The following is a 45,181-nucleotide window of genomic DNA, read 5'->3' as shown; positions in this document are numbered from 1 at the left end:
CCCGAAGCGCAAAGCCGTCAGCCGATCTCGTCGGCCTCAGTTGCCAGCATCTCCAAGAAGAACTTCAGAGCGAGTTGGTCAGTCGCTAGCAGCGCCGCCGCCCTCGTTGGTGAGGCGGTTTCTAGGCCCAACCCCAAACCAAGTCAACAACAAAAATGACGGTTTTGCGAAAATTCACATGGCAGAGCGGCCAAGTGCCGGATTTCCAGCGTGTTCCGTCACGAAGTTTCTTCGTCCACAGGCTTGTGGGCCGCTTTTTCCGATCCGCCCTCATATTTTCACAATGCCATCGTCTTCAGCTACATAAGGAGCAAGATGCGCTTGCGCCTGATTTGACTCGCGCCACTTAACATGTACATCTTCTCGCCGCTTGAACGGCGCGCGCACAACGACACGGGACCAACGCGATCGGCATGACGACGACGGACAGGAACATGATCCGCACGCTCGGCAACGAGCCGCCAATCCTGGCGGATGGCCGACGCGCCCCGGACCGTCGTGAGATTTCGTTGCGCTGGCTGTCCGGCACGTTCCTCACCGGTATTACATCTTCCATCCTGATGGGGGTTGCGCTGTTTGCGGCGCTTGACGGCCGTCAGCAGCTGGCGATTCCGGCGGAAGCCTATGCCGCGCTGGAGCCGCACGACCACCCGCCCCAGGCGGGGAACGCCGTCAAGCGCGGCCAGCGCATCCTCGAGCCCAACATCGTCGCCAAACCGACCGACAAGAAGATCATGGAGGTCTCCACCATGATCCATGACGGCGAGAAGGAAGTGGTCCGCCGCAAACCGTTCGCACATGTCACGATGGCACTGGCGGCCAATCACTCCACCGGCGAGGACTATCCCCGCTTCGATCCGCTGGCGATCTTTTCCGATGGCGACAAGAACGAACAGCAGCCGGCGGCGCGCACAGGCACGATCTATGGATCCGATGTCGAATCCGAAGTCGCGCTGAAGAATGGCGACTTTCCGACCGGAGGGCCCGCACTCGCCTATGCCGACCAGATGTCCGCGGACGAAGTCGAGGAAAACGTGCGCACGAACGGGTCCGCGCTCACCGACGGCAGCACCCAGGTCGCCTCGCTCTACTATGTCGACCCGCAGCGATTTGCCTCCGATGCGGGCGACCTGGATCTCTTGCAAGGCCTGACGGCGCGTATTGTCGAGGAGAACATGAGCGTGTCGGACTTCGATACGCTGACCCCCGACGATCCCGAGTATGCGGATGACGTCGTTCCGGTCCGACGCGCCGCGAGCATTGCCGAAGTCATGACCGGTGCAGGATATACGAAGGCACAGGCCGAAGATCTGTCCGGCTACCTCGAAGGCGCTCTTGGCGGCAGCCAACTCAATGCGGGTGATGTCCTTCGCATTTGCGTCATGCAGAAGGGCAAGCAGGCAGATATCGTCCGCGCCTCTGTCTATTCCAGCGGCCGACACGTCACAACCGTGGCGGTCGACGATAAAGGCAGGTTCATCCCCGGCGCCGAGCCGCCACCGCTGGCCGCCGTGGCCAGCGCCTTCGACGGCGACAGCCGCCCGTCGATGGTCTCGGGGCGCGACCTGCCACGCGTCTATGACGGCATTTTTCGTGCCGCCCTCTCCTACGGCATGAGCAAGGACATGACGGCGCAGTTGATCCGTGTCCTCGCCAGCAATGTCGATTTCCAGGCGCAGCTTCGCCCGAACGACACGCTCGAAGCGTTCTTTTCCGTCGCCGATCAGACCGGTATCGCCGCCACCGACTCCGAACTGCTCTATATCAACGCCCGGTTCGGCGACAACGAAACGCGCGTCTACCGCTTCCAGGATCCCGATGATGGCGCCGTCGACTACTACGACCAGGACGGCAAGAGCATTCGCCAGTTCCTGCTGCGCAACCCGGTGCCGAACGGACGCTTCTCGTCCGGCTATGGCATGCGCCGCCACCCCATACTCGGTTTCTCGCGCATGCATACCGGGGCGGACTGGTCCGCACCGCGCGGCACGCCGATTATCGCAGCCGGCAACGGCACTGTCGAAAAGGCGGGCTGGGCGTCGGGCTATGGCAATCAGACGCTGATCCGCCATGCCAACGGATACGTATCGTCCTACAACCACCAGAGCGCGATCGCCAAGGGGGTGAAGGCGGGTTCCGACGTGAAGCAGGGTCAGGTGATCGGCTATGTCGGGTCGACTGGTCTGTCGACCGGAGCGCATCTTCACTACGAGTTGATCGTCAACGGCACCAAGGTGGATCCGTTGAAGATCCGCCTGCCGGGCGGCTCGTCGCTCGAGGGTAAGGCGCTCGCGCAGTTCCAGGTTGAGCGCAAGCGCATCGATGACCTTCTCGGCCGCAAGGAAGACGGCCACGAAGTCGCCGCCAAGGAATAGCGGCTTCGGACCCTTCCACAGGCCGGTCTCCCCCGGCCGGCAGGGAATGCTCCAACAGCATCACACGCCCGCAGGCCACCCAGCATAACGACGCTTCTCCCAAGCACCTTGGGTGGTCCGTCCGTATCGCGACTGTCGCCAGTCCGCATCCAAACCAAAACAACGCGCGGACCATTCCGATCCGCGCGCTGTTTCTCTTCACATCAGGTTCGGTTAGGCCGCCTCGCTCTTGCTGCCCTTGGTGTGGAACAGCAGCCGGTCGGAGCCGGAGGTGACCTTCACCGTCGAGCCGTCCGGTACGTCGCCCGAAAGGATCTGCTCGGCGAGCGGGTCCTGCAGGTACTTCTGGATGGCGCGCTTCAGCGGCCGAGCGCCGTAGACCGGATCGTACCCCTTCTCCGCCAACCAGTGCGTCGCATCCTCGTCCAGTTCCAGCGTAATCTTGCGGTCGGCAAGCAACTGCCGCACGCGCTTCAACTGGATTTCGACGATCGCGCCCATCTCCGTCCGCCGCAGGCGGTGGAACAGGATGATCTCGTCGACGCGGTTGAGGAACTCGGGCCGGAAGTGCGCCTTCACGACCTCCATCACCTCGTCGCGGACCTTCTCGCTATCGTCACCTTCGCCGAGCTGGGTCAGGTATTCAGCGCCGAGGTTCGACGTCATGATGATCAGCGTATTTCGGAAATCGACGGTACGGCCCTGGCCGTCGGTCAGTCGCCCATCGTCAAGCACCTGCAAAAGGACGTTGAACACGTCCGGGTGTGCCTTCTCGATCTCGTCGAACAGCACCACCTGATACGGACGCCGGCGCACGGCCTCGGTGAGCGCACCGCCCTCCTCGTAGCCGACATAGCCGGGAGGAGCGCCGATCAGCCGGGCCACGGAGTGCTTCTCCATGTATTCCGACATGTCCATGCGCACGATTGCCGTCTCGTCGTCGAAGAGGAAGCGGGCGAGCGCCTTGGTCAACTCCGTCTTGCCCACACCCGTCGGTCCCAGGAAGATGAACGAGCCGATCGGCCGGTTCGGATCCTGAAGCCCGGCACGGGCGCGGCGCACCGCACGCGAAACCGCCTGCACGGCATCGCCCTGGCCGACGACCCATTTGCCGAGTTCGTCCTCCATGCGAAGCAGTTTGTCGCGCTCGCCCTCCAGCATCTTGTCGACCGGAATTCCGGTCCAGCGGGAAACGATCTGGGCGATGTTGTCGGCGGTGACGACCTCCTGCACCATCGGGTTCACATCGGCCTGGTCACGGCTTTCGGCTTCCTGCAGCTCCCTTTCGAGTTGCGGAATGACACCGTAGGTGAGTTCGCCGGCGCGCTGGAACTCGCCCTTGCGCTGGACGATTGCCAGTTCGTTGCGGGCTTCGTCGAGCCTCTTCTTCAGCTCGGCTGCATGGCCGAGCTTGCTCTTCTCCGCCTGCCAGCGGGCGGTCAGTGCCGCCGCCTCTTCTTCCAGGGCTGTCAGGTCGAGCTCAAGCTTCTCCAGCCGATCCTGCGAGGCACGATCGGTCTCCTTCTTCAGCGCCTCCCGCTCGATCTTCATCTGGATGATGCGCCGGTCGAGCTCGTCGAGCTCCTCGGGCTTGGAATCGACCTGCATCCGCAGCCGCGAGGCGGCCTCGTCCATCAGGTCGATCGCCTTGTCGGGCAGGAAGCGGTCGGTGATGTAGCGGTTGGAGAGCATCGCCGCCGCCACGAGCGCCGAATCGGAGATCCGCACCTTGTGGTGCTGCTCGTATTTCTCCTTCAGGCCGCGCAGGATCGAGATCGTGTCCTCGACCGTCGGTTCCTCGACGAAGACCGGCTGGAATCGCCGGGCCAGTGCGGCATCCTTCTCGACATGCTTGCGGTATTCGTCGAGCGTGGTGGCGCCGACGCAGTGCAACTCGCCGCGGGCAAGGGCCGGCTTCAGCAGGTTCGACGCATCCATCGCGCCCTCCGCCTTGCCGGCGCCGACCAGCGTGTGCATCTCGTCGATGAAGAGGATGATCTCGCCGGCTTCCGCCTGCACCTCGTTCAGCACGGCCTTGAGCCGCTCCTCGAACTCGCCGCGATACTTGGCGCCTGCGATCAGAGCGCCCATGTCGAGCGCCATTAGCCGCTTGTCCTTCAGGCTCTCGGGCACGTCGCCATTAACGATGCGCAGCGCCAGCCCTTCGGCGATCGCCGTCTTGCCGACGCCGGGTTCGCCGATCAGCACCGGGTTGTTCTTGGTGCGGCGGGAAAGGACCTGGATGGTGCGCCGGATCTCATCGTCGCGGCCGATCACCGGGTCGAGCTTGCCGTCACGCGCCTCGGCCGTCAGGTCGCGCGCATATTTCTTCAGCGCGTCGAAGCCCTGCTCGGCATTGGCCGTGTCGGCGGTACGGCCCTTGCGCAGATCATTGATGACCTGATTGAGCTTCTGCGGGGTCACGCCGGCCTTGGTCAAAATTTCCGAGGTCGCCGCCGATTTTTCAAGTGCCAATGCCAGAAGCAGGCGCTCGACGGTTACAAAACTGTCGCCAGCCTTCTTCGCTGCATCTTCGGCAGTGGCGAACACGCGCGCGAGTGGTTGGGACAGTGACAGCGAGCCGTTGCCGCCCGACACTTTCGGCAGCTTGTCGAGGGCGGCCTCGTTGGCGCGGCGCGCCTCCTTTGCATTGCCGCCGGCGCGCTCGATCAGCGACGACGCCATGCCCTGGTCGTCATCGAGCAGAACCTTCAGGACATGTTCGGGGGTAAACTGGGGATTGCCGTCGGCGAGCGCCTTGGTCTGTGCGGATTGCAGAAAGCCGCGGACGCGCTCGGAGTACTTCTCGATATTCATAGACTACCTCCATGACTCGACCGGCCCTTTTGCGGCGCCGATCGGCGATTCAGGATCAGGCTCCCTTAAAGGCAAACCTGTGCTTTACGAGGTCGAATATGGGGAGGCGGTGGCGAAATTAAAGGAGGCAACCATCAAGTTTGTGGCGACCGACGCAACGGTGATTCGCATGTTTTTCAGGCAAGGCGCGGCTGGGACGCAGGACCCGGGATCATCGTCTCGAGGAGATCGGACTGAAAAGCAAACCGCCCGCGGAATCGCGGGCGGCATATTGTCATGTTGCAGAGATCGCACCGTTAGGCCGGTGGAATTCTCCTCACTCGGAAGCAGCAGCCTCAAGGACGGGCGCGTCACCGCTATCCGCAGATGCGGCCTGCGCCTCTTCTCCGCCCTGCTGGGCCTCGCCGCGACGCGGGCGGCGCTGGCGGGGGGCGTTGCGACGTCGCGACGGTTGGCGCCCGCTCGCTGTGTCCTCTTCCTCCAGCGAAACCTCTGCCGGTGTACCCTCGATGATCGGCTGCGGGCCGGTCCCATCGATGACGGCCTCCGTTACCGGGGCCTCGACAGGTGTCGGTGCGGCGCTCGTCGGCACATCGTCCCCGGCGACGAAATCGCCATCGTCCTGGTCCCGATCGAACCCGTCACGGTCGTTGAAGTCGCTGCGATCGTCGCGCTGGTGGCGCTCCTGCTGCTGCTGTGCCGAGAGAATGATGCGATTGTAGTGCTCGGCGTGCTGCAGATAGTTCTCCGCAATCACGCGATCGCCCGAACTCTGCGCATCGCGCGCAAGCGCCGCATATTTCTCTGCGATCGTCTGCGCCGTGCCCCTGATCTTTACGTCGGGTCCGGAGCTGTCGTAGGTTCGGGTCAACGGATTGCCGCCGCCCTTGCGAAAATTGTTGTTATTGTTGTTATTGTTGTTGTTGTTGTTACGCCCGCGGCCGCGCTTGTTTTGCTGTCCTGGCCTCATGTCTCACTCACCTGAAGTCTCTAATCTTGATGATCGTGTATCTGCACCACCCGGCTGCAAACGCCAGCCCGGGCGAAATTTCATCAGCGAACACACCACGCTCTTCGGTGGTCCTGTTGCCGCTGAACGTCAAATTAACAGGTACCTGCACAGAGCAGTCTTAAACCCCAGCAACTCTTCAATGAGAGAAAGCTTCGCGTCGGTCACATCAGACTAAATCTGTTTCCTGTGACCCTTGCCCGGTGCGTATGGGCAACCTATCCCGCTTCACCGATGATTCCAAGCCTTTTCTTTGCGACATCTTGGCGCCGGCACCGCAAGTTGTGCATCTGCAACAATGCGATCGCCTCAGGCCCTGACAAAAATGAGCGCGCGATCGTTGCCGCCGAGATCCTGCGCCGCCTCAATCAGGCGGAACCCCTGCTCGCCCATCAGCACCGTGACCGGTTCCTTCTGGTCGAAGCCGATCTCGAAGCCGACGAAGCCTGCCGTGGCCAGATGGCCTGCCGCACCGCCGGCAATCGCCCGATACGCATCCAGCCCGTCGCCGCCGCCGTCCAGCGCCCGCCGCGGATCGAAACGCCGCACCTCGTCGTCGAGCCCCTCGACCACGACCGACGGAATATACGGTGGATTTGACACTATGATGTCATAGGCGCCGTCAATGCCGGCAAACCAGTCGCTCTCCACCGCCTCGAACCGGTCCGCAAGACCGTTCAGCCGGGCATTAGCCCGGGCCGTCTCAAGAGCGCCCGGCGAAATATCGGTTCCGGTACCGACGACACCGGGCACCGCTTGAACCAACGCAAGACAGATCGCGCCAGTTCCCGTCCCAAGGTCGAGAACCCGGCAAGCCCCCCTGTCGGCGACGATCTTTTGCGCCCGAGGGATCAGACGTTCGACAAGAATTTCCGTGTCCGGCCGGGGTTCGAGCGTGTCGGGCGAAAGCGTCAGCACCAGATCGAAAAACGGGCGGCTGCCGAGGATGCGGTACACCGGCTCCCTGTTCAGGCGGCGAACGACAGCACTGGCAAGCAGTTCCTGCTCCGACGTGTCCAAAGCGCGCGCACCCCCGGAGATCAGCGCCGCCGGCTCCAGCTTCAACAGTCCGCCGACCAGAAGCCGCGCCTCGCGAGCGGCATCCGCGACCCCGCCTTCGGCCAGGCGCCGGCGCACATCGGCAAGCGCATCGGCAACGGTGGCGGTCGCCATGGATCAGCCCCGCTGTTCGGCGAGTTGGGCAAGCTGACCGGCCTGGTAGTCGGCGACCAGTGCATCCACCACTTCGTCGATCTCGCCCTCCATCATCCGGTCGAGCTTGTAGAGTGTCAGATTGATGCGATGGTCGGTCACCCGCCCCTGCGGGAAATTGTAGGTGCGGATGCGCTCGGAGCGGTCGCCCGAGCCCACCTGGCTCTTGCGGTCGGCCGAGCGCTCGCTTTCGGCCCGCTGCCGCTCCATGTCGTAAAGACGCGAGCGAAGCACCTGCATTGCTTTGGCACGGTTCTGGTGTTGCGACTTCTCAGAACTCGTCACGATCAGCCCCGTCGGCAGGTGGGTGATGCGCACCGCAGAGTCGGTCGTGTTGACGTGCTGGCCGCCGGCGCCCGACGAGCGCATCGTGTCGATGCGGATGTCCTCCGGGCGGATCTCGATGTCGATATCCTCGGCCTCCGGCAAAACGGCGACCGTGGCCGCCGAGGTGTGAATCCGCCCGCTCGCCTCGGTCTCCGGTACGCGCTGCACCCGGTGCACCCCCGATTCGAACTTTAGCTTGGCGAATACGCCGCGCCCGGAGATCGTCGCGATGATTTCCTTGTAGCCGCCAGCCTCGCCTTCGTTTGCGGAAAGCACCTCGACCTTCCAGCCGTTCGCTGCGGCGAAGCGCTCGTACATGCGAAACAGGTCGCCGGCGAAGAGCGCGGCTTCCGAACCGCCCGTGCCGGCGCGAATTTCCAGGATGGCGCTCTTCTCGTCGGCGGCGTCCTTCGGCAAGAGCAGGATCTGCATGTCCTGCTCTAGCGTTTCCATGCGCGCCTTCAGATCCGGTAGCTCCATCTCGGCGAGGTCGCGCATCTCGCGATCCGTTCCCTTGTCGGCAAGCATCGCCTCGAGATCGGCGATCTCGCTCTCGGCCTTCTGGAATTCGCGGATCTTCGTCACCACCGGCTGCAACTCGGAATACTCGGAAGCAAGCCGTACATAGGTCTCCGAATCGGGACCGGCAGACATGCGCGCCTCGATTTCGCCGAAGCGGCGTTCCAGTTCGCGCATCTTTTCAACCGGAAGCTTGGCCACCGTGGAACTCCAAATTTTTGTGTCGCGCACCGCTGCACATACCCTGTGGGACGCCAAAGCCTGTGCGCGGATGTTAAAGATTGGCGGTCACCGCATCCGCGAAAGCCCAGGGTCGCTACAGCGGAATACTGTTCTCGGCGGCGAAATCCGCCAGGATCTGTCGAACCGTCTGCGTCGGCTGCGTGTCCTCGAGTGCCGCGTTCAGTACCGTCGCAAGCTTTCCGGCATCAAGGCTCAAGAGCATCGCCTTCACCGGCCCCAGCGCGGTCGCAGACATCGACACCGAACGGAACCCAATACCTATCAGCGCCATCGCCGTGACCGGTTTTCCCGCCATTTCCCCACAGAGCGTGACGGGCGTTGCATTGCGCTCCCCGGCCCGCACGATGTCACGCAGCACCCGCAGGAACGGGCGCCCGAGGTTGTCGAAGCGGTCGGAGACGCGTGCGTTGCCTCGGTCGACCGCCATCGTGAACTGGAAGAGGTCGTTCGAGCCGACAGAGACGAAGTCGACCTCTTCCATGAGCTCGTCGAGCTGCCAAAGCAGCGCCGGCACCTCCAGCATGGCGCCGAACTGCAGCTTCTTCGGCAACTGCTCACCGATCTTCGATTGCCGCTCGATCTCCTTCTGCAGCAGCGAACGCGCCTCCTTCAGCTCGGCGACTTCCGTCACCATCGGCAACATCAGCCGCAGCTCGCCGCCGGCGGTCGCCCGCAGCATGGCGCGCAGCTGGGTGCGCAGCAGCCCCGGCCGGTCCAGCGACAGCCGGATCGCCCGCCAGCCGAGCGCCGGGTTTTCCTCGTCGGTGCTGCGGAAGTAGGGAACCACCTTGTCGCCGCCGATGTCGAGGGTGCGAAACGTCACCGGCCGTCCGGCGGCCTGCTTCAGCACGCTGCGATAGAAGGCTTCCTGCTCCTCGGCCTTCGGCATGGTCGAAGCGATCATGAATTGCAGCTCGGTGCGGAACAGGCCGATGCCGAGCGCGCCCGATTCGGCCAGATGCGGCAGGTCCACCAGCAGGCCGGCGTTCATCTGGAGGTTGATCTGCTGGCCGTCCTTCGTCACCGGCTCGACCGCGACGAGCGCGCGATACTGCGCTTGGCGGCGGGCCCGAAGCCTGACCTTGTCCTCATAGGACCGCTGCAGGTCCTGAACGGGGCGCAGGTGCACCTTGGCTTCATCACCGTCGATGATGATTGCGTCGTTGTTCTCGGCGAGCGCAACCGCGCCCACCGCCTGACCGACGACTGGAATGCCCATGGCGCGGGCAACGATCACCACGTGGCTCGTGACGGCCCCCTCTTCCAGGACCAGTCCGCGCACGTTCTCGCGCGGATAGTCGAGCAGTTCCGCCGCCCCCATGGCGCGCGCCACGACGATCGCATCGTTTGGGAAACTGCTGGCGGAGAGCTTCGCGCCATAGCCGGTCAACTGCCGCAGCAGCCGGTTGGCGAGGTCGTCGAAATCGTGCATGCGTTCACGCAGGTACGGGTCCGTCAGCCGGATCATCCGCGCCTTCATCTCGCTCTGCACCCGCTCGACCGCGGCTTCCGCCGTCAAACCGTTTCGGATCGCCTCCTCCAGCTTGCGCACCCAGCCACGATCGTGGGCGAACATGCGGTAAGTCTCGAGCACTTCACGATGCTCGCCCTCGTCAGGCACGTCGCGCCGCGACAGCATGTCGTCAATGGAGATGCGCAGGCTCCCCAGCGCCTCTGCAAGCCGGCCGAGCTCGTGTTCCGAATCCTCGTTCAGAAGGTTGGTGACGACGATGCGTGGCTCATGCAGCACGACATAGCCGAGCCCGATCCCCTCGCCAAAACTGGCGCCGTCGATCGACACCGGCCGCGACAGATCGAGCTCCAATCCCGATTTGGTGAGCTTTTTCAGTTCACCGGTCGCAACCATCTCGGCGAGCACCATCGCCGTCGTTTCCAGCGCCTCGACCTCATCCTCGCGATAGGTGCGGCTCGCCTTGTTCTGCACGACGAGGACGCCGAGCGCACGGCCGGTCCGGAGGATCGGCACGCCGAGGAAGGAGTGATAGATCTCCTCGCCCGTCTCCGGCAGGTAGCGGAAGGCGGGGTGCGACTGGGCGTCGGAGAGGTTGAGCGGCTGGGCGGAGGCGGCGATCGTGCCGACGAGGCCCTGCCCCATCTTCAGCTGGGCCAGGTGGACGGCGCCCGGATTAAGACCCTCGGTGGCATAGAGCTCGAGGATGCCATCGGAACGCAGCACGTAGACGGAGCACACTTCGGCGACCATGTTCTGTGCGATCTGGCGCACGATCTGGTCCAGGCGATCCTGTGGCTCGAGCGGCTCCGCCATAAGTTCGCGCAGCCGCTTGAGAAGTACGCGCGGACCCGCGGAGAGGTCTCTCATCGCGTGGCGTCTCCCGAAAATGTACCCACTCTGGTTGTAGCCAGGCGGGCGCCTGACGAATCCCGTCTTTTACTTCTTATCGAGACCGTAGACGGAATGCAAAGTGCGGACTGCGAGTTCCGCATAGGGACCGTCGATCAGGATGGAGATCTTGATTTCCGAGGTGGTGATCGCCTTGATGTTGATCCCCTTCTCGGCCAGCGCACGGAAGGCCGAGGCGGCAACACCGGCATGGCTGCGCATGCCGATGCCGATGACCGAAACCTTGACCAGTCCGGTCTCGTGCTGGATCACGTCGAAGCCGATCTTGTCCTTCGCAGCTTCGAGCACCTTGAGCGACTTCTCCACGTCGCCGGAGGGCACCGTGAAGGTCATGTCGGTCTTCGAGCCGTCCTCGGAGGTGTTCTGGACGATCATGTCGACGTTGATGTGGGCCTCGGCGAGCGGGCCGAAAATCCCGGCCGAGACGCCCGGCCGGTCGGCGACGCGCCGTAGCGAGATCTGCGCTTCATCCTTGGCATAGGCGATGCCGGTTACGACTTCCTGTTCCACGATCTCATCCTCATCACAAATCAGCGTGCCGGGCGGGTTCAGAAGATCGCCCATGCCCGGCGCATCGGGATCCTCGAAGGACGAGCGCACGAAGGTGCGCACCTTGTGCACCATGGCAAGCTCGACCGAGCGCACCTGCAGCACCTTGGCGCCCAGCGACGCCATTTCCAGCATTTCCTCGAAAGCGATCTGCTTCAGGCGGCGGGCCTTCGGTTCGATGCGCGGGTCGGTCGTGTAGACGCCGTCGACGTCGGTGTAGATGTCGCAGCGATCCGCCTTCACCGCCGCGGCGATCGCCACGGCCGAGGTGTCCGAGCCGCCGCGACCGAGCGTCGCGACTCGGTTGTCAGGGCCAAGGCCCTGGAACCCGGCGACGACGGCGACCTGGCCCTCGCCCATGCGGCGGATAATCTCCGTGCCGTCGATGTCGAGGATTCGGGCGGCGCCATGGGCGTTATCGGTCCTGATCGGGATCTGCCAGCCCTGCCAGGAGCGGGCGTTGACGCCCATCGACTGCAAGGCAATCGCCAGCAGCCCCGAGGTCACCAGTTCCCCGGAGGCGACGATCGCATCGTACTCGCGCGCGTCATAGAACGGTGAACTGGCACCAGTCGCCTTCGGCATGCCTTGTACCCAGCCGACCAGCTCGTTCGTCTTGCCGGACATGGCCGAAACGACGACAGCGACCTCGTTGCCGGCATCAACCTCGCGTTTGACGTGGCGCGCAACATTGTGGATGCGGTCCAGGTCAGCGACGGAGGTCCCGCCGAATTTCATCACGATGCGTGCCATATCTATCTACCGGTACTGATGGGTCGCGCGGACGCGCGCGGAAAGTCGCGGGGTCTCTTAGCGGAAGAGGGGGCGGGGCGCAATGGTAAGGGGGGGCCACATTATGCGCCGTAACGACAGCCCAGCAGCGCACATCGCTCAAACTGTTGCAACTGCGGCCGGAACGGCCGAAGATCAAGCCTTCCCCGTCGAAGCACAGGCAACTGTGTACGAGCCGAACGGAGACCGCGTCATGGCAGACGATTTCCATGCCTTTATCCAGAAGCGCAAAGAGGTGGCCCGCGCCTATATCAACGGCGATACAGGCCCACTCGAGCAGATCGCCGCAACCGATTCCCCAGCGAGCTTCTTCCACCCGATGGGCCCGGTCGCAGAGGGAGCCGAGCAAGTGCTTGCCCGCTATGTCGATGACGCCACCGCGTTCGACGCCGGCGGCGAGAGCGACATCGAGATCATTCACATGGGGCACGACGGCAAGATCGGCTATTGGGTCGGCTACCAGAACGCCAAGGCGCGCCTGAAGGGCGCGGCGGATGCCGTTCCGATGCGCCTGCGCGTCACTGAAATCTTCCGGCGCACGAACGGTCAATGGCAGCTGGTGCACCGGCACGCCGACATGGCGGAGAAGGCATAGGCCAAGGCCTCAACCCGAAATGCACCGGGCAGCGCCGATGACCTCCGAATGTCATCGTCCTCACGTGAAGGGTTGCAGGGGTGCCTTCATTTTGGACTGCCGCGGCTCGGGAAAACGGGAACGCACCCTCTTGCCTGCCTCTTGACTTCCGGCCGCAACCGTCCGACTTCAAATCATAAGAGAACCACGGAGAAACCCATGAGCGAGACTGCCCGCACGACCATCGACCAGGCCGAGGTCGACCGCTTCTCCGCAATGGCCGCAGAGTGGTGGGACCCGTCCGGCAAGTTTCGCCCACTGCACAAGTTCAATCCCGTCCGCCTTACCTATATCCGCGATCTCGCCTCCGCCCATTTCGACCGCGATCCGAAGGCGCATCGGCCGCTCGAGGGCCTCAGAATTCTCGACATCGGCTGCGGTGGTGGGCTCTTGTCCGAGCCCATGGCCCGCATGGGCGCAACCGTGCTCGGCGCCGACGCGTCGGAGAAAAACATCGGCATCGCCAAGGCGCATGCGGCCGGCAGTGGTGTCGAGGTCGATTACCGCGCCGTGACCGCGGAAGCGCTTGCGGAGGCCGGCGAGAGCTTCGACATCGTCCTCAACATGGAAGTCGTCGAGCACGTGGCCGACGTCGATTTCTTTCTCACCACCTGCGCCTCGATGGTGCGTCCTGGTGGCATGATGTTCGTGGCAACGATCAACCGCACGCTGAAAGCCGCAGCACTTGCCATCTTTGCGGCCGAGAATGTCTTGCGCTGGCTGCCGCGCGGCACCCATCAGTACGAGAAGCTGGTGCGTCCGGAGGAAATCGAACGACCGCTCGCGGCCGCCGGTCTCGACATCACTGATCGTACCGGCGTCTTCTTCAACCCGCTCACCAACCAGTGGAACCTGTCGCGGGATATGGACGTGAATTACATGCTGGTGGCGCGCCGCCCGAAGGAGTGAGCGCCACGCCACCCCCGGTCCACGTACCGTTTCCACTCAAGCTTTGTAGCCCTTAGGTGGGAAGCTCCGCCGCTTTCAATTGGTGTCGTCGGGCAGAACCGGAAGCGGCGCGATCTCCACGCCCTCCTCGATCAGCGCGCGGGCCTCGTCGGCCGTCGCCTTGCCGATCAGGCCGCGCTGCTCGGCCTCACCATAATGGATCTTGCGCGCCTCCTCCGGAAAACGCTCACCGACATCCTCCGCGTTCGCCTTGATCGTGGCGACGAGGTCGCGCAGTTTGCCAAGCATCTCCTGGTTGTGCGCGTTCATGACGGCGTGGCGCTGCTCTTCCTTCTTGCGCGTCGTCGACACGGCCGGCGCCATCAGGCGCTTGGTCACGCGCGGCGATCCACAGGTCGGGCAACTGACGAGCGCCCGCTCCTTCTGCCGGTCGAAATCCGCGGCCGAGCCGAACCAGCCCTCAAAACCATGGGCGTTGTCACAAACAAGATCGTAGCGAATCAAGCTCTAACGCCTCCCTTCGGAAAGAGCGATCTCTTCCAACGTGAACGCGCGCCCGTTCTTGAGATTCGGAATCCGGTCATGAGCGGCCTTGACCGCCCCGATATCGATGTCCGCCGTGATGACGGCCTCGCCGGATCCTCCGGCGACCGAAAGCACACGCCCCCAGGGATCAATGATGATCGAGTGGCCGAAGGTCTCGCGCCCGTCTTCGTGCACCCCGGCCTGTGCGGCGGCGATGATGTAGACACCGTTTTCGATGGCGCGCGCCCGCAGAAGGGTCTCCCAGTGCGCCTCGCCCGTCTGCCGGGTAAACGCGGCCGGCACGGAGATGATCTGCGCTCCTGCCTGGGCGAGCGTCTTGAAGAGCTCCGGGAACCGCACGTCATAGCAAATGGCAAAGCCCAGCTTGCCGAAAGGAAGATTGGCAAGCTTCGACACCGCACCGGGACTGTAGACGGCACTCTCGCGCCAGCTCTCTCCGTTGTCGAGGTCGACATCGAACATGTGGATCTTGTCGTAGCTGCAAACCTGTGCGCCGCCGGGCGCAAACAGCAGTCCCCGGTTGGCGATCTTGCCGTCCGCCAGTGCGATCGCCGTCGAGCCTACATGCACATAGATGTCGAGTTCGCGGGCAAGATCGGACGCCGTCCTGGCGATCACATCATCAGCCTCGTTCTTCAGCACGGCACCCAGACCGGCGCGATCCTTCTGCACCGCACCCGTCATCTCCGGGGTTTGCACATACACCGCTCCCTGGGCGGCAGCCTGGCGCACGAGCCGGGCCATCGCCTCGGCGTTGGCCTCCGGATCAATGCCGGAACACATCTGAACGGCGGCGATCTTCACGGACATCGTCATCTCCCTCACGCTGCCAACATTGGATCGAGCTTGCCCGCGCGCTCCAGCGCGTGCAGATCGTCGCAGCCACCGACATGCGCGCCGTCGATGAAGATCTGCGGGAAGGTGTTGCGGCCAGCCCGGTTGATCATCTCCTGGCGGATTTCCGGAGCATTGGTCGCGTCGTACTCCCGATAGGCGACGCCTTTTACTTCGAGAAGTTTCTTGGCCGCGGCGCAGTAGCCGCAAAATTGCCGCGTGTAGATATCGACCGATGCCATGCCTGCAAATTCTCCGTAAGCGCTGACGGTTTCGTACCTTCATATATGGTTGCCGAGCGCCCTTGCAAAGGTCAAAACACCGATCTCCGCAGCGCCGCCGCGCTTGAGCGCGCGCGTGGCGGCCGATACGGTCGCTCCGGTCGTGTAGACGTCGTCGACCAGAAGGACACGCTTGCCGAACAGCGCTGCCTTGCCGAACGGTGTCACCGCAAAGGCACCTTGAACGTTGTCCTGCCGTGCCGCGGCACTCAGTCCAACCTGCTGCCTGGTGCGACGCGTCCGCCGCAGCGCGCCGATGACGAGCGGCTTGCCGGTCTGCCGGGCGATCGCCCGCGCAAGCTCGCCCGACTGATTGAACTTGCGCATGAACAGGCGGTAGCGATGGAGCGGCACCGGCACGATCACGTCACAAGCCTCGACCAAATCGGCGCCGGCCCGCACCATCCAGGCCGCCATCATCGGCGCCATTTCCGTGCGGTCGCGATATTTCAAGCCATGCACCAGCGTGCGCGCCAGTCCATCATGCACCACTGCCGATCGGAGGCGGGCAAAGGGGGGCGGATTGGCGATCGCATCGGCGCTCAGGATTTCCGGCCCCAGATCCTGGGAGAAGGGCATCCCAAGAACCTCGCAATACGGCCGCTCGATGAAGCGCAAGGACGACCAGCAAGGGCCGCAGATTCCGGCATGCCTTCCGACGACCACCTGACAGCCCGGGCAGGTCGGCGGATAGACGAAATCTACCAATGCCACGGCCGCTCTTCGACCGCCGCTCGCGACAATCGAGCGCATTTTGGCGAGCCCGGTTTGCGTCACGTGATTGACATTCCTATTTCCATGTCGCCTTTGCATGACAAAACTAGCGCCGGCGCTGAACGTCGGCCTCGAAGACAGGAATTGTCCATTGGAAGCGATCTTCGATCAAGCCCTGGTTGAGTCGAACCGGCTGCGCACGCTTCGGGCGCCGCCGGCGGATTTCCTGCTGAAGGTGGCAGCCGACGAGTTGGCTGAGCGGCTCGGCGTCATCGAACGTCGCTTCGATGACGCCGTGGAGATCCACGGCTACAGCGGGATTGTTGCCGACGCTTTGCAACGAACCGGAAAGATCGGGAATACCAGGCGGATTGAGACCAACATCGCTTTCGCAAGACCCGGTGATGCCTTCGTGGCGGCGCCGCTGGAACACCTGCCGCTGGAGGCGGCATCGATCAATCTTGCCGTCTCACCGCTGTCGCTGCATCTCACCAACGACACCCCTGGGGTGTTCGTGCAGATCCGCCGGGCGCTCAGGCCCGACGGGCTTTTCCTTGCCGCTATCCCGGGCGCCGACACCCTTCAGGAGTTGCGTGACGTGCTGCTGCAGGTCGAGGTCGAACTCACCGGCGGCGCCAGCCCGCGCGTGATTCCCTTTTCCGATATTCGCGATGTCGGTGCCCTGCTCCAGCGTGCAGGCTTTGCGCTGCCTGTTACGGACAAGGAGACCTACACCGTCCGCTATGATTCGATTTTTCCGCTGATGCGCGACCTGCGCGCCATGGGCATGGCCAACCCGCTCGTCGCCCGCAGCCGCAAGCCCTTGTCGCAGGCCTTCTTCATGCGTGCGGCCGAACTCTATGCCGAGCGTTATTCGGATCCGGACGGGCGGGTCCGCGCGACCTTCACGGTCATCTACGTCTCCGGCTGGGCGCCCCACGAAAGCCAGCAAAAGCCGCTCAAGCCGGGATCGGCAAAAGCAAGACTGGCGGATGCGCTCAAGGCGAAACCGCTCGATTAAATATCGCTGAGAATATTCGCGGGCGCTGTTAACCCGCGCCTCTCACATGGCCTTCCACCGTCATGAAGACGTTGGTCAGACTGTCGCTGAGCGCCATCAGCCCGCCGATCAGGCCAATGGAGACAAGAGCAGCGACGAGGCCGTATTCGATAGCGGTCGCCCCGCTTCGATCCAGCATGAGAGATTTGAATATGCGCATTGCGGCCTTGCCTCCGTTAATACCAGTGAGCTTGGCGGCGATGCCTCAGGTCGAACGATCGCTCAGCAGCCGCTTGAGACGCCGTTTCCATCGACTATGCAAACCGCGCCGGGCATTTCCTGCAACACGCTTCGGCGAACCGTGTAGCGCTTACCTTCACCGCGCTTCGGCACCGATCCGGTCGACATCATGTCGAACTCGTCCGGTGTCTGCGCCATGATACGCGTCGTCGTCTTGGACGATAGGACCGGCGTCAGGACCAGCGCAAGCGCGATCGCCGCCGTACCGAACAAGAGCGCAAGGTTGAGCACGCCGGTGCGGCCGTTTCCGGACACCGTCGTCAGTTCCTTGTCCTGAACTGCTTGCCAGAATTCGTCGTCCCGCATTCCCGTAACTCTCGATGGACCTTCATACTGACGCAAGCTCCGCCGCCGGGAACCCCGGACAACGGACGCAACATGCGCCGGTTCAAAAGTGCCACGACGCCCCACGCCAATCGGCACGGCAACGCAACAGCAAGCCCATTATTTGGACGACGGAGATAAACGATGGATTAACGAAGGCAGAGAAAGATGCCGCGGTGATGCCTTATCACAACAAATCCATCAGATAGGGGATCAGCGGCTCGTCGGCCGGCGGCATCGGATAGTCCCGCAGCATCTTCGGCTTGACCCATTTCAGCGCCTGTCCCTCGCGGCCGTGCGCCGTGCCCTCGTATCGACGGCAGACATAGAGCGGCATCAGCAGGTGGAAGTCGTCATAGGTATGGCTCGCGAACGTCAGCGGCGCCAGACACGCCACCTTGGTGGTGATTCCCAGTTCCTCGTGCAGTTCGCGGATCAGCGTCTCCTCCGGCGTCTCGCCGGGCTCGACCTTGCCGCCGGGGAACTCCCACAGGCCGGCGAGCGCTTTTCCCTCCGGCCGCTGCGCCAGGAGAATGCGCCCATCCGCATCGATCAGCGCACAAGCGGCAACGAGGAGGATTTTGCGGGAGGCTGATGGCGTCATGGCTTTTCCGGCCCACGGTAGACGTAGCGATAGACTTCGCGGAAGCCCGCCTGGCGATAGAGCGCGAGCGCGCCCTCGTTGTCGATCTCTGCTTGTACCCAGGCCCGCTTGGCGCCGCGCAGCCGGGCCCATCGCAGGGAGGAGTGCAGAATGGTCGTACCGATGCCGCGGCCACGCAACTCTGGTGCAACGGCCAGCTGCAGAACCCCGGCCAGGTCATTGTCCTGCACCGTCAGCGAGACCGCGGAGGGGCCGAAACCCGGCTCCTCGAAGATGAACAGCCCCGCCTCCGGCTTGATCGCACTGACAATCTCGGTGAGGCCGGGCTTGAGCGCCGGATCCTCACCGGCAACGCGGATGCGGGCATCGACGAAGCGACCGACGTCGCGGCTTGGCACGTGTTCCACGCCGTCGGCACTTTCCGCCGTTACGGTCTCGGTGAGGTCCACCATCATGACCGCAGTCTCGCCGATACGGGACCATCCGGCCTCGTCCATGAAAGCGATCAGCGCCGGCGGTGCAAGCGGGGTCTGGCGAACAAGCAGCCGCCGCCCGTAGTCGGAAAAACGCTTGCCAGCTTTCTCCAGCCGAAGCGCAATATCGCGCGTGTCGGATGGATCGAGCGGGTTGACGGAATTCAGCCGCTTGGACGGATGGCCGGCGGTCAGGCGGATGAGCCAGCTGCCATCATACTGGGTAGACGCGGCCGGCCAGGCACGGAAGCCGACGGCTTCGAGCCGGCGCACGCTTGCCAGATCAGCCATGGCGTTCTGCTCCCTGATGCGAGCGAGGTCAGGATTGGTCATTTCGGACACCCCGACCATCAGCTGCGATAGTCGCCGTTGATTTCGACATATTCCTTCGTGAGATCGCAGGTCCACACGGTCGCCCTGCCGGAGCCGAGGCCGATGTCGACACGGACGGCGATGTCCTGTTCCTTCATGACGGCGGAGGCCGCCTGTTCCGAATAGCTCGAATCCCGCTCGCCGTCGACGGCGACGCGCACATCGCCAAACCAGATCGCGAGGCGGTCGCGGTCGGCCATCTCCCCGGACTTGCCCACGGCCATCACCACCCGCCCCCAGTTGGCGTCTTCGCCGGCAACGGCCGTCTTGACCAGCGGCGAATTGGCGATGGAAAGGGCGATGCGCTTGGCCGCGGCGTCATTCTCGGCGCGCTCGACCGTGACCGCCACCATCTTGCGCGCGCCTTCGCCGTCGCGAACCACCTGCAGGGCCAGATCTTTCAAAAGGTCGTTCAATGCCGCCCGGAACTCGGTGAGCGCCGCATCTGCCGCGTCCGTGATCACCGGTTGCCCGTCGGCCGCAGCCGCCCCGGTGGCAAACAGCATCAGGGTGTCGGAGGTGGAGGTATCGCTGTCGACCGTCACCGAGTTGAAGGTCGGGCCGACGCCTTCGGAGAGAAGCGCCTGCAGCACGGCCGCCGGAATATTTGCATCTGTCACCACGAAGGAGAGCATCGTCGCCATGTCCGGCGCGATCATGCCGGCGCCCTTGGCGATGCCGTTGATGCGAACGGAGACGCCGCCGATCCTGGCGGTGCGCGTGGCGACCTTCGGATAGGTATCCGTGGTCATGATCGCCTTTGCAGCCTCGAACCAGAAATCCTCCTTGGCGGAGACCGCAAGTTCATCCAACACGCCGGAAAATTTCGTGGCGTCGAGCGGTTCGCCGATCACGCCGGTAGAGGCGAGAAACACCTCGCCCTCGCCGCAGCCGACCGCCTTGGCCGCAGCCGCCGCCGTCATCGCCGTGGATTCGCGACCCTTGCGCCCGGTAAACGCATTCGCATTGCCGGAATTGACCACCACTGCGCGAGCCTTGCCGCCCGCAAGGTTCTCCTTGCAGAAGTCCACGGGGGCCGATGGACACTTGGACGTGGTGAAGACACCGGCGGCAGCAGCCGGCGCGTCGAACACCATCATCAGAACATCGGTGCGCCCCTTGTACTTGATGCCGGCGGCAGCGGTTGCCATGCGCACGCCACGGACCGGCGGCATTTCAGCGTAGGATTTCGGGGCAAGCGGCGAGACGGTGGCAGACATGGCAATTCCCGTAAGCAGTGGAAGGCCCGCCGTTGTTGGCGGGCCAGTCTATGGATCAGTTCTTTTTCGGCTCCGCGGCCGGTTCGCTCTCCGCACCGGTCTGCGGGTTGTTGATCTCGTCGTAGGTCTTCTTCAGCTCCGGATCCTCGATCTCGACGGCGGCCGATGCCTTTGCGGCCTCGATAAGCGCGATATACTTGTCACGCATGACCATCTGGCGAACCTGCGGCTCGACCTGTTCCAGGGTCGGCGGGGCCTGCTTGCGCTTGTCCTCGACAAGGATGACGTGGTAGCCGAATTGCGTCTTGACGGGGGTCTTCGTGTAGGCGCCCTTTTCAAGCGCGAAGGCCGCCGCCTCGAATTCAGGCACCATGCGACCCTTGGTGAAATAGCCGAGGTCGCCGCCTTCCGATGCTGCATCGGTCGACTTTTCCTTGGCGAGATCGGCGAAATTCTTACCGCCGTCGAGGGCGACGATGATTTCCTTCGCCTCCTCTTCGGTCTTGACGAGGATATGACGGGCGCGCACCTCTTCCTGCGGCTCGACTGCGGCAATTTCCTTTTCGTAGCGGGCCTTCACCTCTTCCGGCGTTATCGCGTCGACAACGTGCTTCTTGAAATAGGCGTTGTGCAGCTCGCGCTCGGTCAGGTAGGCGACACGCTGCTTGAACGCCGCATCGTTCTCCAGCCCTTCCTTCGTCGCATCGGCAGCGAGCAGCTTCACGTCGATCAGGGCCGAGAGGGCGGCAACCTTCTTCTGCTCCGGAGGCAGGTTTGCGAGCTGCGGGTCGAGACCGGCCGTGGCGAGATCGATTTCGGACTGGCGGATTTCGACCCCGCCGACCTTGGCGACGACCGGATCGGGCTGGTCTTCTGCGAAGGCCACGCCGTGGGCAGCTGCGATCGCGATGAGCGCGACGGCTGCAAGCTTGCTGTATTTAAACATCCTCATAAACCTTTCACAGACGGCCGACTTCGGGGCGAAACGGGCACTCGAACGGTTCAAAAACACCGGAATGTGGCGGTTGTGTAACCGATTGCGCCGTTGACATCATTCGACCCCCCTCTTATCTGTCACGCAATCTCGCGTCCAGAACGTTTCCGGGCGTTTCACGCCGTTTGCGCGCATCTTGCAAGCCCCGCGAAACGCCCCCGACACCAAAGAAAGGACCATCCCGATGGTCAGCCTCGGCGGCCTCGCCCGCAAACTGTTCGGCTCGTCCAACGAGCGCCGCGTCCGTTCTTACAAGCCCCGGGTCGACGCGATCAATGCCCTCGAAGCCGAGATGAAGGCGCTTTCGGACGAGCAGCTCGCCGCCAAGACGCTGGAGTTCCGCAAGCAGTTTGCGGACGGCAAGTCGCTGGACGACCTGCTTATCCCGGCCTTCGCCGTTGTTCGCGAGGCAGCCGTTCGTGTGCTCGGCCTGCGCCCCTTCGACGTCCAGCTCATCGGCGGCATGATCCTGCATGAGAAGTCGATCGCGGAGATGAAGACCGGCGAAGGCAAGACGCTGGTCGCCACGCTGCCGGTCTATCTGAACGCCCTTGCCAGCCGCGGCGTCCACGTCGTCACCGTCAACGACTATCTCGCCCGCCGCGATGCGGCCATGATGGGCAAGATCTACGGCTTTCTCGGCATGTCGACTGGCGTGATCGTCCACGGCCTTGATGACGACCAGCGCCGCGAGGCCTATGCCAGCGACATCACCTATGCGACCAACAACGAGCTTGGCTTCGACTATCTGCGCGACAACATGAAGTATGAGCGCGTCCAGATGGTCCAGCGCGGCCACTACTACGCGATCGTCGACGAAGTAGACTCGATCCTGGTCGACGAAGCGCGCACGCCGCTGATCATCTCCGGCCCGCTCGATGACCGCTCCGATCTCTACATCACCATCGACGCCTTCATTCCGATGCTGTCGGAGGAAGACTACGAGATCGACGAGAAGCAGCGCTCGGCCAACTTTTCCGAAATCGGCACCGAGAAGCTGGAGAACCTGCTGCGCGATGCGGGGCTGCTGAAGGGCGAATCGCTGTACGACGTCGAGAACGTCGCCATCGTCCACCACATCAACAACGCGCTGAAGGCCCACAAGCTCTTCACCCGCGACAAGGACTACATCGTCCGCAACGACGAGATCGTCATCATCGACGAGTTCACCGGCCGCATGATGCCGGGCCGTCGTTATTCGGAAGGCCAGCATCAGGCGCTGGAAGCCAAGGAAAAGGTACAGATCCAGCCGGAAAACCAGACGCTGGCTTCGGTGACCTTCCAGAACTACTTCCGCATGTACGAGAAGCTTGGCGGCATGACCGGCACGGCTTCGACGGAAGCGGAAGAGTTCGGCAACATCTACGGCCTCGAGGTCGTCGAAGTACCGACCAATCTGCCGATCAAGCGCCTTGACGAAGACGACGAGGTCTACCGGACAGCGGAAGAAAAATACAAGGCGATCATCGAAGAGATCAAGGACGCGCAGAAGCGCGGCCAGCCGATCCTGGTCGGCACGACCTCGATCGAGAAGTCCGAGCTTCTCGCCGAGCGCTTGAAGATGTCGGGTGTGAAGAACTTCCAGGTCCTGAACGCACGCTATCACGAGCAGGAAGCCTACATCGTCAGCCAGGCCGGCGTGCCGGGCGCCGTCACGATCGCGACCAACATGGCCGGCCGCGGCACCGACATCCAGCTCGGCGGCAACCTCGACATGCGCCTGGAGCGCGATCTCGCCGAAATCGAGCCCGGTCCGGAGCGCGATGCAAAGCGGGCGGCGATTGTCGAGGAAGTCAAGGCGCTGAAGGAGCAGGCGCTTGCTGCCGGCGGTCTCTACGTCCTTGCGACCGAACGGCACGAAAGCCGTCGCATCGACAACCAGCTGCGCGGCCGCTCCGGCCGCCAGGGCGACCCCGGCCGCTCGAAGTTCTACCTGTCGCTGCAGGACGACCTGATGCGCATCTTCGGCTCCGACCGCATGGACGGCATGCTGCAGAAGCTGGGCCTCAAGGAGGGCGAGGCGATCGTCCATCCCTGGATCAACAAGGCGCTCGAACGCGCCCAGAAGAAGGTCGAGGCGCGCAACTTCGACATCCGCAAGAACCTGCTGAAATACGACGACGTACTGAACGACCAGCGCAAGGTCATCTTCGAGCAGCGGCTCGAACTGATGGACGCCGAGAGCCTGACGGAGATCGTCGAGGACATGCGCCACGAGGTCATCGAGAACCTCGTCAAGCTGCACATCCCCGAGCACGCCTACGCCGAGCAGTGGGATGTCGCCGGCCTCAAGGCAGGCGTCGCCCAGCACCTGAACCTGGATCTGCCGATCGAGCAGTGGGCCGCCGAGGAAGGCATCGACGAAGCCGACATCCTGGCGCGGGTCAAGTCCGCCGCGGACCAGGCCGCCGCCGACCGCGCCGAGCGCTTCGGGCCGCAGATCATGGCCTATGTCGAGAAATCGGTCGTGCTGCAGACGATCGACCATCTGTGGCGCGAGCACATCGTCAATCTCGATCACCTACGCTCCGTCATCGGTTTCCGCGGCTATGCCCAGCGTGATCCGCTGCAGGAGTACAAGGGTGAGGCCTTCGAGCTGTTCCAGGCGCTGCTGGCCAACCTCCGCCAGACGGTGACGGCCCAGTTGATGCGGGTCGAACTGGTCCGCGAGGCGGCCGAGGCCCCCGCCCCGGCCCTTCCGGATATGGAAGGACACCACATCGACGGGACGACCGGCGAGGACGACTTCGGCGAAGGCAGCGGCGGCTTCATGGCCGTCCCGGTCAACCCCGAAGACCGCGATCCGCAGAATCCCTCGACCTGGGGCAAGGTCGCGCGCAACGAGCCGTGCCCCTGTGGCTCGGGCAAGAAATACAAGCACTGCCACGGTGCGTTCGAGCAGGTCTAGGTTGCTCGAACGATCTTCCTGGATTTCAAGCGATCAGGTGCCGCCTTCGGGCGGCATCGCTGTTTCTGACCATTGTCCACATTCCGCCTCCGCCAGCGCGATCAGGTTCGCCAGGGCCGCGACCCCCAGCCTGTTCATGTGCTTGCGGCCAAGCGAGATATCGATGCGGAAGGCCAGTTCCTCGGCACTCGCGCCGATCAGATCCGACAGGCGTTCGATCCCGATCTCCTCAAGATAGCGGACCATCGTCGGCCCGATCGAAAGCGCCCTCAGCATGCGCGCCCTTTCTTGTGGATCGATCGCCATATCCCTGCCTTGTTGGTGGATACCCACCCTTTGTTAACCGTGATCTGCCAAGAGTGCACGGGTGTTTTTGTGTTTGCGTGCGGGTCCCAGTGTTCATGGCGGTCATTCAGTCGGCGGAAAAGCTGCTGCCAAGCGGACTGCGCCGCAGGGCCGCACCTGCCTTGCGCCATCTTGCCGAAATACTGTCCGGAAGTGATCCGCGAATGCGCGCCCAGCGCATGGCGATGATCGCTTTCGTCATCCGCGTCGTCAGTGCGGCCATCGCCTTCGTCTCCCAGATCGTCATGGCGCGGATGATGGGAGAGTTCGAGTACGGCATCTTTGTCTTCGTCTGGGTTTTGGTGGTCCTATTCGGCAATCTTTCATGCCTTGGCTTCCACTCCACAGTCGTGCGGTTCCTGCCCGAATACAGCGCCCGCAACGCCTTCGACGAGATCCGCGGACTGACCGCCACGGCCCGCAGCTTTGCCATGGTGTCAGCAAGCCTGGTGGCCGCCTCGGGGTTGCTCGGCCTCTGGTTGTTCGCGGACCACATCGAGAACTACTACATCATCCCCGTCTATCTCGGCCTCTTCTGCCTGCCGATGATTGCGCTCGGCGATGTCCTGGAAGGAACGGCGCGTGCCCACAGCTGGGCCGTCGTTGCCTTGAGCCCGACCTACCTCGTGCGGCCGCTGCTGATCCTGTTGTTTCTGGTCGGCGCAGTTTGGCTGGGTGCTCCTCAATCCGCGCAAACAGCGATGGGCGCCGCGCTCGCCGCGACTTATCTCACCTCGGTCGCGCAATTCTTCAACGTCACCCTTCGGCTTCGGCGTACCTACCGCCGCGGACAGCATCAAATCGAGTTCGGAACCTGGATACGGATGGCGCTGCCGATCTTCCTGATCGAAGGATTCGGCTTCCTGCTGACGAATTCCGACGTCGTGGTTGTCGGCCTCGTGCTCGACCCCGAAAGCGTGGCAATCTATTTCGCCGCGGCAAAGACGATGGCGCTCGTCCATTTCGTGCTGTTTTCCGTCAAGGCCGCCGCGGCACCGCGCTTTTCCTCTCTCTATGGCCAGGGCGATCGCCGCAACCTGGCCGCCTTTGCCGCCGAGACCGTGCGCTGGAGCTTCTGGCCGTCGCTCGCCGTCGGCGGTTGCGTCCTGCTCGCAGGTGACTTCCTGCTGTCGCTGTTTGGTCCCGCTTTCCCAGCGGGCTATGGCGTCATGGTGATCCTGTTTTTTGGTATTCTAGCAAAGGCCGCCGTAGGGCCAGGCGAGGTGCTGCTGACGATGGCCGGCCAGCAGAAGCTCTGCATGGGCCTCTATGCGGTAGCGCTTGCGGCTAACCTCGGCCTCAACATCACTCTCATTCCGGTCTTTGGCATCATGGGCGCCGCCTTCGCCACAGCCGGCGCGATGGCAATCGAGGCTCTGCTCCTGTTCGCCGCCGTGCGCCGCACGCTGGATATTTCCCTCTTCGCGTTCGCCGCGCCAGCGCAGGCAGCGGCAGGACAGGATTGACTGACATGGCATTCATTTCGAGATCGAGCAACGATGCAGTGGGTACGCCGCCCGGCGGGGCGCCGCAGGCGCCGGCGGCCGAGCACCGCATCCCGATCGGTCGCCCCGGCCGCTCGCTCTCGCTGTACCCGGCGGTCGCCGGTTATGACCTGCAGCAGGAACTCGACTTCCTCGCCAATCGCGCGCTGGAGCCGAATGTCTTCTTCACCGGTCGCTTTCTCGCGCCTGCCATGCCGCGCCTCGAAGATCGCACGGTGCGCCTGTCGCTGATCCGCGACGAGGACGGGCGACGCAGCCGCATCCGCTTGCTGATGCCCTTCTCCGTCGAAAAGCCCGGCTTCTCCGTGGGAACGGGCATCATCCGCGCCTGGTCCAACCCTTTTGGCCCTCTGGGCACACCACTGGTCGACACGGAGGACGCCGCCGAAACCATCGACAATCTCTACGAGGCACTGGCTACCTCCGGAAATGGCTTGCCGCCCGTTCTGGTGCTGCCCGACCTGCGGCTGGACGGCGCCTTTGCGACGCTCGCCCGCGCCGTCGCGATCGGCCGAAACCTGCCGCTGACGGTAACGGGCACGTACCAGCGTCCGATGCTGGAGAGCCTTCTGGATGGCCCGACCTACCTGAAGCGTGCCATCTCGACGCAGCATTTCCGGGAACTGCAGCGTCAGTGGCGAAAGCTCGAGGAAATGGGAAAGCTCGTCTACAATGTCGCCCGGCAGCCGGCCGAAATCCGACTGCGGATGGAGCAATTCCTGCTGCTGGAGGCGGCGGGATGGAAGGGCCGTGGCCGCACGGCCATGATCAACGACCGCTACCGCGCCGCCTTTGCGCGCGAAGCCATCACCAACCTCGCCGAGACCGACAGTGTTCGCATTCATACGCTCGACTTCGATGGCAAGGCGATCGCCTCGATGATCGTGTTTCTCGCCGGTGGCGAGGCCTATACCTGGAAGACGGCCTATGACGAGGCCTTTGCCCGCTTCTCGCCTGGCAAGCTGCTTGTGGCCCAGCTCACCGAGTGGCACCTCGACGATGCGAACATCGTCCGCTCCGATTCCTGCGCCGTTCCGGACCACCCCGTGATGAGCCGCTTCTGGGAAGAGCGCGAGGAGATGGGAACGCTGGTCATCGGCCTGCAGCAGAACCGCGACCGCGACGTCCGCCAGGTGGCGACGCAACTGCATCTGTACCGCAACACCCGCAACGTCGCCCGCCTGCTGCGCGACAAGATCCGCGCGTTGGCGAAGCGCTAGGCGGCACCGAAGCTTGCAGATTGATCAGGCGCGCCGCATGCGGCGGATCAGCGACAGCACCACGAACAGCGCGATCGAGACGGTGGTCAGCAGGCTGGCCGCCGCCATGATCGTCGGGTTGATCTGGTCGCGGATGCCGGAGAACATCTGCACCGGCAGGGTGCGCTGGTCGGCACCAGTGAGGAACAGGGCCACGATCACCTCGTCGAACGAGACGGCGAAGGCGAGCAGGGCCCCGGAAACGATACCCGGCAGGATGAGCGGCAGGGTCACGGCGAAGAACACGCTGACCGGCCCGGCGCCGAGGCTTGCACCGGCCCGCGTGAGATTGGCGTCATAGGTCGAGAGCGCCGAGAGCACGGTGACGACGACGAAGGGGACGGCAAGGGCGGCATGGGCCAGCACAAGGCCGGTCCGCGTGTTGGTCAGTCCGAGCGAGCCAAAGAACATGTAGGCGCCGACCGCCACGATGACGACTGGCATGATCATCGGCGAGATCATCAGTGCCATGACGGCCTTGCGCCACGGGAAGCCAGGCCGGCTGATGCCGAGCGCGGCGAGCGTGCCGAGCACGGTCGCTATCAACGTGCTGAACGAGGCGGCGACCAGACTGTTCAAAAGGCTTTGCGTCCAGCGCGGGTTCTCGAAAAAGTCCGCATACCAGCGCCAGGAATACTCCTTGATCGGGAAGGTGAAGAACGGATCCTTCGAAACCGAGAGCGGGAAGACGACGAAGAGCGGCCCGATCAGAAAGACCAGGACGGCAAGGGCGAACAGGACGACAAGCAGGCGGCAGAGCCGTTCGCTGCGGGTCGCATAAGCGGGAAGCCACATGGTCTTTATCCAAGCTTGATGCGCTCCGCGCCGACGAGACGCAGGAACACGAGATAGATGGAGAGCGTCATCACCAGGAGCAGGCAGGCAAGCGCTGCAGCCATGCCCCAGTTCAGGTCGCGGTTGATATAGGTGGCGATGAAGTTCGACAGCATCTGGTCGCGCGGACCGCCGACGAGGGCGGGCGTGATGTAGTAGCCGAGCGACAGGATGAAGGTCATCAAACAGCCGGCCGCCACGCCCGGCAACGTCTGCGGCGCATAGATCCGCCAGAAGGCGGCAAGCGGCGGGGCGCCGAGCGAGCGCGCCGCCCGCATCTGCCCTTCCGGTATGGACTTCATGACGCTCAGGATCGGCAGGATCGTGAACGGCAGCTGGATGTGGGTCATGGCGGTCACGGTGCCGAACCGCGTCAGCATCAGTTGCAGCTTCTCGGTGGTGAGACCGAGCGCGAGCAGCAGCTGGTTGATGACGCCGTCGGTCTGCAGCAGCACCACCCAGGCGGTGGTGCGCACCAGAAGCGAGGTCCAGAGCGGCAGCAATACCATCAGCAGCATCAACCCGGCGACGCGCGCCGGCGCCAGCGAGATGACATAGGCCGTCGGAAAGCCGAGCAGCAGCGTCGCGGCCGTCACCAGGCCGGCGATCCAGAGGGTTCGCCCGAGGATGTCGAGGAAGACGGCCTGATCCGCGGCGACCCGGCCGATGCTGCCGGAGGCGTCCTGTCCGAGATCGACGGCCGTCAGCAGGTAATAGGGTGTCACCGGCGCGCCGTTGCGCTTGATGATCGCCCAGAGTTCCGTCTCTGCCCAGGCGGGATCGAGGGCGACGAATTGCGGGGCCAGCGCCCCGTCCTTGAAACTGCCGAGATGGCGCGTCACCGACATGACGCGGCTGCGCATGCCGGCGCTTTCGTAGTTCAGCCGCTTGCCAAGCGCGGCGGCGGTGTTGTTCTTCTTTGCGGCGGCAAGGTCGGCGGCTAGCGCCGCGAAGGCTTCCTCGCCGGGGGCCGCCTGCCCGTCCCAGCCGTCGAGCGCGCTCACGGTCTGTGGCAGGATTTCCCGCACCTCGGGATTGCGAACCGCGGTGGTGAGAAAGATGCCGATCGGCGCGCCGAAGGTGACGAGCAGGAAGAGCAGCGCCGGCAGGGCGAGCGCCAGCGCCCTGAGGCGGTTCGGCCGCTCGGCTCGTTTGAGCGCTTTGCCCAGGTCGGGACGAATAGCCGGGATGGTCAGGGAGATTGTTTGCGCCATGACTACCTCGTCAGCGTTCTGCAATCGGCGGCGGAGCAGGCCATCGTGACGGTGCTGCCCGGCACGATCGCCGCACCTTCGGCCGCCGGCACGCTGGCGACGAGATGCGCATTGCCGAAGGCTTCGAGCGAAAGCCGAACGCGGTCGCCCAGGAAGGTCTTGTCGAGCACGCGCGCGCTGATCCGGTTTTGCGCGCCCTTCCTGTCTTCGGTATCGAGGCCAAGCCGCTCCGGTCGAAGCGAGACGGTCACGTCCGTTTCCCGCGGATCGGGGACACCGGTGGTCAGAAGCCGCGTGCCGTCCTGCATCCGCACGACGACAAGGCCGTTCTCGGTGCCGGCGAGCTCGCAGGCCAGCGTGTTGTTGTCGCCGATAAAACCAGCGACGAAGCGGTTTTCCGGCCGGTCGTAGAGCGTCACCGGATCGGAGAGTTGCTGGATGCGCCCCTCATGGAAGACGGCGATCCGGTCGGACATTGTCAACGCCTCCGACTGATCGTGCGTCACATAGACCATGGTGATGCCGAGGCGCTGCTGGATCTGCTTGATCTCGATCTGCATATGCTCGCGCAACTGCTTGTCGAGGGCGCCGAGCGGCTCGTCCATCAGGATCAGTTTCGGATTGAACACCATCGCACGGGCGAGCGCCACGCGCTGCTGCTGGCCGCCGGACAGTTGGGCCGGGCGGCGCTCGCCGAGGCCGCCGAGCTTGACCATCGCCAGCGCATCCTCGATGCGCTTCGCCGCTTCCGCGCCTCTCACGCCGCGATAACGCAGCGGAAAGCCGACGTTCTCGCGCACCGTCATGTGCGGAAACAGGGCGTAGTTCTGGAAGACGAAACCGATGTCACGGCGCTCCGGTGGCAGACGCTCGACGGCCTGCCCCTCCAGCAGGATGCGACCGATCGTCGGCTGTTCGAAGCCGCCGAGCATCATCAGCGTCGTCGTCTTGCCGGAGCCGGACGGCCCCAGCATCGTCAGGAACTCGCCCCGCCGCACGGCGAGATTGAGGTCCTCGACGACGAGCGTGCGCCCGTCGTAGGTTTTCTGCACCCGTTCGAAGGCCACCATGGTTTCGGCAGCAGTCTGGGTCGACGGCTCGTTGCCGAGCCGCCTCCTTTCCAGCGATATGGTGTTCATCGACCCGCCTCTTAGTTGGAAAGCCAGGTGGTGAAGCGCTTTCTGATCTCGTCGCCGTGATCCGCCCAGAAGGCGTTGTCGAGCGTGAGCGAGGTCGTCAGGTTGACGGGACTGGTGGGCAGGTTCTTCGCATCTTCCGGGGCCACTTCGGCCGCCGCCGTCGTGCGGACCGGACCGTAGGGAATGTACTTCGCAGTCGCGGCGAGAATTTTGGGTTCGACGGCGAAGTGGATGAAGGCGAGCGAGCCCTCGATGTCCTTGGCGCCCTTGGGAATGGCCCAGAAGTTCGAATCGAGGATCTGGTTATCCCAGACGATGCCGAATTTGCGGCCCTCCTTGTTGGCGTTGAAGATGCGGCCGTTCCAGGCCGTCGTCAGCGTCACTTCCCCGGAGGCGAGCAGCTGCGGCGCCTGGGCGCCCGCTTCCCACCAGACGATCTGGTCCTTGATCGTGTCGAGCTTGGCGAAGGCGCGGTCGAGGCCGTCCGGCGTCGAAAGCGTCTCGTAGACGGCCTCCGGCGCGACGCCATCGGCGAGCAGCGCGAATTCGAGGTTGGTCGCGGGGTTCTTCCAGAGGCCGCGCTTGCCGGGGAATTTTTCAAGATCGAACAGGTCGGCCAGCTTCGTCGGCTTGTTGGCAAGCTTCTCCTCGTCGTAGGAGAGGATCGTCGCATAGACGATCGTGCCGACGCCGCAGTCCGACGTGGTGCCGGCAAGCCATTCTGATTTCGGCCCGATCTTCTCCCAGTCGATCGGCTCGAAGATCCCTTCGTCACAGCCCTGCAACAAGGTTGGCGCGTCGACGTCGACCACATCGATCGTCGTGTTGCCGCTGTCGATCATAGCCTTGATCTTGGCAATTTCGCCGCCGTATTCCTGCTCGGAGATCGGACGGCCAGTCTCTTCGGCATAGGCGTTGAAGACGGCCTTGCGCTGCGCCTCCTGATAGGCGCCGCCGAAGCTCATGACGGAAAGCGGCTCGGCGGCCGTTGCTGCACCGAGAGCCAGACCATAGGCGAGCGTCGTCGCTGCCAGAAACATGCGTTTGCTGAACATTGAAATTCCTCTCTAGGAGATTAATTCGTATGCCGGATGCACCGCCCGTCTTGGTCGCGGGCTACGGGGGAGAGGCTATGTCGCACTATGTGACAGCGCAAATAAGTAAGTGTCATGCCCTCATGAGCGGCACTTATTAGCTCTTGGCGAAACTCGCTTCGGATGGGTCCCGACAGATCTCGACAGCAGATACAGTGCCGGATGCGTAATATCGGCTGGTAAGTGGGCAGACGGCGAGCGGTCGAAATACTCGGACAAAAGACGAGTTTCCGGTCGCGGCGCTGTGAGGCTTGTCCCGCGTACCGGCTCGGGCGGCCCCCGGACCGGGCCGAAAAGGATGCCGGCTGCCGCCGGCTCCTTACATTTGACGCGCACCGTCCGGTGCTATCGCCGCTTCGCCAGCATGGACCGGGACACCACGACGGCCAGCCCGACCAGGATGGTTGCGGCAATGAAGAGGAAAGCCGCCGCCGCAATCGCCGGGCTGATGTTTTCCCGTATGCTGGAGAACATCTGCCGCGCCAGCGTGCGCTGGTTGGGACCGGCGACGAACAGCGTCAGCACCACCTCGTCGAGCGACGTGGCGAAGGCAAGCACTGCGCCGGAGAGCACACCCGGCATAGCGAGGGGCAAGGTGACCCGTCGGAACACCGTGGTTGGCGACGCGCCGAGGCTCTGGGCGGCGAGTTCGACCCGCTCGTCGATGCCGGCGAGCGCGCCGGTGACGCTGACCACGACGAAGGGCACCGCGACGACCGTATGGGCGATGATCACGCCGGCGTAGCTGTTGATCAGCCCGACCCGTGCGAGCAGCACCTGCATGCCGACGCCGAGCACGACGGCCGGAACGACCATCGGCAACAGGAACAGCGTCCGTATCGATCCGCGGAAGAACACCAGCCTGTTGCGCAGGCCCAGTGACGCAGCCGTACCGAGCACGGTGGCGAGCAGCGTCGTGCCGGTCCCGATGATCAGGCTGTTGATGATCGCCCGGCGCCAGGCATCCGCCGTGAACAGTTCCTCAAACCACCGCAACGAATAGGACGGGATCGGATAGGTCAGGATGACGCTCGAGGTGAAGGCGAGCGGCAGGATGGCGATGAGCGGCGCGACCAGGAACAGGATCGTCAGCGACGCAAAGGTAAGTTTCGTGAGCTTCATCGGCATCGCTTAGCGCCTCCCAGGTTCTTCGGCGGACAGCCGTGCATAGACGCTGTAGAGGACAAGTGTTGCCGCGAGCAGCACGACGCCGAGCGCACCCGCCATGCCCCAGTTCGCCGAACCGGTTGCGTAGAAGGCGATGATCGAGCTGATCATCTGGTCGCCCGGACCGCCGATCAGCGCCGGCGTGATGTAGTAACCGATCGCCGAGATGAAGACGAGCAAGCCGCCAGAGGCGACGCCGCGCAGGCTGAGCGGCAGGAGCACGCGCAGGAAAGCGCGCAGCGGGTGCGCCCCAAGCGAGGCCGCCGCCGGCATTAGGTTCTTGGGGATGGTGATGAGGACCGAGTAAATCGGCAGCACCATGAACGGCAATAGCACATGGGTCATCGCGATAATGACGCCGGTGCGGTTGAAGATCAGCGGCAAAGGCCCATCGATGACGCGCAGCCATTGCAGGAAATCGTTGATCAAGCCCTTTTCCTGCAAGAGAATGAACCAGGCGGCCGTACGGACCAGAAGCGAGGTCCAGAGCGGCAGCAGCACCGCCGCCAGCATCAGGTCGCGTTTCCAGCCGGTGAGCGAAGCGGCGATCATCGCATAGGGAAAGCCGATGCAGGCGCAGGCGAAGGTCACAAGCGCAGCAATCCAGAAGGTCCGTACGAGGATGACACGATTGACGGACTGGTCGGCAGGCAAGGCTTCGATCGCGCCGTCCACACTACGGCCAAGGTCGACGGCGGCAAGCAGGTTGCGATCGGTCAGCGGGGAGAGCGCATCGGCGATCGCCAGCCAGAAATCCGGTTTCTCCCACCGTTTGTCGATGGAAACCAGGTCAGCGGGTGGGTTCGCGGTGTCCGCAAGGGCGCTCGTCGTCTTCGACATCAGCGTGCGAAAACCAGAACGGGCGCTGTTGAGGCGGCGCACCATGTCGCCAAGCGCCTGGTCGTCGTTGACGGCCTTCAGGTCCTCCATCAGCGCCGCCTGCATGGGCATGGTCGGCGCAGACTTGCGGTCCCAGTCCCGAAGCACCTCGGCGCTGCGCGGCAGAAGGCGCAGCACGGCCGTATCGGAGACCGATTCGGACATCATGCTGGACAGCGGCCAGATGAAGAAGCCGACGAGGAACAGCAGAAGCGGTGCCATGAGGAGAAGGGACCGCCCGGTCCGGGATTTTCCTGCACTCATGGCGCAATGACCCGGCAATCGCTAGCCGAAAAGGCTGCATAAACCTTGGTCCCCGGCGCAAATTCGCGCGAGCGGCGACCGAGTTTGGCGATCAGCGGATGGGCGGCATTCTGCAGTTGCACGCGCAGGTGATCGCCCTGATAGACGGAATCGGTGACTTCCGTTTCCAGGCAATTGCGCGCTTCGCCGCGCGTCTCGGTGAGGTCGACCCGTTCCGGCCGGATGGACAAGTAGACCGACTGGCCGGAGGCCACCGTGCCGGAAAGGGCCGAAACGATATGTGCGCCGGACGGCAGCCGCACGGTCGCTTCCTGCCCCTGGACGGCTTCGACGATCCCCTCGACCAGATTGGTCTCGCCGATGAACTCCGCCACGAAGCGCGTCCCCGGTTCGTCATAGACCTGCCGCGGCGTGCCGATCTGCTCGATCTTGCCCTTGTTGAAGACCGCGACACGGTCAGACATGGTGAGTGCTTCCGACTGGTCGTGGGTGACGAATACGATCGTCAGGCCGAGCCGGCGATGCAGGTCGCGGATGTCCAGTTGCATCTGTTCGCGCAATTGCTTGTCCAGCGCGCCGAGCGGCTCATCCATCAGCACCACGCGCGGCTCAAACACCAGTGCGCGGGCGAGCGCCACGCGTTGCTGCTGGCCGCCTGAGAGCTGCGACGGCCGGCGATCGCTGAGGGCCGAAAGCTGTACCATGTCCAATGCCCGCGCCACGCGCTTGGCAATTTCGGCCTTGCCGATGCCGCGCATCTGCAGCGGAAAAGCGATGTTCTCGCCGACCGACATATGCGGAAACAAGGCATAGCTCTGAAAGACGACGCCCATGTCCCGCTTGTGGGTCGGCACGTCGTTGATCGCCGTTCCATCGAGAAGGATGCCCCCCGAGGTCGGCTGCTCGAAGCCCGCGAGCATCATCAGAAGCGTCGTCTTTCCGGAGCCGGACGGCCCCAAAAGGCTGACGAATTCGCCCTTTCCGATGCTCAGGTCGAGGTTTTCGACCACACAGAGCGGGCCGTAGAATTTGGTGATGCGGTCAAACCGGATGAAGTCGGCCACGGAATGCTCCATAGCTAGATACGGAGGAAGTCCCACATGGCAAAGCCTCTGCGGGGTACGTCCAGACAGACAGAAAGGGGCGTCGCTCTGCGGCGCCCCTTCCCACGGATAACGTTACTGGGCCAGCCAGGCGTTGAAACGCGCCGTCAGCGTTTCCGCGTTGTCGATCCAGAAGTCCGTGTTGAGCGAAATCGATTCCGTCATGTTCGCTGGATCGGTCGGCAGATCCTTGGCAAGATCTGCCGGGACCATCGCGGCAGCTTCCTTGTTCGGCAGACCGTAGGCGACAAATTCCGGCAGCTTGGCCTGGTGTTCCGGCAGGCTCGCAAAGGCGATGAAGTCCTGTGCGGCGTCCTTGTTTTCCGCGTCCTTCAGCACGACCCAGCTATCGACGGCATAGATGCTGCCCGGGAAGACGACCTTGAAGTTCTTGCCTTCGGACCGGTTGATGCCGGTGATGCGGCCGTTATAGGCAGAGGCCATCGCCACTTCGCCGGAGGCGAGGAACTGCAGCGGTTGCGCGCCGGATTCCCACCAGACGATGTTCGGCTTCAGCTCGTCCAGCTTCTTGAAGGCGCGCTCGACGCCCTCGTCGGTGCCAAGGACGTCATAGAGTTCATCCTTCGACACGCCATCAGCCAGCAGCGCGAATTCGAGCGTGTACTTCGGTCCCTTGCGCAGCGAACGCTTGCCGGGGAACTTCTCGACGTTCCAGAAGTCCGCCCAGGAGGCCGGACCTTCCTTCAGCTTGTCGCCGTCATAGGCAATTGCCGTCGACCAGACGATGGCGCCGACGCCGCAGTCGTTCACCGCCGACGGCAGGAACTTGTCCTTGCCGCCCATCTTGTCCCAGTCGATTTTTTCGTACAGGCCGTCGGCACAGCCGAGCGCCAGTTCTTCCGCCTCGACCTGCACCGCATCCCAGTTCGGTGCGCCGGCCTTGACCTTCGCCTGCAGCACGCCGATGCCGCCGTCCCACGCTTCGTCGAGCACCGGCTTGCCGGTCTTGGCGGCGAAGGGCTCAAAGTAAATCTTGCGCTGTGCATCCTGATAATTGCCGCCCCACGAGACGACAGTCAGGTCGCGAGCGAAAACCGGCGCGGCGAGCCCGGCGGAAAGCACGACAGCCGCAGCCGCCAGGATACCCGATTTCATGAATGTTTTCATTGTATTCCCCTTTTCTTCGTATGTTTAAGGAACCGGCCTTGGGCCCGCCCCGGTGACGATCACATGCAAACTGCTGATCTTTGCCTTTGCCTCCCACCTCGGTGGTTTTTGCAGCCTTTTCGGTCGCCCTGCTCTTTCCTCTGAGCATTTTCCCGACCGAATGATGCATTCCTTACTGCCGGTCAACGGCATTTTTGCCGCACTTGAGAAGTGTCAAGCGTGCTGTCCTCCGTTGATGTGGATTTCGGCGCCGTTGATATAGGACGACTGCTCTGTGCAGAGGAAATGGATGGTTTCCGCCACTTCCCGCGGTTCGCCAAGCCTGCCCATGGGCACTTCCGCGGCCACCAGCGCGTCCGTTCCCGGCGACAGGATCGACGTTTCGATCTCCCCCGGTGCAATGGCGTTCGCCCTGATGCCCCGGCGGCCGAATTCATGCGCCATCTCCCGGGTCAGCGCCGCAAGCGCTGCCTTGGAGGCCGCATAGGCAACACCCGCGAACGGGTGGACGCGCGATCCGGCAATGGACGTGACGTTGACGATCGAGCCCTTTGCCGCCTCCAGTTCCGGCAAGAGCGCGCGGGCGATCAGCGCCGTCGAGACGAGATTGACGTTCAGCACCTGCGTCCACACGTCGGCGTCCGAGTCGGCAACACCAAGGCGGCTCCTGCCGGGCCCCTTCGGCGAAATGCCGGCATTGTTGACGAGCGCATGCAGCCTGCCATTCGGCAGCCGTTCGCGCACAGTAGCGGCAAGGCGGTCGATCTGGGTGAGGTCGGCAAGGTCGGCCTGGATATGGCTCTCGCGGGCCGATGGCCAGGCGCATTCCTCGGAAAAAGGTTGACGCGAGACGGTGAGAATGCGCCAGCCCTTCGACTGGAAGAGTTTGACCGTCGCATGGCCGATGCCGCGGCTTGCCCCCGTCAGCAACATATAGCGGCATTCTTCGGTCATACGACATTCTCCATTGATGCTTGATACATCGTAATCAGAGGGGCTGGCGAAATGCAAGTGTCGATATGAAGGCAGACTAGGCCTTGCGGGCCTCCCGATCCAGCCCATGTTCGATCCGGTCGAGGAGCGGCTTGCCGCCAAGCAGGATATCATCGACGATCGCCATCGATGCGGCCGCCGAATCATGTCGTTTCAGCGCCTCGACGACGGGATAGTGGTGATCGATCATCGCGCGCCCACCGGGAATATAGGCATCCGAAATAAGCGGGCCCATCTGCAGCCAGAGCCGTCGCAGAATGACGGTGAGCACCGGAAGTTGAGCAATCTGCGGCAGCATGAAGTGAAAAGCCTGGTTGAGTTCCGTGCCTTTCAGCCGGTCGCCGGCTGCGATCGCATCCTCGTTTTCCCGCAGAATACGCTCCAGCACCTCGATATCGGCGCTGGTCGCGACCTGGGCGGCCGTTTCGGCGGCCAACCCTTCCAGCTTGATGCGAATAGCGCGGATCTCACGGTAGCGGTTCTCGCTCATGGCCGGGATGCGAATATCGCGCGGAGAGCGGAAGGTGATCGCCTCATCGTTTGCAAGGCGCAGGATGGCATCGCGGATTGGCGTGACGCTTGTGCCGAATTGCTCGGCGAGATCGCGGATTTTCAAGCGGTCTCCCGGCTGAAATCGACCTTGCATCAACGCGTCGCATAGCGCGCCGTAAACCGCACTGTTTAGGTTTTCGTGATCCAGTGTCGCAAACTCAGGCATGGAACTCACCCGGCAAATCGAGTAACAAGATACTTGATGCATCTTTTTTAACGTGTTTCAAGTGCAGGCTGACGACGCGCGGCATTTTCTGTCCGGCGCGGCGTAACGGAATAATGCCGCCAAATCCTGCTTTGCTGGACACAGATGTCCGGCACATCAGGCGAGGTCGATTGATTTGCGGGAAGCCGCACAACGGAGCAAGCATGACGGAGCCATCGCCGGCCACGAAAAAGACGGATGCCATGTCGGCCTCTTGGAGCGCAACGTCGCTTGCCGACGCCGAGGCTGCGGTTGCAAGCGTCTACGGCATGAACGGCAGCGTGAAACGGCTTTCGAGCGAGCGGGACGAAACGTTTCTGTTCGCGCGCGAGGACGGGACGGAGTTTGTCCTGAAGATCGCGAATCCGGCCGAAGACCCCGCCGCGCTCGAGTTTCAGGACGGCGCGCTCCTGCACCTCGCCGCAACCGCGCCCACCGTGCCGGTGCCCCGGCTGGTACCGACTGCATCCGGCGCGCCGAGCCACACGCTTTCCTCCACAGACGGCCCGCGCATCATGCGCCTGCTCACCTACCTCCGGGGAGAATTGCAGTACCGCACGCCGTCTTCCGACGCGCAAAGCCGCAAAATCGGCCGGGCCTTGGCAGCGCTCGGACTGGGCCTTGAGGACTACAAGGGTCGCCCGCCTGCCGGCAAGCTGATGTGGGACATTTCGCACACGCTTGACCTCGCCGCCGTCGTCGACGATGTCGCGCCGGAGCGCCGGGGGATGGCGGAGGCGGTGCTGAGCGAATTCGAGCGCTCGCTCCCCGCCATCACCGGGCTCAGGCGGCGCCAGATCATCCACAATGACTTCAATCCGCACAACATTCTGATCGACGCAGCGGCGCCTACTGAAGTCGTCGGCATCATCGACTTTGGCGACATGGTGCATGCGCCGCTGATCAATGACGTTGCAGTCGCCCTCGCCTACCATCTTTCCACGGACGACTGGGCGGCACGCGCAGGCGCCTTCCTCGAAGGCTTCCTGTCCGTGCGGGCACTGGAACCTGCCGAGATCGAACTTTTGCCGCTCCTCACGCGATCGCGGCTGGCTATGTCCATCATCATCGCGGAATGGCGCTCGGCGCGGTTCCCGGAAAACCGCGATTACATCATGCGCAACCACGCGTTCTCCTGGCGGGGGTTGCTGAACATATCGGATTTGACAACGGCGGGGCTGAAACGGCTCGCGCCCAACCTTTCAGAGGCCTGAATCATGTCGATGGTGAATGCTTTCTCGCGCGAAGACTTCGAACGGCTTGGCGAAACCGAAAGGGCGCTGATCGCCCGTCGGGAAAAGGTGCTCGGCCCCGCCTATCGTCTCTTTTATGAAAAGCCGCTGCATCTCGTGCGCGGTGACGGCGTCTACCTTTATGACGCGGCGGGTGAAAAATATCTCGATGCCTATAACAATGTCGCCTCGCTAGGCCATTGCCACCCGCGCGTGGTGGAGGCGATCACGAAGCAGACGGCGGTGCTGAATACCCATACCCGCTACCTGCACGAAGGCATCATCGACTATGCGGAGACGCTGACGGCCACGTTCCCAGACGCCCTCAGCCAGGCTATGTTCACCTGCACAGGCAGCGAGGCGAACGACCTGGCCGTGCGCATCGCCCGATACGTGACTGGCGGCACCGGCATCATCGCGACGGAACTCGCCTATCACGGGCTCACGGGCGCGGTGGCGGAATTCTCACCTTCGCTTGGCGAATCCGTAACGCTCGGGCCGCATGTGCGAACCGTTCCCGCTCCGGACAGCTACCGCTCCTCGCCCGACGTGGTGATGGAGAAGTTCGGCCGCGACGTGCGCGCGGCGATCGCCGACCTGAAGCGCCACGGCATCAAGCCGGCGATGCTGATCACCGACACGATCTTTTCGAGCGACGGCATCTTTGCAGGGCCGAAGGGTTTTCTGAAATCCGCCGTGGACGCAATCCATGAGGCGGGCGGCCTCTTCGTCGCCGACGAGGTGCAGCCCGGATTCGGCCGTACCGGTGAGGCGATGTGGGGCTTTGAACGCCATGGCGTGGCGCCCGACATGGTGACGATCGGCAAGCCGATGGGCAACGGCTATCCGATGGCGGGCATCGTGCTCCGCCCGGAAGTGATCGCCGAGTTCGGCCCGCAGGCACGCTATTTCAACACATTCGGCGGCAATCCCGTGGCCGCCGCCGCCGGCAAGGCCGTGCTCGACACGATCCGCATCGAAGGTCTGCAGCAGAACGCGCTGGACGTCGGCCGCCACCTGATGGACGGGCTGAAAAGCCTCTCGGGGACCTACCCGGCGATTGGCGACGTGCGCGGCTCCGGCCTTTTCATCGGCGTCGAGATTGTTGCCGACCCGGCCGACAAGCGCCCGGATGCGGCCGTGACGACCCGGATCGTCAACGGCCTGCGCGAACGCCGTGTGCTGATCAGCGCCTCCGGCCCCAACGCCAACGTCCTGAAGATCCGCCCTCCCCTGGTCTTTTCCCGTGAGAACGCCGACATGCTGGTGGAGGCGATTGGCGACGTGCTGAAGACGCTCTGAGAAAATCTGGGCTCGTCCCATGAGACGAGCCCAAAATGGCGATGCCGGCGACTCGAGGTCTCCCTGAAGGAGACAACCGCTTTCGGGGGACAAAGACCAGGCGCGGACTGAATGACCGCGCTCAGTCCACCGGCAGCATTTCCGGGCTGTCCGGCAGGCTATCGATCTCCTTTTCGGCGCGCTCGCGCAGAATGCGGCGGATGACCTTCCCCGATGTCGTCAGAGGCAGGCTGTCGACGAACTCTACCTCGCGCGGATATTCGTGCATCGAAAGCCGCATCTTGACCCAGTTGCGGATGTCGGCGGCCAGGTCCGCGCTCGCCAATTGGCCGGGGCGGAGCATGACATACGCCTTGACGATCTCCGTGCGCACCGCGTCCGGCTTGCCCACCACGGCGGCCAACTGCACGGCCGGGTGGCCGGCCAGGCAGTCCTCGATCTCACTGGGGCCGATCCGGTAGCCGGCGGAGGTAATGACGTCGTCATCGCGGCCGACGAAGGTGATATAGCCCTCGCCGTCCATGCGGCCCAGGTCTCCGGTCGTCATCCAGTCGCCGATGAACTTTGCCTTAGTCGCGGCATCGTTGTTCCAGTAGCCGAGAAACATCACCGGGTCGGGCCGACGCACGGCGATCTGGCCGGTGGTGCCCGGCGGCAGCTCGCGCCCCTGCCCGTCGACAATCGCCACGACGTGGCCGGGCACCGCCCTGCCGATCGGCCCGGGGCGCGATACGCCGAGCTTGCCGATCGAACCGATGACGATGTTGCACTCGGTCTGGCCGAAGAACTCATTGACGGTGACGCCGAGCGTGCGGCGCACCCACTCCCATGTCTCCCGCCCGAGCGACTCGCCCGCTGTGCCGATCGTGCGCAAGTTGAGGCGATAGTGTTTTTGCGGCGCCTCGACACTCTTCATCAGGCGCAGCGCGGTCGGCGGGATGAAGGCGTTGCGCACATTCATCTCCGCCATGATGCGGTAGGCCATGTGCGGATCGAATTTCTGGCCGGGCGACGAGACGACCGGGACACCGAGCAGCAGCGCTGGCAGGAGGACATTGAGCAACCCGCCGGCCCAGGCCCAGTCAGCCGGCGTCCATATCCGGTCGCCAGGCTGGGGCAAAAATTCGTGATGCATCTGGAAGCCGGGCACGTGGCCGAGCAGCACGCGATGACCGTGCAGCGCTCCCTTCGGCGGCCCGGTCGTGCCGGAGGTATAGATCATCAGCGCCGGATTGTCGGGACCGCTGTCGGCCGCAATAAACGGCTCCTTCGACCCTTCCTCGATTGTTGTGAACGGCACCGTTCCGGCCCGGCCGGAGTCGTCGGAAAGCACGACGAGAGCGAGATCCTCCAGGCGTTCGCGGATCATCTCCAGCCGCTCGAAGCCGAAGCCGTTGGTCACGACCGCTTTTGCACCCGCATCCCGGAGCCGATACCCCAACGCTTCCTCGCCGAAGAGCAGCGCCAACGGCAGCGCGATCGCCCCGAGCTTGTAGATCGCCACGTGGGCGATCACCGTCTCGAAGCCTTGCGGCAGCAGGATCGCCACCCGATCCCCGGCTTTCACGCCGCGCGCCGCAAGCCCGGACGCAAACCGCGACGAGCGGACGGCCAGCTCACCGTATGTGAGGCTCCGGTGATGTCCGTCCTCGGAGAAGTGCTGGAGACAGACACGGTCCGGTTCCCGGGCCGCCCATGCATCGGAAACAGCGCTTCCGATATTGAACCGCGCCGGAATGTTCCAGCGGAAGTCGCGGTAGAGATCCTCGTAGGTCGTCCGTTCGGCAAGCATTGCAGTGCAGCCCCTTTCGCTGCATTGCACTATCATCTCCTGCCTAGCGGCGGCAACGGTAACGAATGGTCACGGTCCGGCCGAAAGCCGCGCCTCCACGACCGAGACGCCGGCGACGGAGCGGGCAATGGCGATCGCCCGCTCGATTTCCTCCGGCGAGCCGACCCTCCCGGTCAGGTACACCACTCCATTCTCGCACGCCACGGCAACGTCCGAGGCATCGACCGTGCCCGCGGCTGCGAGCGCGTCCGCAACCGCCGTTTCGAGCATTGCCGGGTGTGGACCGTCGAAATGTTCAGGCACCTCGCCATGGAACGTACCTTCCTTGAAAACCATCGAACCCTCCCAGTCAGTGCGCAGACCGCGATATACAATCGTGATGTTTCCTGTAATCCTCGACAGTCAAGCCCCGGAGGCATCGCATGAACGACGAGGCGCTTCGCGACATTGCCCTGTGGCTCGCCAGACAGGGTTATGAGGGAATGGACGAAACTGAGCTGATCGCCGGCTTTTGCCAGCGATGCAACGCGGCCGGCACACCCATTGCACGCGTGCTCTGCCTCATCGACACGCTGCACCCTGAGTTCGAGGGTCGCGCCTTCCAGTGGGACAAGGTGAACCGGGTGTCACCCCTGGTCGAATACGCTCCGACGAAGGAAGGCAGCGCGCGGAATAACTGGGAGGCGTCCGCTTTTCACGAACTCCTGTGTGGTAAGGCGGACGAAATTCGCCGCCAGTTTGGGAGCGGTGCACCGGCCGACTTCCACAATCTGCAGCAACTGAAGGACGACGGGCACACCGATTTTGTTGCAATGATCCATCGCTTCACCGACCGCGGAAGTGTCGGAGAGATGGATGCATTCTTCTCCTACTGGACGACGCGCGACGCGAACGGCTTCGACGACGAAAGTCTCGCGGCGCTGCGCACGCTGGTCCCGACCCTGGCGCTCGCAATCAAATGCGCCTCTTCGATCCGGATCATCGGCACGCTGGCCGAGATCTATCTGGGGCGCGATGCGGGCCGAAAGGTTATCAGCGGCCAGATAAACCGCGGAGAGGTCGAGAAGATCGACGCCGTGATCTGGTTTTCCGATCTGCACGACTACACGCGGATCTCCGATGGTTCGGATCCGGAGCAGATCATTCCCTTCCTCAACGACTATGCCGAACTGGTGATTGGCGCAATTCACGCGCACGGCGGCAATGTTTTGAAGCTCATCGGCGACGGCATTCTTGCCATTTTCCGGTCCGGTAACCAGCAGACCGACTGCTTGGCCGCCCTTGACGCAGAGCGCATGATGCAGAGGGAACTCGGGCAGTTGAATGCCAGGCGAATGGCCGAAGGCCTGTCGATTACGGCAGTTTACTTGGGCCTGCATGTCGGAGAAGTCTTCTACGGCAATATCGGCGGCAGGGGTCGACTGGATTTTACGGTCGTTGGCCCGGCCGTGAACCAGGTGAGCCGGATCTCATCGCTGTGCACATCCGTCGATCGGGATGTCCTGATGTCACGCGACTTCATCGAAGCCTGCCCCGTGGATCGAGCTGCGCAAATGGTATCGCTCGGCCGCTATGCCCTGCGCGGTGTCAGTCGGGCAACGGAGCTGTTCACGCTGGACCCGGAAATGCGTTGAGGCCCGCAACATGGCGGGCCTCAACAGATTGTTCCTTCAGGCGTGGCGCTGGAGCCACGCCTGAAAGTGTAGATCAGAGGATGAAGTCGTTGGCCGAGAGATTGACGAGACCCGTCAGCTGGATCTCGAAGTCGTGGCGGCCATCGCCATCAAGGTCACCCTGGATCACGGTGCGATCGTTCGCGGTGCCGGCCTTGTCTTCCAGGTGCCAGGCCAGTGCCCCAGCCTTGCGATCGAACAGGGCGTTCTCCTGAGCCTGGAAGTGGAACGTACCGTCGCCACGCGCCGAACCGTTTGCGTCGATGGCAGACAGATCGATCTTGTCCTGGCCCTTCTGGAAGTCGGTGATGACATCACGGTTCGAGTTGGTCCCGGCTTCCGCCGCCGTCTTGAAGGTGAAGACGTCGGCGCCAGAGCCGCCCGTCAGCATGTCCTTACCGGTTCCACCCCGGATGGTGTCGTTACCGGCACCGCCGTTGATGGTGTCATTGCCGGCACCACCGTCGATGACGTTGCGGCCGCTGTTGCCGGTCAGCACGTCGTTGTAGCTGGAGCCCGTCAGGTTCTCGATGCTGACAAACTTGTCGCCCTGAGCGTGACCGCCCGTCGCAACGCCGGTGGCAAGATTGACATTGACCGCCGACGAGCCGGCGTAGGTCGCCGTGTCGGTGCCGTTGCCGCCGTCCAGGACGTCGGCGCCGGCGCCACCCTTCAGCACGTCATTGCCGCCGAGGCCCTTGAAGGTCTCGTTGCCACCATTGGACTGACCGGAGAGCGGCATGTTGTCATCGCCTTCGGTGCCGAGGTGGACCTTCGTACCAGGGACATCCGTGCCCGTGCCGGGCTTATCCGGGTTGGTCGGGTTGGTCGGCTCGGTCGGCGGAGTTGTGGGCTCGGTCGGCGGAGTCGTCGGCTCGGTCGGCGGAGTTACGCCACCCATATCCGGCATCGTGCCCGGATCGGTGTTGCCGGAAACGACGGGGTTGTCGTTATAGAAGGCGAATTTGCCCCACTGGCCGGTGCCGATCTGGTTGTTGACGATCTTGATCGATCCGTCGTCGACGGTGCCGCCACCCTTGCGGCCGTCGAGGTAGACGGTGTAGCCGCCGCCGATCAGGCGGTTGCCCTCGATGGTGATGTTCGACAGGCCGCCAAACTCGTTGTTCATCATCACCGCCGAGGTCTGCTCGTGGTCGTTGAT

At 63.5% G+C, this 45,181-nt stretch carries 41 protein-coding genes; 10 read left to right on the top strand and 31 right to left on the bottom strand.

Annotated elements, in window-relative coordinates:
• Positions 1–434: 434 nt before the first annotated feature.
• Positions 435–2,375 (top strand): M23 family metallopeptidase, encoded by a 1,941-nt coding sequence (locus AC1DDS_RS23345; protein ID WP_477481037.1) that lies wholly within the window; start codon positions 435–437, stop codon positions 2,373–2,375.
• Between the two features lie 213 nt (positions 2,376–2,588).
• On the opposite strand, the gene clpB is transcribed toward AC1DDS_RS23345, so the two are convergent.
• From clpB to AC1DDS_RS23315, 6 genes are all read right to left on the bottom strand, one after another.
• On the bottom strand, positions 2,589–5,192 hold the full coding sequence (gene clpB, locus AC1DDS_RS23340; protein WP_477481034.1) for an ATP-dependent chaperone ClpB: 2,604 nt from the start codon (positions 5,190–5,192) through the stop codon (positions 2,589–2,591).
• A gap of 316 nt (positions 5,193–5,508) precedes the next feature.
• Positions 5,509–6,162: a DUF4167 domain-containing protein gene (locus tag AC1DDS_RS23335; protein WP_477481033.1), complete on the bottom strand. Its 654-nt coding sequence runs from the start codon at positions 6,160–6,162 to the stop codon at positions 5,509–5,511.
• A gap of 348 nt (positions 6,163–6,510) precedes the next feature.
• Positions 6,511–7,374 (bottom strand): peptide chain release factor N(5)-glutamine methyltransferase, encoded by an 864-nt coding sequence (prmC, locus tag AC1DDS_RS23330; RefSeq protein WP_477481032.1) that lies wholly within the window; start codon positions 7,372–7,374, stop codon positions 6,511–6,513.
• A 3-nt stretch (positions 7,375–7,377) separates the two neighbouring features.
• On the bottom strand, positions 7,378–8,460 hold the full coding sequence (gene prfA / locus AC1DDS_RS23325) for a peptide chain release factor 1 (protein WP_310423973.1): 1,083 nt from the start codon (positions 8,458–8,460) through the stop codon (positions 7,378–7,380).
• 115 nt (positions 8,461–8,575) lie between these two features.
• On the bottom strand, positions 8,576–10,843 hold the full coding sequence (ptsP, locus tag AC1DDS_RS23320) for a phosphoenolpyruvate--protein phosphotransferase (protein WP_477481031.1): 2,268 nt from the start codon (positions 10,841–10,843) through the stop codon (positions 8,576–8,578).
• 69 nt (positions 10,844–10,912) lie between these two features.
• Entirely contained in the window at positions 10,913–12,187 is a 1,275-nt protein-coding gene (locus AC1DDS_RS23315; protein ID WP_477481030.1) for an aspartate kinase, read from the bottom strand.
• Between the two features lie 232 nt (positions 12,188–12,419).
• Between AC1DDS_RS23315 and AC1DDS_RS23310 the strand changes: the two genes are divergently transcribed.
• Together AC1DDS_RS23310 and ubiG are read left to right on the top strand one after the other, a co-directional pair.
• Positions 12,420–12,821 carry a YybH family protein gene (locus AC1DDS_RS23310; protein WP_477481029.1) on the top strand — a complete coding sequence of 134 codons (402 nt, stop codon included), beginning with the start codon at positions 12,420–12,422 and terminating at the stop codon, positions 12,819–12,821.
• A gap of 198 nt (positions 12,822–13,019) precedes the next feature.
• A complete protein-coding gene (gene ubiG / locus AC1DDS_RS23305; protein WP_477481028.1) occupies positions 13,020–13,769 on the top strand; it encodes a bifunctional 2-polyprenyl-6-hydroxyphenol methylase/3-demethylubiquinol 3-O-methyltransferase UbiG in 750 nt (249 codons plus the stop codon).
• 75 nt (positions 13,770–13,844) lie between these two features.
• Here ubiG and AC1DDS_RS23300 read toward each other — a convergent pair whose 3' ends face one another.
• The 4 genes from AC1DDS_RS23300 to AC1DDS_RS23285 are packed head-to-tail and all read right to left on the bottom strand — an operon-like array spanning position 13,845 to position 16,183.
• Positions 13,845–14,273: a DUF1178 family protein gene (locus AC1DDS_RS23300; protein WP_477481027.1), complete on the bottom strand. Its 429-nt coding sequence runs from the start codon at positions 14,271–14,273 to the stop codon at positions 13,845–13,847.
• Between the two features lie 3 nt (positions 14,274–14,276).
• A complete protein-coding gene (locus AC1DDS_RS23295) occupies positions 14,277–15,125 on the bottom strand; it encodes a carbon-nitrogen hydrolase family protein (protein WP_477481026.1) in 849 nt (282 codons plus the stop codon).
• An 11-nt stretch (positions 15,126–15,136) separates the two neighbouring features.
• Positions 15,137–15,391 carry a glutaredoxin 3 gene (gene grxC, locus AC1DDS_RS23290; protein ID WP_310423996.1) on the bottom strand — a complete coding sequence of 85 codons (255 nt, stop codon included), beginning with the start codon at positions 15,389–15,391 and terminating at the stop codon, positions 15,137–15,139.
• A gap of 39 nt (positions 15,392–15,430) precedes the next feature.
• On the bottom strand, positions 15,431–16,183 hold the full coding sequence (locus AC1DDS_RS23285) for a ComF family protein (protein ID WP_477481036.1): 753 nt from the start codon (positions 16,181–16,183) through the stop codon (positions 15,431–15,433).
• A gap of 112 nt (positions 16,184–16,295) precedes the next feature.
• On the opposite strand from AC1DDS_RS23285, the gene AC1DDS_RS23280 reads away from it, so the two are divergent.
• Positions 16,296–17,165, top strand: a complete 870-nt coding sequence (locus AC1DDS_RS23280) for a methyltransferase domain-containing protein (protein WP_477481025.1) — start codon at positions 16,296–16,298, stop codon at positions 17,163–17,165.
• Between the two features lie 28 nt (positions 17,166–17,193).
• On the opposite strand, the gene AC1DDS_RS23275 is transcribed toward AC1DDS_RS23280, so the two are convergent.
• The 6 genes from AC1DDS_RS23275 to AC1DDS_RS23250 form a co-directional block, all read right to left on the bottom strand.
• Positions 17,194–17,364, bottom strand: coding sequence for a Flp family type IVb pilin (locus tag AC1DDS_RS23275; protein ID WP_477481024.1), 171 nt, complete (start codon positions 17,362–17,364; stop codon positions 17,194–17,196).
• Positions 17,365–17,426: 62 nt separating this feature from the next.
• On the bottom strand, positions 17,427–17,750 hold the full coding sequence (locus AC1DDS_RS23270) for a hypothetical protein (protein ID WP_310424001.1): 324 nt from the start codon (positions 17,748–17,750) through the stop codon (positions 17,427–17,429).
• Positions 17,751–17,955: 205 nt separating this feature from the next.
• Positions 17,956–18,372 carry an 8-oxo-dGTP diphosphatase MutT gene (gene mutT / locus AC1DDS_RS23265; RefSeq protein ID WP_477481023.1) on the bottom strand — a complete coding sequence of 139 codons (417 nt, stop codon included), beginning with the start codon at positions 18,370–18,372 and terminating at the stop codon, positions 17,956–17,958.
• The gene (locus tag AC1DDS_RS23260; protein ID WP_477481022.1) at positions 18,369–19,178 is read right to left on the bottom strand and encodes a GNAT family N-acetyltransferase; all 810 of its coding nucleotides are present in this window, start codon (positions 19,176–19,178) and stop codon (positions 18,369–18,371) included. The genes mutT and AC1DDS_RS23260 overlap by 4 nt, the downstream gene beginning before the upstream one ends.
• 17 nt (positions 19,179–19,195) lie before the next feature.
• Entirely contained in the window at positions 19,196–20,437 is a 1,242-nt protein-coding gene (gene argJ / locus AC1DDS_RS23255) for a bifunctional glutamate N-acetyltransferase/amino-acid acetyltransferase ArgJ (RefSeq protein ID WP_477481021.1), read from the bottom strand.
• A gap of 55 nt (positions 20,438–20,492) precedes the next feature.
• A complete protein-coding gene (locus AC1DDS_RS23250) occupies positions 20,493–21,383 on the bottom strand; it encodes a peptidylprolyl isomerase (protein WP_477481035.1) in 891 nt (296 codons plus the stop codon).
• Between the two features lie 232 nt (positions 21,384–21,615).
• Here AC1DDS_RS23250 and secA point away from each other — a divergent pair, with 232 nt between their 5' ends.
• Complete coding sequence (gene secA, locus AC1DDS_RS23245; protein WP_310424013.1) at positions 21,616–24,339, top strand: preprotein translocase subunit SecA; 2,724 nt, start codon at positions 21,616–21,618, stop codon at positions 24,337–24,339.
• Between the two features lie 33 nt (positions 24,340–24,372).
• On the opposite strand, the gene AC1DDS_RS23240 is transcribed toward secA, so the two are convergent.
• Positions 24,373–24,615, bottom strand: coding sequence for a hypothetical protein (locus AC1DDS_RS23240; RefSeq protein WP_477481020.1), 243 nt, complete (start codon positions 24,613–24,615; stop codon positions 24,373–24,375).
• A gap of 125 nt (positions 24,616–24,740) precedes the next feature.
• Between AC1DDS_RS23240 and AC1DDS_RS23235 the strand changes: the two genes are divergently transcribed.
• Entirely contained in the window at positions 24,741–26,150 is a 1,410-nt protein-coding gene (locus AC1DDS_RS23235) for a lipopolysaccharide biosynthesis protein (protein WP_477481019.1), read from the top strand.
• Positions 26,151–26,155: 5 nt separating this feature from the next.
• Positions 26,156–27,409 (top strand): GNAT family N-acetyltransferase, encoded by a 1,254-nt coding sequence (locus AC1DDS_RS23230; RefSeq protein WP_477481018.1) that lies wholly within the window; start codon positions 26,156–26,158, stop codon positions 27,407–27,409.
• Between the two features lie 24 nt (positions 27,410–27,433).
• Here AC1DDS_RS23230 and AC1DDS_RS23225 read toward each other — a convergent pair whose 3' ends face one another.
• The 11 genes from AC1DDS_RS23225 to AC1DDS_RS23175 all read right to left on the bottom strand — a co-directional run bounded on the left by AC1DDS_RS23225 (position 27,434) and on the right by AC1DDS_RS23175 (position 38,225).
• Positions 27,434–28,243 carry an ABC transporter permease gene (locus tag AC1DDS_RS23225; RefSeq protein WP_477481017.1) on the bottom strand — a complete coding sequence of 270 codons (810 nt, stop codon included), beginning with the start codon at positions 28,241–28,243 and terminating at the stop codon, positions 27,434–27,436.
• A 5-nt stretch (positions 28,244–28,248) separates the two neighbouring features.
• The gene (locus tag AC1DDS_RS23220) at positions 28,249–29,496 is read right to left on the bottom strand and encodes an ABC transporter permease (RefSeq protein WP_477481016.1); all 1,248 of its coding nucleotides are present in this window, start codon (positions 29,494–29,496) and stop codon (positions 28,249–28,251) included.
• Between the two features lie 2 nt (positions 29,497–29,498).
• The gene (locus AC1DDS_RS23215; RefSeq protein ID WP_477481015.1) at positions 29,499–30,635 is read right to left on the bottom strand and encodes an ABC transporter ATP-binding protein; all 1,137 of its coding nucleotides are present in this window, start codon (positions 30,633–30,635) and stop codon (positions 29,499–29,501) included.
• A gap of 11 nt (positions 30,636–30,646) precedes the next feature.
• Complete coding sequence (locus AC1DDS_RS23210; protein WP_477481014.1) at positions 30,647–31,690, bottom strand: ABC transporter substrate-binding protein; 1,044 nt, start codon at positions 31,688–31,690, stop codon at positions 30,647–30,649.
• A gap of 384 nt (positions 31,691–32,074) precedes the next feature.
• Entirely contained in the window at positions 32,075–32,857 is a 783-nt protein-coding gene (locus tag AC1DDS_RS23205; protein ID WP_477481013.1) for an ABC transporter permease, read from the bottom strand.
• Positions 32,858–32,860: 3 nt separating this feature from the next.
• Entirely contained in the window at positions 32,861–34,039 is a 1,179-nt protein-coding gene (locus AC1DDS_RS23200; protein ID WP_477481012.1) for an ABC transporter permease, read from the bottom strand.
• A complete protein-coding gene (locus AC1DDS_RS23195; protein WP_477481011.1) occupies positions 34,036–35,115 on the bottom strand; it encodes an ABC transporter ATP-binding protein in 1,080 nt (359 codons plus the stop codon). Before AC1DDS_RS23195 ends, AC1DDS_RS23200 begins: the two co-directional genes overlap by 4 nt.
• Before the next feature lie 102 nt (positions 35,116–35,217).
• Positions 35,218–36,270, bottom strand: coding sequence for an ABC transporter substrate-binding protein (locus tag AC1DDS_RS23190; protein ID WP_477481010.1), 1,053 nt, complete (start codon positions 36,268–36,270; stop codon positions 35,218–35,220).
• A gap of 213 nt (positions 36,271–36,483) precedes the next feature.
• Entirely contained in the window at positions 36,484–37,224 is a 741-nt protein-coding gene (locus AC1DDS_RS23185) for an SDR family NAD(P)-dependent oxidoreductase (RefSeq protein WP_477481009.1), read from the bottom strand.
• Positions 37,225–37,300: 76 nt separating this feature from the next.
• Entirely contained in the window at positions 37,301–37,981 is a 681-nt protein-coding gene (locus tag AC1DDS_RS23180; RefSeq protein ID WP_477481008.1) for a GntR family transcriptional regulator, read from the bottom strand.
• Positions 37,974–38,225, bottom strand: a complete 252-nt coding sequence (locus AC1DDS_RS23175; protein ID WP_477481007.1) for a hypothetical protein — start codon at positions 38,223–38,225, stop codon at positions 37,974–37,976. Before AC1DDS_RS23175 ends, AC1DDS_RS23180 begins: the two co-directional genes overlap by 8 nt.
• On the opposite strand from AC1DDS_RS23175, the gene AC1DDS_RS23170 reads away from it, so the two are divergent.
• Both AC1DDS_RS23170 and AC1DDS_RS23165 read left to right on the top strand, forming a co-directional pair.
• On the top strand, positions 38,224–39,234 hold the full coding sequence (locus AC1DDS_RS23170) for a phosphotransferase (RefSeq protein WP_477481006.1): 1,011 nt from the start codon (positions 38,224–38,226) through the stop codon (positions 39,232–39,234). The genes AC1DDS_RS23175 and AC1DDS_RS23170 overlap by 2 nt on opposite strands.
• 3 nt (positions 39,235–39,237) lie before the next feature.
• The gene (locus AC1DDS_RS23165; protein WP_477481005.1) at positions 39,238–40,554 is read left to right on the top strand and encodes an aspartate aminotransferase family protein; all 1,317 of its coding nucleotides are present in this window, start codon (positions 39,238–39,240) and stop codon (positions 40,552–40,554) included.
• 121 nt (positions 40,555–40,675) lie between these two features.
• Here AC1DDS_RS23165 and AC1DDS_RS23160 read toward each other — a convergent pair whose 3' ends face one another.
• Both AC1DDS_RS23160 and AC1DDS_RS23155 read right to left on the bottom strand, forming a co-directional pair.
• Positions 40,676–42,346, bottom strand: a complete 1,671-nt coding sequence (locus AC1DDS_RS23160; protein ID WP_477481004.1) for an AMP-binding protein — start codon at positions 42,344–42,346, stop codon at positions 40,676–40,678.
• A 69-nt stretch (positions 42,347–42,415) separates the two neighbouring features.
• Complete coding sequence (locus AC1DDS_RS23155; RefSeq protein ID WP_477481003.1) at positions 42,416–42,682, bottom strand: BON domain-containing protein; 267 nt, start codon at positions 42,680–42,682, stop codon at positions 42,416–42,418.
• 86 nt (positions 42,683–42,768) lie between these two features.
• Here AC1DDS_RS23155 and AC1DDS_RS23150 point away from each other — a divergent pair, with 86 nt between their 5' ends.
• Positions 42,769–43,980 carry an adenylate/guanylate cyclase domain-containing protein gene (locus AC1DDS_RS23150; RefSeq protein ID WP_477481002.1) on the top strand — a complete coding sequence of 404 codons (1,212 nt, stop codon included), beginning with the start codon at positions 42,769–42,771 and terminating at the stop codon, positions 43,978–43,980.
• A gap of 73 nt (positions 43,981–44,053) precedes the next feature.
• On the opposite strand, the gene AC1DDS_RS23145 is transcribed toward AC1DDS_RS23150, so the two are convergent.
• A partial coding sequence (locus AC1DDS_RS23145; RefSeq protein WP_477481001.1) for a calcium-binding protein occupies positions 44,054–45,181 on the bottom strand: 1,128 nt, incomplete at its 5' end.

The organism is Mycoplana sp. 10N416, assembly GCF_056394765.1.
Note: the sequence above shows the minus strand (reverse complement) of the source record. Positions and strands in the feature narration are given on the sequence as shown.

Bases quoted from the DNA above. Each gene is read 5' to 3' on its own strand.
- AC1DDS_RS23345 (WP_477481037.1), top strand. From the start codon at position 435: ATGATCCGCACGCTCGGCAACGAGCCGCCAATCCTGGCGGATGGCCGA.
- clpB (WP_477481034.1), bottom strand. From the start codon at position 5,192: ATGAATATCGAGAAGTACTCCGAGCGCGTCCGCGGCTTTCTGCAATCC.
- AC1DDS_RS23335 (WP_477481033.1), bottom strand. From the start codon at position 6,162: ATGAGGCCAGGACAGCAAAACAAGCGCGGCCGCGGGCGTAACAACAAC.
- prmC (WP_477481032.1), bottom strand. From the start codon at position 7,374: ATGGCGACCGCCACCGTTGCCGATGCGCTTGCCGATGTGCGCCGGCGC.
- ptsP (WP_477481031.1), bottom strand. From the start codon at position 10,843: ATGAGAGACCTCTCCGCGGGTCCGCGCGTACTTCTCAAGCGGCTGCGC.
- AC1DDS_RS23315 (WP_477481030.1), bottom strand. From the start codon at position 12,187: ATGGCACGCATCGTGATGAAATTCGGCGGGACCTCCGTCGCTGACCTG.
- AC1DDS_RS23310 (WP_477481029.1), top strand. From the start codon at position 12,420: ATGGCAGACGATTTCCATGCCTTTATCCAGAAGCGCAAAGAGGTGGCC.
- ubiG (WP_477481028.1), top strand. From the start codon at position 13,020: ATGAGCGAGACTGCCCGCACGACCATCGACCAGGCCGAGGTCGACCGC.
- AC1DDS_RS23295 (WP_477481026.1), bottom strand. From the start codon at position 15,125: ATGTCCGTGAAGATCGCCGCCGTTCAGATGTGTTCCGGCATTGATCCG.
- grxC (WP_310423996.1), bottom strand. From the start codon at position 15,391: ATGGCATCGGTCGATATCTACACGCGGCAATTTTGCGGCTACTGCGCC.
- AC1DDS_RS23285 (WP_477481036.1), bottom strand. From the start codon at position 16,183: ATGCGCTCGATTGTCGCGAGCGGCGGTCGAAGAGCGGCCGTGGCATTG.
- AC1DDS_RS23275 (WP_477481024.1), bottom strand. From the start codon at position 17,364: ATGCGCATATTCAAATCTCTCATGCTGGATCGAAGCGGGGCGACCGCT.
- AC1DDS_RS23270 (WP_310424001.1), bottom strand. From the start codon at position 17,750: ATGCGGGACGACGAATTCTGGCAAGCAGTTCAGGACAAGGAACTGACG.
- mutT (WP_477481023.1), bottom strand. From the start codon at position 18,372: ATGACGCCATCAGCCTCCCGCAAAATCCTCCTCGTTGCCGCTTGTGCG.
- AC1DDS_RS23260 (WP_477481022.1), bottom strand. From the start codon at position 19,178: ATGACCAATCCTGACCTCGCTCGCATCAGGGAGCAGAACGCCATGGCT.
- argJ (WP_477481021.1), bottom strand. From the start codon at position 20,437: ATGTCTGCCACCGTCTCGCCGCTTGCCCCGAAATCCTACGCTGAAATG.
- AC1DDS_RS23250 (WP_477481035.1), bottom strand. From the start codon at position 21,383: ATGTTTAAATACAGCAAGCTTGCAGCCGTCGCGCTCATCGCGATCGCA.
- secA (WP_310424013.1), top strand. From the start codon at position 21,616: ATGGTCAGCCTCGGCGGCCTCGCCCGCAAACTGTTCGGCTCGTCCAAC.
- AC1DDS_RS23240 (WP_477481020.1), bottom strand. From the start codon at position 24,615: ATGCTGAGGGCGCTTTCGATCGGGCCGACGATGGTCCGCTATCTTGAG.
- AC1DDS_RS23235 (WP_477481019.1), top strand. From the start codon at position 24,741: ATGGCGGTCATTCAGTCGGCGGAAAAGCTGCTGCCAAGCGGACTGCGC.
- AC1DDS_RS23230 (WP_477481018.1), top strand. From the start codon at position 26,156: ATGGCATTCATTTCGAGATCGAGCAACGATGCAGTGGGTACGCCGCCC.
- AC1DDS_RS23225 (WP_477481017.1), bottom strand. From the start codon at position 28,243: ATGTGGCTTCCCGCTTATGCGACCCGCAGCGAACGGCTCTGCCGCCTG.
- AC1DDS_RS23220 (WP_477481016.1), bottom strand. From the start codon at position 29,496: ATGGCGCAAACAATCTCCCTGACCATCCCGGCTATTCGTCCCGACCTG.
- AC1DDS_RS23215 (WP_477481015.1), bottom strand. From the start codon at position 30,635: ATGAACACCATATCGCTGGAAAGGAGGCGGCTCGGCAACGAGCCGTCG.
- AC1DDS_RS23210 (WP_477481014.1), bottom strand. From the start codon at position 31,690: ATGTTCAGCAAACGCATGTTTCTGGCAGCGACGACGCTCGCCTATGGT.
- AC1DDS_RS23205 (WP_477481013.1), bottom strand. From the start codon at position 32,857: ATGCCGATGAAGCTCACGAAACTTACCTTTGCGTCGCTGACGATCCTG.
- AC1DDS_RS23200 (WP_477481012.1), bottom strand. From the start codon at position 34,039: ATGAGTGCAGGAAAATCCCGGACCGGGCGGTCCCTTCTCCTCATGGCA.
- AC1DDS_RS23195 (WP_477481011.1), bottom strand. From the start codon at position 35,115: ATGGAGCATTCCGTGGCCGACTTCATCCGGTTTGACCGCATCACCAAA.
- AC1DDS_RS23190 (WP_477481010.1), bottom strand. From the start codon at position 36,270: ATGAAAACATTCATGAAATCGGGTATCCTGGCGGCTGCGGCTGTCGTG.
- AC1DDS_RS23185 (WP_477481009.1), bottom strand. From the start codon at position 37,224: ATGACCGAAGAATGCCGCTATATGTTGCTGACGGGGGCAAGCCGCGGC.
- AC1DDS_RS23180 (WP_477481008.1), bottom strand. From the start codon at position 37,981: ATGCCTGAGTTTGCGACACTGGATCACGAAAACCTAAACAGTGCGGTT.
- AC1DDS_RS23170 (WP_477481006.1), top strand. From the start codon at position 38,224: ATGTCGGCCTCTTGGAGCGCAACGTCGCTTGCCGACGCCGAGGCTGCG.
- AC1DDS_RS23175 (WP_477481007.1), bottom strand. From the start codon at position 38,225: ATGGCATCCGTCTTTTTCGTGGCCGGCGATGGCTCCGTCATGCTTGCT.
- AC1DDS_RS23165 (WP_477481005.1), top strand. From the start codon at position 39,238: ATGTCGATGGTGAATGCTTTCTCGCGCGAAGACTTCGAACGGCTTGGC.
- AC1DDS_RS23160 (WP_477481004.1), bottom strand. From the start codon at position 42,346: ATGCTTGCCGAACGGACGACCTACGAGGATCTCTACCGCGACTTCCGC.
- AC1DDS_RS23155 (WP_477481003.1), bottom strand. From the start codon at position 42,682: ATGGTTTTCAAGGAAGGTACGTTCCATGGCGAGGTGCCTGAACATTTC.
- AC1DDS_RS23150 (WP_477481002.1), top strand. From the start codon at position 42,769: ATGAACGACGAGGCGCTTCGCGACATTGCCCTGTGGCTCGCCAGACAG.